The 54398-nt window shown below is 65.9% G+C and carries 67 protein-coding genes and 1 tRNA gene (2 of these 68 cut by a window edge); 17 read left to right on the top strand and 51 right to left on the bottom strand.

The features are described 5' to 3' along the window. A protein-coding gene (gene secD / locus TPR58_RS18820; RefSeq protein ID WP_346248285.1) for a protein translocase subunit SecD crosses the window boundary here: on the bottom strand, positions 1–982 show its 5' portion. 608 nt of this gene lie to the left of the window's left edge; 982 of the gene's 1590 nt are visible here — the first part of the coding sequence; the start codon lies at positions 980–982; its stop codon lies off the left edge, out of view. Next, entirely contained in the window at positions 982–1314 is a 333-nt protein-coding gene (yajC, locus tag TPR58_RS18815) for a preprotein translocase subunit YajC (protein ID WP_346248303.1), read from the bottom strand. Before yajC ends, secD begins: the two co-directional genes overlap by 1 nt. A 197-nt stretch (positions 1315–1511) precedes the next feature. On the opposite strand from yajC, the gene TPR58_RS18810 reads away from it, so the two are divergent. Beyond that, positions 1512–1588: transfer RNA gene (locus TPR58_RS18810), tRNA-Pro, on the top strand. A gap of 231 nt (positions 1589–1819) precedes the next feature. Here TPR58_RS18810 and TPR58_RS18805 read toward each other — a convergent pair. Genes TPR58_RS18805 through TPR58_RS18795 form a run of 3 tightly spaced genes read right to left on the bottom strand, consistent with a single transcriptional unit; the run spans position 1820 to position 7675 of the window. Next, positions 1820–3265 carry an efflux transporter outer membrane subunit gene (locus TPR58_RS18805; RefSeq protein ID WP_346248284.1) on the bottom strand — a complete coding sequence of 482 codons (1446 nt, stop codon included), beginning with the start codon at positions 3263–3265 and terminating at the stop codon, positions 1820–1822. Continuing rightward, a complete protein-coding gene (locus tag TPR58_RS18800; protein ID WP_346248283.1) occupies positions 3265–6465 on the bottom strand; it encodes an efflux RND transporter permease subunit in 3201 nt (1066 codons plus the stop codon). Before TPR58_RS18800 ends, TPR58_RS18805 begins: the two co-directional genes overlap by 1 nt. 10 nt (positions 6466–6475) lie before the next feature. Beyond that, positions 6476–7675, bottom strand: a complete 1200-nt coding sequence (locus TPR58_RS18795) for an efflux RND transporter periplasmic adaptor subunit (protein WP_346248282.1) — start codon at positions 7673–7675, stop codon at positions 6476–6478. Positions 7676–7852: 177 nt separating this feature from the next. Here TPR58_RS18795 and TPR58_RS18790 point away from each other — a divergent pair, with 177 nt between their 5' ends. From TPR58_RS18790 to TPR58_RS18775, 4 genes are all read left to right on the top strand, one after another. Continuing rightward, positions 7853–8437 (top strand): TetR/AcrR family transcriptional regulator, encoded by a 585-nt coding sequence (locus tag TPR58_RS18790; protein WP_346248281.1) that lies wholly within the window; start codon positions 7853–7855, stop codon positions 8435–8437. Between the two features lie 107 nt (positions 8438–8544). Continuing rightward, positions 8545–9099 carry an ATP-dependent protease subunit HslV gene (gene hslV / locus TPR58_RS18785; protein ID WP_346248280.1) on the top strand — a complete coding sequence of 185 codons (555 nt, stop codon included), beginning with the start codon at positions 8545–8547 and terminating at the stop codon, positions 9097–9099. A 19-nt stretch (positions 9100–9118) separates the two neighbouring features. After that, entirely contained in the window at positions 9119–10414 is a 1296-nt protein-coding gene (gene hslU / locus TPR58_RS18780) for an ATP-dependent protease ATPase subunit HslU (protein WP_346248279.1), read from the top strand. An 85-nt stretch (positions 10415–10499) separates the two neighbouring features. Beyond that, positions 10500–12626 (top strand): S9 family peptidase, encoded by a 2127-nt coding sequence (locus TPR58_RS18775; protein ID WP_346248278.1) that lies wholly within the window; start codon positions 10500–10502, stop codon positions 12624–12626. Between the two features lie 53 nt (positions 12627–12679). Here the strand turns inward: TPR58_RS18775 and TPR58_RS18770 are convergent, their stop codons facing one another. From TPR58_RS18770 to TPR58_RS18745, 6 genes are read right to left on the bottom strand one after another with little or no spacing between them, the layout of a single operon-like run. Next, positions 12680–13078, bottom strand: coding sequence for a hypothetical protein (locus tag TPR58_RS18770; RefSeq protein WP_346248277.1), 399 nt, complete (start codon positions 13076–13078; stop codon positions 12680–12682). Next, on the bottom strand, positions 13075–13467 hold the full coding sequence (locus TPR58_RS18765; RefSeq protein ID WP_346248276.1) for a hypothetical protein: 393 nt from the start codon (positions 13465–13467) through the stop codon (positions 13075–13077). The genes TPR58_RS18770 and TPR58_RS18765 overlap by 4 nt, the downstream gene beginning before the upstream one ends. Before the next feature lie 38 nt (positions 13468–13505). Then, positions 13506–14240, bottom strand: a complete 735-nt coding sequence (gloB, locus tag TPR58_RS18760) for a hydroxyacylglutathione hydrolase (RefSeq protein WP_346248275.1) — start codon at positions 14238–14240, stop codon at positions 13506–13508. Continuing rightward, positions 14237–15289: an NAD(P)H-dependent flavin oxidoreductase gene (locus TPR58_RS18755; RefSeq protein ID WP_346248274.1), complete on the bottom strand. Its 1053-nt coding sequence runs from the start codon at positions 15287–15289 to the stop codon at positions 14237–14239. The genes gloB and TPR58_RS18755 overlap by 4 nt, the downstream gene beginning before the upstream one ends. A gap of 19 nt (positions 15290–15308) precedes the next feature. Next, positions 15309–15725, bottom strand: coding sequence for a VOC family protein (locus TPR58_RS18750; protein ID WP_346248273.1), 417 nt, complete (start codon positions 15723–15725; stop codon positions 15309–15311). Positions 15726–15756: 31 nt separating this feature from the next. Further along, positions 15757–16494 carry a glutathione S-transferase family protein gene (locus tag TPR58_RS18745; protein ID WP_346248272.1) on the bottom strand — a complete coding sequence of 246 codons (738 nt, stop codon included), beginning with the start codon at positions 16492–16494 and terminating at the stop codon, positions 15757–15759. A gap of 95 nt (positions 16495–16589) precedes the next feature. Here TPR58_RS18745 and TPR58_RS18740 point away from each other — a divergent pair, with 95 nt between their 5' ends. After that, positions 16590–18236 carry a thiamine pyrophosphate-binding protein gene (locus TPR58_RS18740; protein ID WP_346248271.1) on the top strand — a complete coding sequence of 549 codons (1647 nt, stop codon included), beginning with the start codon at positions 16590–16592 and terminating at the stop codon, positions 18234–18236. A gap of 66 nt (positions 18237–18302) precedes the next feature. On the opposite strand, the gene TPR58_RS18735 is transcribed toward TPR58_RS18740, so the two are convergent. Next, positions 18303–18473, bottom strand: coding sequence for a CsbD family protein (locus TPR58_RS18735; protein ID WP_346248270.1), 171 nt, complete (start codon positions 18471–18473; stop codon positions 18303–18305). 86 nt (positions 18474–18559) lie between these two features. Between TPR58_RS18735 and TPR58_RS18730 the strand changes: the two genes are divergently transcribed. Further along, positions 18560–19156: a class I SAM-dependent methyltransferase gene (locus TPR58_RS18730; protein ID WP_346248269.1), complete on the top strand. Its 597-nt coding sequence runs from the start codon at positions 18560–18562 to the stop codon at positions 19154–19156. Between the two features lie 19 nt (positions 19157–19175). On the opposite strand, the gene thiS is transcribed toward TPR58_RS18730, so the two are convergent. Next, positions 19176–20183, bottom strand: coding sequence for a sulfur carrier protein ThiS (thiS, locus tag TPR58_RS18725; RefSeq protein WP_346248268.1), 1008 nt, complete (start codon positions 20181–20183; stop codon positions 19176–19178). A gap of 76 nt (positions 20184–20259) precedes the next feature. Between thiS and aroQ the strand changes: the two genes are divergently transcribed. The 9 genes from aroQ (at position 20260) to bfr (ending at position 27946) form a co-directional block, all read left to right on the top strand. Continuing rightward, a complete protein-coding gene (gene aroQ / locus TPR58_RS18720) occupies positions 20260–20694 on the top strand; it encodes a type II 3-dehydroquinate dehydratase (RefSeq protein ID WP_346248267.1) in 435 nt (144 codons plus the stop codon). A 32-nt stretch (positions 20695–20726) separates the two neighbouring features. Beyond that, entirely contained in the window at positions 20727–21206 is a 480-nt protein-coding gene (gene accB / locus TPR58_RS18715; protein ID WP_346248266.1) for an acetyl-CoA carboxylase biotin carboxyl carrier protein, read from the top strand. 9 nt (positions 21207–21215) lie between these two features. Further along, positions 21216–22574 carry an acetyl-CoA carboxylase biotin carboxylase subunit gene (accC, locus tag TPR58_RS18710; RefSeq protein ID WP_346248265.1) on the top strand — a complete coding sequence of 453 codons (1359 nt, stop codon included), beginning with the start codon at positions 21216–21218 and terminating at the stop codon, positions 22572–22574. Continuing rightward, positions 22571–22912 (top strand): arsenate reductase (glutaredoxin), encoded by a 342-nt coding sequence (gene arsC, locus TPR58_RS18705; RefSeq protein WP_346248264.1) that lies wholly within the window; start codon positions 22571–22573, stop codon positions 22910–22912. The genes accC and arsC overlap by 4 nt, the downstream gene beginning before the upstream one ends. Positions 22913–23008: 96 nt before the next feature. Beyond that, on the top strand, positions 23009–25228 hold the full coding sequence (gene purL / locus TPR58_RS18700) for a phosphoribosylformylglycinamidine synthase subunit PurL (protein WP_346248263.1): 2220 nt from the start codon (positions 23009–23011) through the stop codon (positions 25226–25228). 119 nt (positions 25229–25347) lie between these two features. After that, positions 25348–25800 carry a hypothetical protein gene (locus TPR58_RS18695; protein WP_346248262.1) on the top strand — a complete coding sequence of 151 codons (453 nt, stop codon included), beginning with the start codon at positions 25348–25350 and terminating at the stop codon, positions 25798–25800. After that, positions 25797–27044 carry a DUF418 domain-containing protein gene (locus tag TPR58_RS18690; protein WP_346248261.1) on the top strand — a complete coding sequence of 416 codons (1248 nt, stop codon included), beginning with the start codon at positions 25797–25799 and terminating at the stop codon, positions 27042–27044. Before TPR58_RS18695 ends, TPR58_RS18690 begins: the two co-directional genes overlap by 4 nt. Positions 27045–27142: 98 nt before the next feature. Further along, entirely contained in the window at positions 27143–27313 is a 171-nt protein-coding gene (locus TPR58_RS18685; protein ID WP_346248260.1) for a (2Fe-2S)-binding protein, read from the top strand. Positions 27314–27460: 147 nt separating this feature from the next. Then, positions 27461–27946, top strand: coding sequence for a bacterioferritin (bfr, locus tag TPR58_RS18680; RefSeq protein WP_346248259.1), 486 nt, complete (start codon positions 27461–27463; stop codon positions 27944–27946). 105 nt (positions 27947–28051) lie between these two features. On the opposite strand, the gene TPR58_RS18675 is transcribed toward bfr, so the two are convergent. The 10 genes from TPR58_RS18675 to TPR58_RS18630 form a co-directional block, all read right to left on the bottom strand. Further along, on the bottom strand, positions 28052–28465 hold the full coding sequence (locus tag TPR58_RS18675; protein WP_346248258.1) for an Hpt domain-containing protein: 414 nt from the start codon (positions 28463–28465) through the stop codon (positions 28052–28054). Between the two features lie 77 nt (positions 28466–28542). After that, positions 28543–28755, bottom strand: a complete 213-nt coding sequence (locus tag TPR58_RS18670; protein ID WP_346248257.1) for a sulfurtransferase TusA family protein — start codon at positions 28753–28755, stop codon at positions 28543–28545. After that, entirely contained in the window at positions 28752–30110 is a 1359-nt protein-coding gene (gene der / locus TPR58_RS18665) for a ribosome biogenesis GTPase Der (RefSeq protein WP_346248256.1), read from the bottom strand. Before der ends, TPR58_RS18670 begins: the two co-directional genes overlap by 4 nt. A gap of 108 nt (positions 30111–30218) precedes the next feature. Next, positions 30219–31541 (bottom strand): PQQ-like beta-propeller repeat protein, encoded by a 1323-nt coding sequence (locus TPR58_RS18660; RefSeq protein WP_346248255.1) that lies wholly within the window; start codon positions 31539–31541, stop codon positions 30219–30221. After that, positions 31538–32203, bottom strand: coding sequence for a tetratricopeptide repeat protein (locus TPR58_RS18655; protein ID WP_346248254.1), 666 nt, complete (start codon positions 32201–32203; stop codon positions 31538–31540). The genes TPR58_RS18660 and TPR58_RS18655 overlap by 4 nt, the downstream gene beginning before the upstream one ends. 104 nt (positions 32204–32307) lie before the next feature. Beyond that, on the bottom strand, positions 32308–33165 hold the full coding sequence (panB, locus tag TPR58_RS18650) for a 3-methyl-2-oxobutanoate hydroxymethyltransferase (RefSeq protein WP_346248253.1): 858 nt from the start codon (positions 33163–33165) through the stop codon (positions 32308–32310). A gap of 58 nt (positions 33166–33223) precedes the next feature. After that, positions 33224–33874, bottom strand: a complete 651-nt coding sequence (locus TPR58_RS18645) for a TIGR02466 family protein (protein WP_346248252.1) — start codon at positions 33872–33874, stop codon at positions 33224–33226. Between the two features lie 39 nt (positions 33875–33913). Then, positions 33914–34258, bottom strand: coding sequence for an ArsC family reductase (locus tag TPR58_RS18640; protein WP_346248251.1), 345 nt, complete (start codon positions 34256–34258; stop codon positions 33914–33916). Further along, on the bottom strand, positions 34255–34692 hold the full coding sequence (locus TPR58_RS18635) for a GNAT family acetyltransferase (protein ID WP_346248250.1): 438 nt from the start codon (positions 34690–34692) through the stop codon (positions 34255–34257). The genes TPR58_RS18640 and TPR58_RS18635 overlap by 4 nt, the downstream gene beginning before the upstream one ends. After that, on the bottom strand, positions 34689–35330 hold the full coding sequence (locus tag TPR58_RS18630; protein WP_346248249.1) for a hypothetical protein: 642 nt from the start codon (positions 35328–35330) through the stop codon (positions 34689–34691). The genes TPR58_RS18635 and TPR58_RS18630 overlap by 4 nt, the downstream gene beginning before the upstream one ends. Positions 35331–35826: 496 nt before the next feature. Here TPR58_RS18630 and TPR58_RS18625 point away from each other — a divergent pair, with 496 nt between their 5' ends. Beyond that, entirely contained in the window at positions 35827–36141 is a 315-nt protein-coding gene (locus TPR58_RS18625) for a hypothetical protein (RefSeq protein WP_346248248.1), read from the top strand. Between the two features lie 28 nt (positions 36142–36169). On the opposite strand, the gene guaA is transcribed toward TPR58_RS18625, so the two are convergent. The 28 genes from guaA to rplC all read right to left on the bottom strand — a co-directional run. Next, positions 36170–37726 carry a glutamine-hydrolyzing GMP synthase gene (guaA, locus tag TPR58_RS18620; protein WP_346248247.1) on the bottom strand — a complete coding sequence of 519 codons (1557 nt, stop codon included), beginning with the start codon at positions 37724–37726 and terminating at the stop codon, positions 36170–36172. 65 nt (positions 37727–37791) lie between these two features. Continuing rightward, a complete protein-coding gene (locus tag TPR58_RS18615; protein WP_346248246.1) occupies positions 37792–39945 on the bottom strand; it encodes a prolyl oligopeptidase family serine peptidase in 2154 nt (717 codons plus the stop codon). Between the two features lie 413 nt (positions 39946–40358). Continuing rightward, on the bottom strand, positions 40359–40781 hold the full coding sequence (rplQ, locus tag TPR58_RS18610) for a 50S ribosomal protein L17 (RefSeq protein WP_346248245.1): 423 nt from the start codon (positions 40779–40781) through the stop codon (positions 40359–40361). A 185-nt stretch (positions 40782–40966) separates the two neighbouring features. Then, on the bottom strand, positions 40967–42037 hold the full coding sequence (locus TPR58_RS18605) for a DNA-directed RNA polymerase subunit alpha (protein WP_346248244.1): 1071 nt from the start codon (positions 42035–42037) through the stop codon (positions 40967–40969). Between the two features lie 103 nt (positions 42038–42140). Then, positions 42141–42530: a 30S ribosomal protein S11 gene (gene rpsK, locus TPR58_RS18600; RefSeq protein ID WP_017979464.1), complete on the bottom strand. Its 390-nt coding sequence runs from the start codon at positions 42528–42530 to the stop codon at positions 42141–42143. A 14-nt stretch (positions 42531–42544) separates the two neighbouring features. Continuing rightward, positions 42545–42913 carry a 30S ribosomal protein S13 gene (gene rpsM, locus TPR58_RS18595; protein WP_346248243.1) on the bottom strand — a complete coding sequence of 123 codons (369 nt, stop codon included), beginning with the start codon at positions 42911–42913 and terminating at the stop codon, positions 42545–42547. Positions 42914–43554: 641 nt separating this feature from the next. After that, the gene (locus TPR58_RS18590; RefSeq protein WP_346248242.1) at positions 43555–44208 is read right to left on the bottom strand and encodes an adenylate kinase; all 654 of its coding nucleotides are present in this window, start codon (positions 44206–44208) and stop codon (positions 43555–43557) included. A 28-nt stretch (positions 44209–44236) separates the two neighbouring features. Further along, positions 44237–45595, bottom strand: a complete 1359-nt coding sequence (secY, locus tag TPR58_RS18585; RefSeq protein WP_346248241.1) for a preprotein translocase subunit SecY — start codon at positions 45593–45595, stop codon at positions 44237–44239. A gap of 147 nt (positions 45596–45742) precedes the next feature. Next, positions 45743–46270, bottom strand: a complete 528-nt coding sequence (gene rplO, locus TPR58_RS18580; protein WP_346248240.1) for a 50S ribosomal protein L15 — start codon at positions 46268–46270, stop codon at positions 45743–45745. A gap of 112 nt (positions 46271–46382) precedes the next feature. Then, positions 46383–46559 carry a 50S ribosomal protein L30 gene (gene rpmD / locus TPR58_RS18575; RefSeq protein WP_346248239.1) on the bottom strand — a complete coding sequence of 59 codons (177 nt, stop codon included), beginning with the start codon at positions 46557–46559 and terminating at the stop codon, positions 46383–46385. A gap of 5 nt (positions 46560–46564) precedes the next feature. Continuing rightward, positions 46565–47278: a 30S ribosomal protein S5 gene (gene rpsE, locus TPR58_RS18570; RefSeq protein ID WP_346248238.1), complete on the bottom strand. Its 714-nt coding sequence runs from the start codon at positions 47276–47278 to the stop codon at positions 46565–46567. Positions 47279–47280: 2 nt separating this feature from the next. Then, complete coding sequence (gene rplR, locus TPR58_RS18565; protein ID WP_346248237.1) at positions 47281–47637, bottom strand: 50S ribosomal protein L18; 357 nt, start codon at positions 47635–47637, stop codon at positions 47281–47283. Further along, positions 47637–48170 (bottom strand): 50S ribosomal protein L6, encoded by a 534-nt coding sequence (gene rplF / locus TPR58_RS18560; protein WP_346248235.1) that lies wholly within the window; start codon positions 48168–48170, stop codon positions 47637–47639. Before rplF ends, rplR begins: the two co-directional genes overlap by 1 nt. After that, entirely contained in the window at positions 48170–48565 is a 396-nt protein-coding gene (gene rpsH, locus TPR58_RS18555) for a 30S ribosomal protein S8 (RefSeq protein ID WP_346248234.1), read from the bottom strand. The genes rplF and rpsH overlap by 1 nt, the downstream gene beginning before the upstream one ends. 12 nt (positions 48566–48577) lie before the next feature. Then, positions 48578–48883 carry a 30S ribosomal protein S14 gene (gene rpsN, locus TPR58_RS18550; RefSeq protein WP_346248232.1) on the bottom strand — a complete coding sequence of 102 codons (306 nt, stop codon included), beginning with the start codon at positions 48881–48883 and terminating at the stop codon, positions 48578–48580. 19 nt (positions 48884–48902) lie between these two features. Beyond that, the gene (gene rplE / locus TPR58_RS18545) at positions 48903–49484 is read right to left on the bottom strand and encodes a 50S ribosomal protein L5 (protein ID WP_346248231.1); all 582 of its coding nucleotides are present in this window, start codon (positions 49482–49484) and stop codon (positions 48903–48905) included. Continuing rightward, a complete protein-coding gene (gene rplX / locus TPR58_RS18540) occupies positions 49477–49794 on the bottom strand; it encodes a 50S ribosomal protein L24 (protein WP_346248230.1) in 318 nt (105 codons plus the stop codon). The genes rplE and rplX overlap by 8 nt, the downstream gene beginning before the upstream one ends. After that, positions 49794–50162, bottom strand: a complete 369-nt coding sequence (rplN, locus tag TPR58_RS18535; RefSeq protein ID WP_346248229.1) for a 50S ribosomal protein L14 — start codon at positions 50160–50162, stop codon at positions 49794–49796. Before rplN ends, rplX begins: the two co-directional genes overlap by 1 nt. 59 nt (positions 50163–50221) lie before the next feature. Then, entirely contained in the window at positions 50222–50491 is a 270-nt protein-coding gene (rpsQ, locus tag TPR58_RS18530; protein WP_346248228.1) for a 30S ribosomal protein S17, read from the bottom strand. Positions 50492–50503: 12 nt separating this feature from the next. Continuing rightward, positions 50504–50707 carry a 50S ribosomal protein L29 gene (gene rpmC / locus TPR58_RS18525; protein WP_346248227.1) on the bottom strand — a complete coding sequence of 68 codons (204 nt, stop codon included), beginning with the start codon at positions 50705–50707 and terminating at the stop codon, positions 50504–50506. 4 nt (positions 50708–50711) lie between these two features. Further along, on the bottom strand, positions 50712–51143 hold the full coding sequence (gene rplP / locus TPR58_RS18520; RefSeq protein WP_264943983.1) for a 50S ribosomal protein L16: 432 nt from the start codon (positions 51141–51143) through the stop codon (positions 50712–50714). Positions 51144–51155: 12 nt separating this feature from the next. Continuing rightward, on the bottom strand, positions 51156–51863 hold the full coding sequence (gene rpsC / locus TPR58_RS18515; RefSeq protein ID WP_346248226.1) for a 30S ribosomal protein S3: 708 nt from the start codon (positions 51861–51863) through the stop codon (positions 51156–51158). Between the two features lies 1 nt (position 51864). Beyond that, complete coding sequence (rplV, locus tag TPR58_RS18510; protein WP_346248225.1) at positions 51865–52245, bottom strand: 50S ribosomal protein L22; 381 nt, start codon at positions 52243–52245, stop codon at positions 51865–51867. Then, on the bottom strand, positions 52245–52520 hold the full coding sequence (gene rpsS, locus TPR58_RS18505; protein ID WP_029936458.1) for a 30S ribosomal protein S19: 276 nt from the start codon (positions 52518–52520) through the stop codon (positions 52245–52247). The genes rplV and rpsS overlap by 1 nt, the downstream gene beginning before the upstream one ends. Positions 52521–52526: 6 nt before the next feature. Further along, positions 52527–53378: a 50S ribosomal protein L2 gene (gene rplB / locus TPR58_RS18500; RefSeq protein WP_346248223.1), complete on the bottom strand. Its 852-nt coding sequence runs from the start codon at positions 53376–53378 to the stop codon at positions 52527–52529. A 4-nt stretch (positions 53379–53382) separates the two neighbouring features. Next, positions 53383–53697, bottom strand: coding sequence for a 50S ribosomal protein L23 (locus TPR58_RS18495; RefSeq protein WP_346248222.1), 315 nt, complete (start codon positions 53695–53697; stop codon positions 53383–53385). Beyond that, positions 53690–54310: a 50S ribosomal protein L4 gene (gene rplD / locus TPR58_RS18490; protein ID WP_346248220.1), complete on the bottom strand. Its 621-nt coding sequence runs from the start codon at positions 54308–54310 to the stop codon at positions 53690–53692. Before rplD ends, TPR58_RS18495 begins: the two co-directional genes overlap by 8 nt. A gap of 2 nt (positions 54311–54312) precedes the next feature. Next, positions 54313–54398, bottom strand: partial view of a 50S ribosomal protein L3 gene (gene rplC / locus TPR58_RS18485; RefSeq protein WP_346248219.1) — the 3' portion only. It continues 673 nt past the right edge of the window; only the last 86 of its 759 coding nucleotides appear in the window; its start codon lies beyond the right edge, outside the window; its stop codon occupies positions 54313–54315.

Here is a 54398-nt window from a genome sequence, read left to right as displayed (position 1 = left end):
TGAAGCTGCCCGAGATACGCGCCGAACCGCCGAGAATCGGTTCGTTGAACGAAGGTGCCGAGATCACCTTGTTGTCGACGATGATCGCGAAGCGCTTGCCGACATTCTGGGTCGACAAGGTTGCGAACCGCTTGGTGCCGGCCCCGTTGAACTGGATGCTCACGCCCGGCGCGTTGGTGCGCTGGTCGAAGTCGAGCGCAGCATTGACCAGCTGGTCGCCGCTCAGCGAGACCGGCGAATAGACGGCGATGCGGCCGCCACCCTCTTCATAGGGCAGGATCTGAGTGCCGACCGGCACCGCACCCGGCGCCATGGCGTTGACGGACTCGTTCACCAGCTTGAATTCAAGCTTGGCGGTCTGGCCGATGAGTTCCTTGAGCTGGGTCGGATTTTCAAGGCCTGGAACCTGGACGACGATCCGGTTCGAGCCTTCACGGATGATCGTCGGTTCGCGCGTACCCAGCGCGTTGATGCGGGTTTCGACCACCTCGCGGGCGTCGCCCATCGCGGTGTTGATCGCCTCGTCCAGCCCGGCCTTGGTCGGGGTCAGGACGAAGGTGTTCGAATTGACGACCTCGATGTCCCACACGCGCTGGCCGGTCATGCCGGCGCCGCTGCCGGTGATCGGCAGCAGGCGCTCGCGCACCGCGTCGACCTTGCCGGCATCGCGGACCATGAAGCTCAGCTTGCCGTCGACAATGGCGATGTCGCCGATCGCGATTCGCGGATCGCGCAGCATCTCGGCGCGCACCTGTTCGCGCATCTGCTCCAGCCGGGCCTCGGCCACCTGGCTCGTGTCGGCCTCGAGCAGCAGATAGCTGCCGCCGGCAAGGTCGAGGCCCAGGTTAATCGTCGGCTTGGGCAGCCACGCCGGCAGCTGGTTCAGCACGGTCTTGGGCATGAAGCTCGGCACGGCGAGCAGGCTGAACAGCACGATCGGCAGGATCGTGGCCCATACCTTCCAGCGGGGAAAGTACAGCATCAGTCGTTCGCGGGCTTGGCGCCGCCGGCGGTCTGGACCTCGGCGAGTGTTGCCTTGACCGCGCGGACCTTCACATTTGGCGCGAGTTCGATCTCGACGGTCGTCTCATCGACCTTCGTAATCTTGCCCATCAGGCCGCCTGCGGTGACGACCGAGTCGCCTTTCTTCACCGCCGCCACTGCGTTCTGCAGCGCCTTCACCCGCTTCTGCTGAGGGCGGATGAGCAGGAAGTAGAAGGCGACGAACAGCAGCACCATCGGTGCGAACTGGATCAGCCCCATGGCGCTGGCGCCTTGCGTTGCGGTCTGGGCGTAGGCTGGCGAGATGAACATGGGGTCCCTGAATGCCTTGGATTGAAGCGGATCGATCCGCATTTCTTCAAGCGCGGCGCGCTATCATGCGGGGGGAAGGCGTGCAACTCTTGTAAGGAAAGCGCACTCACCCATGGCCCCCGGCGACACCTCGCCGGCCGAGGCGATTTTCACCGTTGCATCGCCCGCCGCTAGGGCCTAGACGCCCCAACCTCGGTCGGGGCGTAGCGCAGCCTGGTAGCGCATCACACTGGGGGTGTGGGGGTCGCAGGTTCGAATCCTGTCGCCCCGACCAAGTTTCTGGAATGAGCGTGAGGGCGGATCGCCCCGCCCTCCTGCTTCAAAGTCCGATACGCCTTGGCACGCGGCACAGCGCGCCGGTTTGCCGAGATGCCTTTCAGGTGCATGACGCTGCGCTCGGCAGCCTGCCACAATCCCAGATCGCGACGCGCGCCCATCCTTCAATTACAGCAGAACGGCCGGAGCAGGGATCGCCTGCTCCGGCCGTTCCTGATCATCAGACAGGTCAGTTGGCGGGCGTCGCCGCCGGCTGAGCCGTCGGGGTTTGCCATCCGCCGCCGAGCGCCAGGAACAAGGTCACCGTCGCGTCGGAGAACTGACCCTCCGCCTGTGCCAGCAGCGATTCGGATCCGGCCAGCGAACGCTCGGCGTCGAGCACGATCTGGAAGTCCTCGGCACCCGCCTGATAGCGCAGGCGGGCGATCCGCGCCGCCTCGCGGCCGGCGTCGCGCGCGCGGCGCAGCGTCGCGACGCGCTGGCCGATTGCGACATATTGGGTCAGCGCCGTCTCGGTCTCGCGCAGCGCGGTGAGCCAGGTCCCGTCGAAGGTTGCCAGCGCACCATCGGCCTGCGCCTCGGCCTGACGGATGCGTGCACGGGCGGCGGCAATGTTCGGGAAGCTCCACGACACCAGCGGCCCCAGGCTGAAGCGCAGGCTGTCGCCGCTGAACAGATTGCCGACCGACGTCGCCGTCGTGCCGATCCCCGCGCCGAACGAGATGTTCGGATAGAGATCCGCCGTCGCCACGCCGACCCGCGCGGTTGCGGCCGCAAGGCGACGCTCGGCCGCGCGGATGTCCGGCCGCCGGGCGAGCAGCGAGCTGCCGCTGCCAATCGGGATCGCACTGCGCGCCACCGGCGGCGTGGTGCATGCCTCAACCTCGGCGGGATATTCGGCTGGCGGACGCCCGGTCAGGGTCGCGAGCCGGAACAGCGCCGACTTGCGCTGTGCCTCCAGCACCGGGACATCGGCGCGGGTCTGTTCGAGCAGCGACGACGCCTGGCTGGTGTCCAGCGCGGTCCCGCGCCCTCCCTCGACGCGGCGGCGGGTCAGGTCGAACGTCTCTTCCTGAACGCGCAACGTATCGCGCGCCACGCCCAGCTGACGGCCGGACGTGCAGGCATCGGCATAGGCGCGGATCGTTTCCGCGACCACCGTCACCCGGGTCAGGTCATAGGTCGCCTGAACCGCCTCGAGGTCGGCGCGGCTGGCCTGGATCGTGCGCGAGATCTTGCCGAACAGGTCGAACTGATAGCTCGCGTCGATCCCCACATCATAGGTTTCGAGCCGGGGCCCGGCACCGGTCACGCCGAAGGGGGCGAGTGTCGCTCCCGACTGCTGCGAATAGGTGTAGTTGCCGGATATGTTGGTTGACGGCAGCCGCGCGGTGCGCGCCTCGCTGAGCGAGGCCCGCGCCTCCCGCAGGTTCGCGGCGGCAACGCGCAGGTCGGTATTCGCCGCCAGCGCATCGGCGACGAGCCGGTCGAGGACCGGCGCGTCGAGCAGCGTCCACCAGTCGGCCGGCGGCTCGGCCGGGACGAACGAGGGGGACGTGCCGCTGGCTAAATCCTGCTGGGCAGGCGCCTTGGGCGCGGGCGAAACATAGTTCGGACCGACCATGCACCCCGACAGCGCGGCGCAGGACAGCAATAGGGTGATGCTGCGCTTCATCATGCGTCTCCCACGATCGGCTGGGCCGGATCGGCAGCGGGCGGTGGGCTGGTCACCTTCTTCTTGCGCCGCCATCCGCCGAGCTTGCGCATCAGCACATAGAAGATGGGCGTGAAGATCAGGCCGAACACGGTCACGCCGATCATGCCGAACGTCACCGCGGTGCCGAGCGACTGGCGCATCTCCTGGCCGGGACCCGTGGCGATGGCCAGCGGGATCACGCCGAAGATGAACGCGAACGACGTCATCAGGATCGGACGCAGGCGCGACCGGGCGGCGTGGATGGCCGCGTCGTACAGGTCCCTGCCCTCATCCTCGCCCTGCTTGGCGAACTCGACGATCAGAATCGCGTTCTTCGCCGCCAGCGCGATCAACACGACCAGCCCGACCTGAGTGAGGATGTTGTTGTCCATCCCCCTCAAGGTCACCCCGACCAGCGCCGCAAGGATACACATGGGCACGATCAGGATGACCGCCATCGGCAAGGTCAGCGCCTCATATTGCGCCGCCAGCACCAGGAACACGAACACCACCGCCAGCACGAAGATCAGTGCCGAGCTGCTGCCCGCTTCCTTCTGCTGATAGGCCAGGCCCGTCCACTCGTAGCTATACCCCTGGGGCAGGACCTTCGTTGCCATCGCCTCCATCGTCGCCAGCGCATCGCCCGACGAGACGCCCGGCCCGGCCTCACCCTGGAGTTCCACCGCAGGCAGCAGGTTGTACCGCACCACGCGCTGCGGCCCGCTGTCGCGGATGAAGGTGGCCACCGAGGACAGCGGCACCATCTCGCCGCTGCGCGAGCGGACCTGAAGCCGGCCGATATCGGCGACGTCGTCGCGCTTGTCGGGCTCGGCCTGCGCGGTCACGCGGAAGGTGCGGCCGAACAGGTTGAAGTCGTTGACATAGGTCGAGCCAATATAGGTGCCGATCGCATCGAACACCTGGCCCGGATCGACGCCGACCAGCTGGGCACGGTCGCGGTCGACCTCGGCGCGGATGCGCGGGGTTCCGGTATTGAACAGCGAGAAGACCTGCGAGACCTTCTTCTCCCCCATCGCCGCGCCCATCATCTGGCCCGTCACGCCTTCCAGCGCGCGATAGCCGGCATTGGCGCTGCGATCCTGGATCATCATCACGAAGCCGCTGCCGTTGCCGAGGCCCTGCACCGCGGGCGGCGCGATCATGAAGATGTTGGCGCCGTCGATCTGGCCGAGTGCGCCGGTCAGCTTGCCGGCCAGCGCCTGCGCCGAATTTTCGGAACCGCGCTCTGACCAGTCGCTCAACTTCAGGAACATCACTGCCGAGTTGGACGCCTGGCTGAAGCTTGCTCCGTCCAGGCCCGCAAACGCGACGCCGTCGATGACCCCTTCCGTCTTGCTGGCGATCCCATAGGCGCGGTTGAGCACTGCCTCGGTGCGATCGAGCGACGCGCCCGGCGGCAACTGGATGACGCCGATCAGGAAGCCCTGATCCTGTTCGGGGATGAAGCCGGTCGGCGTGGCGGTCAGCCGCCAGCCGGTCAGTGCCAGAAGCCCGGCGTAGATCAGCATCATGATCAGGCCCATCCGGATCACCCGGCCGGTGAACCGGCCATAGCGGTCCGACAGCCAGTCGAAACCCTGGTTGAACTTCTGCGCGCCGACGCGAACCGGCCGCAGGAAGCGCGGACCGTGATCGACGCCGTGATCCTTGTGCGGCTTCAGCAGCAGCGCTGCCATTGCAGGCGACAGCGTCAGCGACACGATCAGCGAGATTGCCGAGGCAGCCGCGATCGTCACGGCGAACTGGCGATAGAAGATGCCCGGAATGCCCCCGACCATTGCGGTCGGAATGAACACCGACACCAGCACCAGGCCGATCGCGATCAGCGCGCCCGACACTTCCTTCATCGTCCGGTGCGCGGCCTCACGCGGGCTGAGCCCGTCGCGAATATGTTTCTCGACCGCCTCGACCACGACGATCGCGTCGTCGACGACGATGCCCACCGCGAGCACCAGTGCGAACAGCGACAGCGAGTTGATCGAGAATCCGAGCGCATACTGGACGGCGAAGGTACCGACGAGTGCGATCGGGATCGCCACGATCGGGATGATCGCCGCGCGCCAGGTCTGGAGGAAGACCAGCACGACGATGACGACCAGCACGATCGCCTCGATCAGCGAATGCTCCACCGCCTCGACCGAAGACGCGACATATTCGGTGGGGTTGTACGGGATGGTGTATTTCAGACCGGCCGGGAAATCCTTCGACAGGGTCTTCATCTCGTCGAGCACCAGCTGCGCGGCGCTCAGCGAGTTTGCACCCGGCTGCTGGATCACCGCCAGCGCGATGCCGCGCTGGCCGTTGAACGACCCGCGGATCGAATAGTCCTGACTGCCCAGCTCGATACGAGCGACATCGCGCAGCTTGGTGATCGAGCCGGTGGCGGGATCGCTCTTCAGCGTGATGTCGCCGAACTGCTCGACCGACTTGAGGCGGCCCTGCACATCGACCGGCATCTCGAACGACGGGTTGCGATCGCCCGCTGGCGACTGGCCGAGCGCACCGCCCGCCGTCTGGACATTCTGCGCGCGCAATGCGGCGATGATCTCGGTCGAGGTCAGGTTGCGCGTGGCCGCCTTGTCCGGGTCGATCCAGACGCGCATCGAATAATTGCCGCCGCCGAACACCTGCACGCCGCCCACGCCTTCAAGGCGCAGCAGCCGGTCGCGGATCGAGGTGTTGGCGTAGTTGCCGATATAGTCGACATCGAGGCTCTTGTCGGGCGACGTCAGCGCCACGATCATCAGGAAGCCCGATTCCTGCTTGTTCACCGTGACGCCGACCTGGCGCACCTGCTCGGGCAGGCGCGGCTCGGCGAGCGCGACGCGGTTCTGGACCAGCACCTGTGCCGCATCGAGGTCGGTGCCGGGCTTGAACGTCACCGTCACCTGTGCCGAACCCTGGCTCGCGGACGAGCTGAGGTACAGCATGTTCTCGACGCCGTTGATCTCCTGCTCCAGCGGCGCGGCCACCGTCTCGGCGACGGTTTCGGCCGAGGCGCCGGCATAGGCGGCCTGGATCACTATCGTCGGCGGGGCGATCTCGGGATATTGCGACAGCGGAAGCAGCGGGTAGCAGAACGCGCCGATCAGCGTGATGAACACCGAGATCACGGCCGCGAAGATCGGCCGCTCGATGAAGAAGCTGGATATGTTCACTGATCGCTCCTCAGCGGCCCGCCGGCTGCGCCGTCGATGCGGGCAGCGCATTCGACGACGGGGGTGCCGCCGCCGGGGCGGCCTGCTGCTCGATCTTGCCCGGCTGCGGCTGGACCTTCTGGCCAGGACGCGCGCGCTGGATGCCGCCGATGATCACCTGATCGCCGGCCGCAATTCCCGATCGGATCACGCGCAGTCCGCCGATCGTCGGACCGGTCTGGACCGGTCGCGCCGCGACCGTGCCGTCCTTGCCGACGACATAGACAAGCTGGCGCGCGGCGTCCGCGACGATCGCAGTGTCGGGAACCAGCAGCGCCGGATAGGGTCGCGACCCTTCGAGACGGAGGTTGCCGGACATGCCGGGCTTCAGGAAGCCGCTGGCATTGGGCACGATCGCGCGGGCGCGGATCGTGCCCGCCTGGGCGTTCACCGCATTGTCGATAAAGTCGAGCGTGCCCGAATGGGAATAGTCATTCTCGTCTGACAGCTTGATCCGCACCGGCGTGCCGGTCTGGGTGCCGGCATCCTGGCGCTGGTATTTCAGCAGCAGCGCTTCCGATCCCTGGAACACGAAGTGCAGCGGGCTGACCGAAACGACGGTGGTCAGCACCGTCTGGTCGGCGGCAACCGAATTGCCGGGATCGACCATCCGCTCGGAGATGCGGCCGCTGATCGGCGCGGTCACGCGGGTGAAGCCGACATCGAGCTGGCGCGCGCGGACGACCGCCTGAGCCGCGGCGACCTGCGCCTGGCCCGAACGCAGCGCAGCGCGGCGCGATTCGACCTCCTCGGTGCTCGCTGCGCGCGACGCGGCGAGCGTTTCGGAGCGGGCGAGTTCGGTGCGGGCATTGACCAACGTCGCCTGGGCCTGGGCCAGCTGTCCCTGTGCCTGGGCCAGCGCAGCCTGTGCCTGGCGCGCGTCGATCGTGAACAGCAACTGGCCCTTGCGAACCATCTGGCCATCGCGGAAATGCGAGGCAACGACGTAACCGGAAGCGCGCGGACGCACCTCGACGGTTTCGATCGCCTCGAACCGGCCGACATAGTCGTCCCAGTCGACGACATTCTGCTGCAATGGCGTCGCGACCGTCACCGGCGGTGCCGGCGGAGGCTGCTGCGCCGAGTCGGCGCCGCCGCCGCACGAGGCAAGCGCCAGCGAAGCGGCCAACGCCGCAGCAACGGCGAACGAATGATAACCCTTTGAATACATGCAGATCCGTCCCTGGTACGATGCCGCCGGCTACCCCTCCCGAGAGTCGCCAGGCCGGTATTGTCCGTCCTTGACTTCGATGGGTGGCTAAGCCCGGCGGCGACGCTTGTCAACGAGTGTAGACTTTTTTGTCAACGGCCGTTGACAAAATCGCTATAAAGCGTAGCAATCGCGACCATGTTGCCACCCAATGCCGGCGCACCTCGGCTCCGCAATGCAGCCGCGACCCGAGAAGCGATCCTCGTCTCAGCCTGTCGTCACTTCGCTCGTGAAAGTTACGAAAAGGTCGGCGTGCGTGAGATCGCCCGCGATGCCGGCGTCGATCCGGCATTGGTCAGCCGCTACTTCGGCAGCAAGGAGCAGCTGTTCCGGCAGACGATGGTCTGCGAAGATCCGATGAACTTCGACGGCCTCGCTCGTGAAGACTTGCCCGAACATCTGGCGACGATGCTTTTGTCGGAAGATGCGTGCGAAGGTCCCGGCGAACGGCTCGACTGGGTCATGATCATGCTGCGCTCCGCCGCCTCGCCCGCGACGATCGAACTGGTGCGCGAGGCGATGCAGGAAAATCTGCTGGATCCGCTCAGCGATGCGCTGGGCGGCGATGACGATGCCAAGATTCGCGCCGGCATGGCCTTCGCGATCATGCTGGGCGCCGACGTCCTCAGCACCGTTTTCGAAGGGAGCCCGAAGCCGCCCGGGCTGGACGAGCAGCTCCATGGCCGATTGACGCGCCTGTTCACGGCGGCGATGCTCGATTGAGCCTGTATCCGGGTCGCCCCCTCCGCAGATCATGTTTGCGCCTGGTTTCGACCGGTTGACGTCCGGGGGGCTTGGCAAGCGTGCAGCCCCCTCCCCATATCGCCCCCATGAGCGGCAAAGACACTGCGTGGCACGGCACGACCATTCTCTCCGTGCGCAAATCGGGCAAAGTCGTGATCATCGGGGACGGGCAGGTTTCGGCCGGCAACACCGTGATGAAACCCAATGCCCGCAAGGTTCGCCCCCTGGGCGACGGCAAGGTGATCGCCGGTTTCGCCGGTGCGACCGCCGACGCCTTCACCCTGTTCGAACGGCTCGAGGCCAAGCTGGAGCGCCATAGCGGCCAGCTGCTGCGCGCCGCGGTCGAGCTGGCCAAGGACTGGCGCACCGACAAATATCTTCGCAATCTCGAAGCGATGCTGATCGTCGCCGACAGGGAAGTGACTCTGGTCGTGACCGGCAATGGCGACGTGCTCGAGCCCGAGGGCGGCGTCGCCGCGATCGGATCGGGCGGCAATTTCGCCCTCGCCGCCGCGCGGGCGCTTGTCGACTATGAACAGGATCCCGAGAAGATCGCCCGCCAGGCGATGAAGATTGCCGGCGAACTGTGCGTCTACACCAACGATCGCCTCACGATCGAAATCCTCGACAGCGTCTCCTGACGCCAAACGAAGTGACCCAATGAAAGACTCCCTGACTCCCAAGACCATCGTCGCTGCGCTCGACGCGCACATCATCGGCCAGAAGGACGCGAAGCGGGCGGTGTCGGTCGCGCTGCGCAACCGCTGGCGCCGCCAGCAGCTCGCCCCCGACCTGCGCGACGAGGTCACCCCGAAGAACATCCTGATGATCGGGCCCACCGGCTGCGGCAAGACCGAGATCAGCCGCCGCCTGGCCAAGCTGGCCGATGCGCCCTTCGTCAAGGTCGAAGCGACCAAGTTCACCGAGGTGGGCTATGTCGGTCGCGACGTCGAGCAGATCGCTCGCGACCTGGTCGAGGAAGCGATCCGGCTGGAGAAGGAACGCCGCCGCGTCGCGGTGAAGGACAAGGCCGAGGAAGCCGCGATGCAGCGGCTGCTCGACGCGCTGACCGGCAAGGATTCCAGCACCGCCACCCGCGAGGCGTTCCGCCAGCGCTTCAAGGACGGCATGCTCGACACCACCGAGATCGAGATCGAGGTCGAACAGGCGCCGTCGATGCCGTTCGACATTCCCGGCGGTGCGCCGCAGATGATCAACCTGTCCGAGATGATGGGCAAGGCATTCGGCGGCCAGCAGCTCAAGCGGCGCAAGCTGAGCGTCCCCGCCGCCTGGGAAAAGCTGGTCGAGGAAGAGGCCGACAAGAGGCTCGACCAGGACGAGGTCAGCCGCACCGCGCTCGCCGATGCCGAGGCCAACGGGATCGTCTTCCTCGACGAGATCGACAAGATCGCGGTCAGCGACGTGCGCGGTGGCTCGGTCAGTCGCGAGGGCGTCCAGCGCGACCTGCTGCCGCTGATCGAGGGAACCACGGTCGCGACCAAATACGGACCGATGAAGACCGATCACATCCTCTTCATCGCCTCGGGCGCCTTCCATGTGGCGAAACCGTCGGACCTGCTGCCCGAGCTTCAGGGCCGGCTGCCGATCCGGGTCGAGCTGAAGGCACTGACCGAGGAGGATTTCGTCGCGATCCTGTCCGACACCAAGGCCAGCCTGGTCGCGCAATATGCCGCCCTGCTGGGCACCGAGGGCGTGCAGATCGACTTTACCGAGGACGGCATCCGCGCGGTGGCGCGGATCGCGGCCGAGGTGAATGCCGAGATCGAGAATATCGGCGCGCGCCGGCTGCAGACGGTGATGGAAAAGCTGCTCGAGGACGTCAGCTTCGACGCCGAGGACCGCAAGGGCGAGACGCTGGTGATCGATGCCGCCTATGTCGATGGCCAGTTGGCGAGCGTGGCGCGCAACACCGACCTCAGCCGCTACGTCCTCTAACCTGCTGCCGTGATCAGATCCTCCCTCGCACAGCGGGGGAGGATTTGGCAGGTTGCTCCCGTGCGAATCGCACGGGAGTTCCACCATGAAAACGTTGCTCGCCGCCCTTTTCCTGTCCGCATCGGCGGTCGCCACGGCGGGAGCCCAGACCTCTGCGCCTGCGACGCTGCCGCAACCCCCGGTCGCCGCAAAGAAGCCGCATGAGGTGAAGACGCCGTTCGGCGCCGTGCGCCAGGACGAATATTACTGGCTGCGCGACGATACCCGCAAGAATCCCGAGATGCTCGCCTATCTCACTGCCGAGAATGCCTATGCGGATCGCATGTTGGCACCGGCCAGGCCGCTGGCGGAGACTCTGTACCGCGAGACGATCGGCCGCATCAAACAGGATGACAGCACGGTGCCGAGCCGCACGCGGGGCTATCTCTATTACGCCCGCTTCGACACCGGGGCCAACTATACGATCCTGGCGCGCAAGGCTGATAGCGGCGGTACCGAGGAAATTCTGCTCGACCAGCCGAAAATGGCCGAGGGCAAGGGCTTCTTCCAGATCGGCGACTGGGAAGTCAGCATGGACAATCGCTACCTGGCCTATGCCGAGGACACGGTCGGCCGTCGCCAGTACACGCTGCGGATCAAGGATCTGAAGACGGGCGCGCTGCTGCCCGACACCATCGGCAACATGGACGGCGGAGCGGTATGGTCGGCCGATGGCCGGACGCTCTTCTATGTCGACAAGGATCCGGTCACGCTGTTGTCGAAGCGGATCAAGGCACATGTGATCGGCACGCCGGCGAGCAGCGACCGCGTCGTCTATGAAGAGAAGGACGACAGCTTCTATATCGGCGTCGGCCGCACCAGCGACGACAAGTTCATCTGCATCGTGATGGAATCGACCGTCAGCAACGAGGCGCGCTGCGCCCCCGCCGCGGATCCGACCCGGTTCACGCTGCTTGCGCCGCGCGAGCGCGAGTTCAAATATTCGGCGGACCATGTCGGCAACCGCTGGATCATTCGCACCAACTGGAATGCGAAGAATTACAAGCTGATGTCGGTCGGCGACGGCAATGCCGCCAGGGGCCGGGCGGCGTGGAAGGACCTCGTGCCGCACAGCGACACGGTCTTCATCGAGAATTTCCAGCCCTTCACCGGTTTCCTCGCGATCGAGGAGCGTGCGGGCGGAAACAAGCGGGTGCGTATCCTGACCGACGCCGGCAAGTCGAGCCCGGTTCAGGCGGACGAACCCGCCTATGCGATGAGCCTGTCGGGCAACAGCGAAGTGGACACACCCTGGGTCCGCTACACCTATGACTCGCTGGTCACGCCCACGACGACCTACGAGACAAATGTGAAGACCGGCGAGCGCCGGACGCTGAAGGTTCAGCCCGTCCCCGGCTACGACCCGTCCAGATATGTGACCGAGCGTGTCTGGGCGACCGCGCGCGACGGGACGCGCATCCCGGTCAGCCTCGTCTACGCAAAAGGCTTTCGGAAAGACGGCAGCGCCGCGCTGTTCCAGCAGGCCTATGGCAGCTATGGTTCGTCCACAGACCCCCGCTTCTCGCCGGTGAACCCGAGCCTGCTCGACCGGGGCATGGTCTATGCCATCGCCCATATCCGCGGCGGTCAGGAGATGGGCCGCGGCTGGTATGACGACGGCCATCTGCTCAACAAGAAGAACAGCTTCACCGACTTCATCGACGTGACCCGGTATCTGGTCGACCAGGGCTATGCCAGGAAGGGCCGGGTGGCGGCGATGGGGGGCAGCGCTGGCGGACTGCTGATGGGCGCCGTGGCGAACATGGCGCCGCAGGATTATGGCGTGATCGTCGCCCAGGTGCCGTTCGTCGACGTGGTCACCACGATGCTCGACGCGTCGATTCCGCTGACCACCAATGAATATGACGAATGGGGCAACCCCGCGGACAAGCGCTATTACGACTATATGCTGTCCTACTCGCCGTACGACAATGTGACGGCGCAGGCCTATCCGGCGCTCTATGTCGGCACCGGCCTGTGGGACAGCCAGGTGCAATATTACGAACCCGCCAAATGGGTCGCGCGTCTGCGCGCGAGGAAGACCGGCAACAACCCGCTCGTCTTCCGCGTCAACATGGAGGCCGGCCATGGCGGCAAGTCCGGCCGGTTCGAACGCTATCGCCAGCAATCGGAGTGGATGGCGTTCGCCCTCACGACGCTAAAGGTCGACTGAATCCGGGCAGGTCAGTCGGGGCGGCTGGCAGGTGGCCGCCCCGACCCGCCCCGTCAGTCCTTCGCCTTGCGATAGGGCGTGAAGCTGCCCAATTGGCAATAAGCGCCCGGGATCGAGGTGCCCGGCTGCAGCGAGCGGAACCGGTCGTTGCGGCACAGATTGCCGCCATAGACTTCGCTGATGATCGTGTCGTTGCGGTCCAGCGTGGGGCATGCGGCCGGCAGCCGGTTGACATAGACCGTGCCCATATCGGTGTAGACCAGGGTCTGCTTGTCGATGATTTGCGGCCCACCGGCACGGTTGATCGGGATGCAGTCCTGCGGTTTCCCGGCGACACGCCCCTCGGTCGCCTTCGCCAGGTCTCGGTCGGCCTCGGCCGCCTGCGACCGTTGCGACTCGGCGCTGGCGGTGCAGCCGGCCAGCGCGACGGCAAGGATAAGAACCTGTTTCATGGGCGCGAGTACGGCACGAAGTCGCCGAGCGCGCAAGAGCCGGTGAACATGTTGGTCGACCGGGATCGGGTCTCGATGATGTCACCGCTGCAATATTGACCCGTGGTCAGCCGCGCGACGATCATGTCGTCATTCGACACCCGGCAGCCGCCGCGCGCATCGTTGGTCCACATCCGACTCCGGGACTGAACGAACAGCCCCTTGCCGTCATAGAATTTCACTTCCTGAATTCCCGTGAGCGGCACGCAGGTGCGCGACTTGCCCGGTGTCAGGCCGTCCAGTCGCTTGGCCAAGTCGGCACGCTCGCTCGCCAGCCGGTCCTGGGGCGTGGCGGCACCGACGGAAACGGCCGCCGAGAGCAGCATCAGGGGTATCGCATAACCAATCATCCGCAGCACTCCCGTGCCCCTCAAGGGGATCAACGCGCCTAGCCGCGAAAACTATCCTTGGCCGCGCGCCGCTCAGCTAGCGCTTCGACAGATTGCGCGCGCATGAACGGATTGGTCGCCCGCTCCGCGCCGATCGTGGTCGGCACGGTCGCCTCGCCCGTCGCCCGCTTCTGGTCGACATCGATCATCCGTTCACGGATCGCCTCGTTGTCCGGCTCCGCGACCAGTGCATAGCGGCCGTTCGACTGGGTATATTCGTGCGCGCAATAGACCAGTGTCTCCGGCGGCAGCGCCGCCAGTCGCGTCATGTTGTCGAACATCTGCGCCGCGGTTCCCTCGAACAGCCGGCCGCAGCCCATCGCGAACAGCGTGTCGCCGACGAAGACGGCCGCATCGCCCGCGAAATGATAGGCGATGTGGCCGGCGGTATGGGCGGGCACCTCCATCACCTTCGCGTCGTGTACGCCGAGCGACACCATGTCCCCCTCGCCGACCAGGCGGTCCGCGGTCGGAATCCGCTCGGCCTCGCCCCGCGGCGCGATCACCGTGCAGCCGGTTGCCGCCTTGATCACCGCGTTGCCGCCGGTGTGGTCGGGGTGCCAGTGCGTGTTCCAGATCGCATCGATCGTCCAGCCCCGCGCCTGTGCCGCGTCCAGCACCGCGTCGGCGACCGCAGGGTCGATCACGATGGTCCCGCCGCTGTCGGGATCATGGACCAGCCAGATGTAATTGTCGCTCAGCGCGGGAATGCGGACGATGTCGAGATTGGTCATGGGGTCACTCCTGCCAGCGCGTCGGCCTCCGCCGCAAGCGTCCGCGTCAGTTCCTCCGCGTGCATCGACCGAACGCGCGCCGCGCCGCTTCCGGCCCAGAGCGGCGAATAATCGCTGCGACCGTCCGCCTCCGCCAGCGCGCGAAGCGGCGCGAGGGCGGCGGATGCATAGGGAAACGCCGGCACCTCCGCACGAATCGGGCCCAGCTCGCGCATCAGCCGATTGCGGATGCCGCGCGCCTCTCGACCCGAAAACAGGGTCGTGAACGCCGCGTCCCGTGCCGCGGCCGTGCCGAGCAGCGCGCGATAGGCGGCGGCGATCATGCTCTCGGGGGCGGCAAGATAGGCCGTGCCGACCTGCGCTGCGCTCGCGCCGAGGCGAAGCGCCTCGGCGATGCCCGCGCCGTCCACGATCCCGCCCGCGGCGATCACGGGAGCCTGCCCGGCCGCGACGATGTCGCGCACCAGCGCGGCGAGCGGCACTGGCGCATGCCGATCGAGGAACCAGCCGGCATGGCCGCCCGCCTCCTCGCCCTGTGCAATTACCGCGTCCACCCCGCGCTCGACCAGCCAGCGCGCCTCGGCGACCGTGGTTGCGTTGCCGAACACCGCGGCGCCGCTCGCCCTGACGCGGTCGAGCAGGGCAATGTCCGGCAGGCCGAAATGAAAGCTGACCACGTCGGGCCGGATCGACTCGACCGCCGCGCACATCGCATCGTCGAACGGTCGGCGCAGCGGAGCCGGCGCACCCGGAACCGCACCTTCCCGTTCATAATAGGGCGCGAGCAGCGCGTGCCACGCCGACTCGTCCGGCGGATCGGGCAAGGCGTGGCAGAAGAAGTTGAGATTCAGCGGCCCGCAAACCGCCGCGCGAACCTCTGCTGCCTGTGCGGCGACCTGCGCCCGATCGTGCATCGCGCAGGGCAGGGATCCCAGCGCGCCGCCGCGGATCGCGCCGATTGCCAGCGCGACGCCGCCTGCCCCGGCCATCGGCGCCTGAACGATCGGCACCGTCGCGCCGAACCGGGCGAGGACGCCCGCGTCGCTCATCGCCGGGCCGCGCGGCAGATCACCATTCGCCGGTATTCGGCATCGATGCCCAGGGTTCCTGCGGCGCCAGATGTCCGTCCTGGAGCAGTTCGATCGAGATGCCGTCGGGCGTTCGAACAAATGCCATATGCCCGTCGCGCGGGGGACGATTGATCGTCACGCCGGCATCCATCAGCCGCTGGCAGGTCTGGTAGATGTCATCGACGCGGTAGGCGAGATGCCCAAAATTGCGACCGCCCGGATAGGGTTCGGGATCCCAATTATGGGTCAGTTCGACCTGCGCGGCTTCATCGCCGGGCGCGGCAAGGAAGATCAGCGTGAACCGCCCCTTCTCGCTGTCGACGCGCCGGACCTCGCGCAGCCCGATCAGCTCGAAGAAACGCACCGTGGCCTCGGGATCCGTCACGCGGATCATGGTGTGGAGATATCTGGTCATGCCGACTGCTTCGCGCCGCGGTCGACGGCCGTCAACCGAGCATGATGCTCGGCTGCGGCGCGTTGCCGCCATAGCTGTGCTCCGACACCTTCGCCCCCGCCGCCCTCAGCGCCGCGGGGCGCTCGTGACTGCGCGCGCCGAGGATCGCGGCCTCATAGGGCATCGTCGCGGCGAAGGCGGGGTGCGCCCAGACGCGCGCGACCCAGCCGGCGCTTCGCGACCACCGGGCGGGGTCGATCGTCCAGCCGGCCAGCGCCGCGTTCCGGAAAAAGCAGCCATAGGCGATGTCCGCGGTACACAGATGATCGAACAGGAACCCGGCCTCGGGCGCGCGTGGCTCGATCCAGTCCAGCGCGGCGGGCAGCGCCACGTCGGTCACCTGCGCCAGCGCGGCAGGGTCGGGCTCGCGATGAAACACCCGCGGTGCCACCAGCTTGGCAAAGAACAGCTTCCAGATGACCAGGTCGCCGAGCCGCGTGTCGGCGAATTCCTCCATCCACCGCGCCCGCGCCCGATCCTCGGGCGCACGCGGCATCAATGGCGGCTCCGGCCAGCGCTCGTCGATATACTCGGCAATCACCGTCGAATCGTTCAGGATCAGATCGCCGTCGATCAGCACCGGGATGCGGCGCAACGGGCTGACTTTGGTAAAGGCATCGGTGCCATAGAAGGGAACGATCGGATCGACCTCATAGTCGACGCCCTTGATGTCGAGCGCGATCAGCACCTTGCGCGCATAGGGCGAAACGTGATTGCCGATGATGAGCATGATGCCTCCCTCGCCACGGCCATAGCCGCCCCGCCTGTCCGGGTTTGCAATCGCCACTTGGCCTGATCGCGATGCTGGTTCTAGAAGCTCCCGCCATGATAGAAAAGCGCACCGGGGGCAGGATCCTCGTCGACAATCTCGTGGCTCAGGGCTGCGATCGGATCTTCCACGTTCCCGGCGAGAGTTTCCTTGCCGTGCTCGACGCGCTGCACGACGTGCCGGCGATCGATGTCATCACCTGCCGCCAGGAGGGCGGGGTCGGCTTCATGGCCTGTGCCGACGGATCGATGACCGGGCGGCCCGGCGTCGCCTTCGTCACTCGCGGCCCGGGTGCCACCAATGCCTCGATCGGCGTCCATGTCGCGATGCAGGACTCGATCCCGATGATCCTGTTCATCGGCGACGTCGACCGGTCGATGCGCGACCGCGAAGGCTTTCAGGAAGTCGATTTCCCCGCCTTTTTCGGGCCGATCTCCAAATGGGCCACGCGCATCGAGGATGCAGCCCGCATTCCCGAATATGTCGCTCGCGCCTTCAACGTCGCCCAGTCGGGTCGCCCCGGCCCGGTGGTGATCGCGCTGCCCGAGGACATGCTGTGCGACGTCGTCGAGGCGATCGACCGGCCCAAGGTCGAACGACTGGCTCAGGCACCCGATGCGACCGCACTTAGCCGTCTCGAAACGCTGCTGAGCAATGCGAAGAACCCCATCGCGATCGTCGGCGGCGCCGGCTGGAATGCCCAATGCGGCGCAGACTTCGCCGCCTGGGCCGAACGGATCGGCCTGCCCGTCGCAACCGCCTTTCGCCGACAGGATTCGCTGCCGACGGGCAGCCCGGTCTTCGCGGGCAATCTGGGCTATGGCCCCAACCCCAGGCTGGTTCAACGGATCAAGTCCGCCGACCTCGTACTGTCGGTGGGAGCGCGGCTCGGCGAGGCGACCACCGACGGCTATACGCTGATCACGCCCGATCATCCCGACCAGATCCTGGTTCATGTCCATCCCGACCCCGAGGAGCTGGACCGCGTCTATCGCACCGATCTCGCCATCTGTGCCGACATGGCCAGTTTCGCACGCGCGCTGAACGGCTCGGCGATGTCCGGCAGCTTCGCGGCGGCCGAGGCCCATGCCGAGTGGATCGACTGGAACACCCCCCGGCCGCGCGACGAGGTGCAGCTCGACCTCGGTCAATGCGTCGCGGCCATGCGCGAGCGACTGCCGGCCGATGCGATCTTCTGCAACGGCGCAGGCAATTTTTCGGGATGGTGGCATCGCTACTGGCCCTATGCGGCCCATCCGTCGCAGCTTGCGCCGACCGCCGGGGCGATGGGCTATGGCGTGCCGGCTGCGACGGCGGTCGCGATCCGCGCGCCGGACCGCGTCGCGGTCGCCCTGGCCGGCGACGGCGATTTCATGATGAACGGCCAGGAAATGGCGACTGCGGTCCAGCATGGCGTCGACCTGCTGGTGCTGGTCATCGACAACAGCGCCTATGGCACGATCCGCATGCATCAGGAACGCGAATATCCCGCGAGACTGAGCGGGACGACGCTGCGCAATCCCGATTTCGCCGCGCTCGCGCGCGCCTATGGCGGATGGGCGGAAAAGGTGGACCGCACCGACCAGTTTACCCCGGCGCTCGATCGCGCAATGGCGGAAAAAGGTCTGCGGCTGCTCCACCTTCGCACCGACGTGGAATTCATTACCGCTGCGACGACGATCACGGCGATCCGAAACCGGTAACGCGGCATGAAAAAGGGCAGCCCCGACTGGCGGGGCTGCCCAATTCCGTAGTGACATTAAGCGACGTCAGATGTCGTCGCCGAGCGCACCCTTGATCTTGCCGCCGAGCTGCTGGGCCTTGCCCTTGGCTTCCTGTGCGGCGCCGTCTGCACGCGTGTCAGGGTTGTTGCTTTCCTGCTTCGCCTTGCCGATGGCTTCGTTGACGTTGCCTTTGATCTTGTCGACCAGTTCGCCCATGATGCATCTCCGAATGATGTATTTTGCGTTCTTCTTTCAAACGGATGGGCGGCAGGCGGGTTCCATCGCGAACTGCGGTATCGGCAATGGCAGAGCTTGATTCAGGACATTATGAGCGCCACGCGGTTGCATTCGATTCCGTTCGCCGGAGCCGTTTCGTCGAACGTCCCTGGATCGACCGTTTCCTGGAGCATATCCCCGCCGGCGGGGTCATTCTCGACCTGGGCTGCGGCGCCGGCGAACCGATCGACCGCTACCTGATCGAGCGCGGCCATGGCGTCGTCGGGATCGACATCTCGGCACCGCTCATCGCGATCGCGCGCGGGCGCTTTCCCGATCAGGACTGGCGGGTCGGCGACATGCGGACCGTGGCGATGGATCGCGGTTTTGCCGGCATTATCGCCTGGGACAGCCTGTTCCATCTTGGTCATGACGATCAGCGCGCGGCGATCGCCCGGATGTCGGCCTGGCTCGATCCCGACGGGCTGTTGCTGTTCAATTCCGGCCCTGCGCATGGCGAGGCGATCGGCAGCCAGTTCGGCGAACCGCTCTATCACGCCAGCCTGTCGCCCGAGGAATATCGCGCCCGGCTCGAACAGACCGACATGCGCGTCGTCGCCCATGCCTCTGGAGACGAGGACGCCGGCGGCAGGACGGTCTGGCTGGCGCAAAAGACCCGCTGAACCGCCCTCACCGCTCGGTTCAGATCAATCCGGCCAGCGGGCTCGAGGGATCGGCGTAGCGGCGCTTGCCCATGCGGCCCGCGCGATAGGATAGCCGCCCGGCCTCGACCGCAGCCTTCATCGCCGACGCCATCAGGATCGGATCCTTGGCCTCGGCAATCGCGGTGTTCATCAGCACGCCGTCGCAGCCCAGTTCCATCGCCACCGCCGCATCCGAGGCGCTCCCCACGCCGGCATCGACCAGCACCGGCACCGTCGCGCCCTCGACGATCAGGCGGATCGTCACCTGGTTCTGGATGCCCAGGCCCGACCCGATCGGCGCGCCCAGCGGCATGATCGCGACCGCGCCCACATCCTCCAGCCGTTTCGCCGCGATCGGATCGTCGACGCAATAGACCATCGGCAGAAAGCCTTCCTTCGCCAGGATCTCGGTCGCGCGCAGCGTCTCGACCATGTCGGGATACAGCGTCCGCGCCTCGCCCAGCACTTCCAGCTTCACCAGCTCCCAGCCGCCCGCCTCGCGCGCCAGACGCAGCGTGCGGATCGCGCTCTCGGCATCGAAGCAGCCGGCGGTGTTCGGCAGGTAGGTGATCTTCTTCGGATCGATATAGTCGGTCAGCATCGGCGCGTTGGGATCGCTGACGTTGACGCGGCGCACCGCGACGGTGACGATCTCCGCGCCGCTGGCCGCCACCGCGGCCGCGTTCTGCTCGAAATCCTTGTACTTGCCGGTGCCGACGATCAGCCGCGAGCGGAACGTCTTGCCGGCCACGCTCCAGCTGTCGTCGTTCGCCACCAGACCCGCATGGTCGCCGCCGCCGACGAAGTGGACGATCTCCAGCTCATCGCCATCCTCGACGATCACGTCGCCCAGCGTCGAGCGCGGCACGACCTCGAGATTGCGCTCGACCGCAAGCTTGTGCGGCACCAGGCCGAGCTCTTCGGCAAGCTGAAGGAGGTTGAGGCCGGCGGCGACGCGCTTGTGTTCGCCGTTCACGATGATGGAGACGGTACCGTCGGTATGCACTGGGTTATCCGATTTGATCGCAGGGACGTGCTCATATAGGGAGGCACGCGCGCACGTCGCAACCGAAAGGGGAACCATGGCCGCCACGATCTATGTTCTCAACGGCCCGAACCTCAATTTGCTGGGCCTGCGGGAACCCGAGATCTACGGCCACGACACGCTCGACGACATCGCCGGGCAGTTGGAGGATCGGGCGCGCCAGCTCGACCTTGAGATCGACCTGCGTCAATCGAACCATGAGGGGCACCTGATCGACTGGCTGCACGAAGCGCAGGCGCGGGATACGAAGGCGGTGCTGCTCAACGCGGGTGCGTTCACCCATACCAGCCTGGCGCTGTACGACGCGATCCGCTCGATCCGGACCCCGGTGATCGAGGTCCATCTTTCCAATCCGCTCACGCGGGAGGAATTCCGCCACCACAGCTATGTGGGCATGGCCGCCAAGGGAACCATCGCCGGTTTCGGTGCGCTGTCCTACATGCTTGCGCTTGAAGCCGCCGCGCGACTCTGACAGAGGGCGCGGTTTCATCGGAAGACGAGTCAATGACCGACAAGAACAATAACGGAGCGATGCAGGTCGACATCGAGATCGTGCGCCAGCTGGCCGCCGTGCTCGACGATACCCAGCTGACCGAAATCGAAGTCGAGGACGGCGAACGCCGCATCCGCGTCGCGCGCAAGGCTGCGCAGCAGGTGGTTCAGGCAGCCGCGCCCGTGGCAGCCGCAGCACCGGTAGCGGCCGTCGCAGCGCCGGCTGCCGTCGAGGCCCCTGCCGCCGCGCCCAGTGCGGTCAATGCGGTGAAGTCCCCGATGGTCGGCACCGCCTATCTGGCGGCCAATCCCGAGGCCAAGCCGTTCGTATCGGTCGGCCAGCAGGTCGCTGCCGGCGACACGCTGCTGATCATCGAGGCGATGAAGACGATGAACCAGATCCTTGCGCCGGCCGCCGGCACGGTGACCGCGGTGCTCGTCAGCAACGGCCAGCCGGTCGAGTATGACCAGCCGCTCGTGGTCGTCGAGTAAAGTCGACCCATGAAGAAAATCGAGAAGCTTCTGATCGCCAACCGCGGCGAGATCGCGCTGCGTATCCATCGTGCATGTCACGAAATGGGGATCAAGACTGTCGCGGTGCATTCGACTGCCGACGCGGACGCGATGCACGTCCGCCTGGCGGACGAAGCCATCTGCATCGGGCCGCCCAGCGCTGCGGAAAGCTATCTCAACATTCCGGCGATCATCTCGGCTGCCGAGATCTCGGGCGCGGATGCGATCCATCCGGGCTATGGCTTCCTGTCGGAAAACGCCAAGTTCGCCGAGATCGTCGAGGCCCACGACATCATCTTCGTCGGTCCCAAGCCCGAGCATATCCGGACGATGGGCGACAAGGTCGAGGCGAAGCGTACCGCCGGTGCGCTGGGCCTTCCGCTCGTCCCGGGCTCGGATGGCGCGATCAGCGACGTCACCGAGGCCAAGGCGATCGCCGCGCGGATCGGTTATCCGGTGATCATCAAGGCGGCCTCGGGCGGCGGCGGACGCGGCATGAAGGTGTGCGAGTCCGAGGACCAGTTCGAGACGTTGATGCAGCAGGCCGGCAGCGAGGCGAAGGCCGCGTTCGGCGATGCGACCGTCTATCTCGAGAAATATCTCGGCAACCCGCGCCATATCGAGATCCAGGTCTTCGGTGACGGCGAAGGCAATGCGATCCATCTGGGTGAGCGCGACTGCTCGTTGCAGCGCCGCCATCAGAAGGTGCTCGAGGAAGCGCCCTCCCCGGTCCTTTCGACCGAGGAGCGCAACCGCATCGGCGAGATCTGCGCCAAGGCGATGGCCGACATGGCGTATCGCGGCGCCGGCACGATCGAGTTCCTGTGGGAAGGCGGCGAGTTCTACTTCATCGAGATGAACACCCGCCTTCAGGTCGAGCATCCGGTGACCGAGGCGATCACCGGGCTGGACCTGGTGCGCGAGCAGATCCGGGTGGCCGAGGGCCATGCGCTGACGCTGCGCCAGGAGGACATCCAGTTCCGCGGCCACGCGATCGAGTGCCGCATCAATGCCGAGGATCCGCGCACCTTCGCGCCGTCGCCCGGCACGGTGAAGCAATATCACGCCCCCGGCGGCATGAACGTTCGCGTCGATTCGGGCCTGTACGCCGGCTACCGGGTGCCGCCCTATTACGACAGCATGATCGCCAAGCTGATCGTGTACGGCACCACCCGCCAGGGTGCACTGCGCCGCCTGCGCCGGGCGCTCGAGGAGTTCGTGATCGACGGGATGAAGACCACCATCCCGCTCCACCAGGCGCTGCTCGACGATCCCGATTTCCAGTCGGGCAACTACACGATCAAGTGGCTGGAGGAGTGGCTGGCGCGTCAGGATCCGGCGGCGTGAAGGCGACGATCTGGCACAATCCGCGCTGCTCCAAGTCGCGCGAGGCGCTGGCAATCCTGAACGACACGCCCGGCATCGAGGTCGAGGTGATCGAGTATCTCAAGGTACCGCCGACTCGCGCGGAGCTGGCCGATCTCTACGCCCGGGCAGGCATCAGCCCGCGCGAGGGACTTCGCAAGGGCGAGGATGCGGCCAAGGCGCTCCCCAGGGATGCCGATGACGACGCGATCCTCGATGCGATGGCGTCGACTCCGATCCTGATCGAGCGTCCGCTGGTGCGCACCGAGCGCGGCGTGCGGCTCGGCCGCCCGCCGGAAAAGATTCGCGAGATCCTGTGATTCCGGCGGCGGACGGCGCTTGTGCCGCGCCGCCGCCGGCGATCATCGCTCGCGATGGGGTGACGAATCCCAAAGCCCCCGCTAAGGGCACGGGCCATGACCCAGATCACGCCCGAGATCGTCGCCGAACACGGCCTGAGCCCCGAGGAATATGAGCGCGTCCTACACGCGATGGGCCGCGAGCCCAATCTCACCGAACTCGGCATCTTCTCCGTCATGTGGTCCGAGCATTGCAGCTACAAGTCGAGCCGCATCCACCTGAAGAAGCTGCCGACCACCGGCCCGCAGGTCATCTGCGGCCCGGGCGAGAATGCCGGTGTCGTCGATATCGGCGACGGCCAGGCCGCGATCTTCAAGATGGAGAGCCACAACCACCCGTCGTACATCGAACCCTATCAGGGTGCGGCGACGGGCGTGGGCGGCATCCTGCGCGACGTGTTCACCATGGGCGCGCGGCCGATCGCCAACATGAACGCGCTGCGCTTCGGCCGGCCCGATCACCCCAAGATGCGCCACCTGATCGCCGGTGTGGTCCATGGCATCGGCGGCTATGGCAATTGCGTCGGCGTGCCGACCGTCGGTGGCGAGGTGAATTTCCACCCCGCCTATGACGGCAACATCCTCGTCAATGCGATGACCGTCGGCATCGCCGACACCGACAAGATCTTCTATTCGGCCGCCTCGGGCATCGGCAATCCGATCGTCTATGTCGGGTCGAAGACCGGCCGCGACGGCATCCACGGCGCGACGATGGCCTCGGCCGATTTCGGCGAGGATTCGGAAGAGAAGCGTCCGACCGTCCAGGTCGGCGACCCCTTCACCGAAAAGCTGCTGATCGAGGCCTGCCTCGAACTGATGGCGTCGGATGCGATCGTCGCGATCCAGGACATGGGCGCCGCCGGCCTCACCTCCTCCTCGGTCGAGATGGCGTCGAAGGGCGGCGTCGGCATCGAACTGGTCATGGACGACGTGCCCCAGCGCGAGACCGGCATGACGCCGTACGAGATGATGCTGAGCGAAAGCCAGGAGCGGATGCTCATGGTGCTCAAGCCCGGCCGCGAAGCGTTTGCCGAGGCGATCTTCCGCAAGTGGGAGCTCGACTTCGCGGTGATCGGCCATGTCACCGACACCGGCCGGATGGTGCTGAAGTGGCAGGGCGACGTCGTCGCCGACATCCCGCTCGCCCCGCTGGCGGACGAGGCGCCGCTCTACGACCGGCCGCACGTCCCGACGCCGAAGCCCGCGCCGCTGGCGAACGTGCCGGAAAGCACCGACCTGACCGGCGACCTCGTCGCGCTGATGGGATCGCCCGACATCGCCAGCCGCCGCTGGATCTGGGAGCAGTATGACCACATGGTCGGCGCCGACACGGTGCAACGCCCGGGCGGCGATGCCGCGGTCGTGCGCGTCCACGGCACGCAGAAGGGCCTGGCGATCACCACCGACTGCACCCCGCGCTATTGTTTCGCCGATCCGGTCGAGGGCGGGCGGCAGGCGGTGGCCGAGGCGTGGCGCAACCTGACCTCGGTCGGCGCGAACCCGCTGGCCGTCACCAACTGCCTGAACTTCGCCAACCCGCAGCGGCCCGAGATCATGGGCCAGATCGTCGGCTGTCTCGAGGGGATGAGCGAGGCCTGCCTTGCGCTCGACTTCCCGATCGTGTCGGGCAACGTCTCGCTCTATAACGAGAGCAAGGCGACCGGCGGCGGATCGGCGATCCTGCCGACCCCGGCGATCGGTGCGATCGGCCTGCTGGCCGACTGGTCGAAGAGCTGCACGATCGGCTTCAAGAATGCCGGCGACACCGTCTTGGCGGTCGGCGAGCGCGGCGGCGATCTGGGCCAGTCGCTGTGGCTGCGCGAGATCCATGGCCGCGAGGACGGCCCGCCGCCGCCGGTCGACCTGACCGCCGAGCGCCGCACCGGCGACTTCATCCGCAAGATGATCGAGAAGGGCGCGATCACCGCCTGTCACGACGTCTCCGACGGCGGCCTCGCGGTCACGCTGGCGGAAATGTCGCTTGCCTCCAACCTGGGCGTGCTCGTCAACGAGCCGCAGCCCTTCGGCGTGGCGGGCAGCTTCTTCGGCGAGGATCAGGGCCTGTACGTCGTGACGGTGTGCGATACCTGCCTGGCCGACTTCATGGCCGCGGCACATGCCGCCGATGTCCCCGCCGACCCGCTGGGCCGCGTGATCAAGGACCGGATGATCTTCGAACTGGACGAGGGGGACTGGACCGTCACCCTCGACGAACTGCGCGTCGCCCATGAAGGGTTCTTCCCCGCGCTGATGGGCGAAGACGGCGCGCTGGCCTGACCGGACGGGCCCGGGGCACGCGCTCCGGGCCGCCGACCGACCTCGGGAAATTTCCTGGACACAAGACACTGGAGCGGCGCCGCTCCAACCGGTACCCTGCGCTCCGAAAGGCCGCAGTCATGCACAGGGGTTGGAGCGCGAAACGACGGATCGTCACCGGGACTCTGGTCGCGGGAACGCTCGACTTGGCCGCGGCGATCGCGCTGACGCTCTATTTCGCCCGCCGGACCGTGCCGGAGATGCTGGCGAAGACCGTCGCCGCCGGGCCGATCCCCGACGCGCGCGACTGGGGATCACTGGGCGCGGCGCTGGGCATCGTCGTCCATTACCTGCTGATGGCGATCATGGTCTGGGCCTATGTCACCGCGATCGACCGCTTCCCCGCGCTTCGGCGTAACTGGGTCACCTGGGGCGTCATCTATGGCCTGGGTACCTATGTCGTCATGAATCTGATCGTCCTGCCGCTGCGCTTCGGCACCCCGCTGCCGCCGCCGCCGACGGCGATCTTTGCCCAGCTGTTCTGCCACATCTTCCTCGTGGGCCTGCCGATCGCCTGGATCGCGCGCCGGTGATCGAACCCGACCGGTCGCTTGCCCGGCTGCAATCGCTCGACACGGTCCGCGGGATCGCGGTGATGGGCATATTGCTGCTCAACATCGTCGGCTTCGCCATGCCGGAGGCCGCCTATTACAACCCGCGCGCCTATGGCGGGTCGGACGGGATCGACCTGGCGGTCTATCTGGTCAATTTCGTGCTGTTCGACGGCAAGATGCGCGGGCTGTTCTCATTCCTGTTCGGCGCATCGATGCTGATGGTGATCGAGCGCGCCGAGGCGAAGGGCGAGAATCCGGCGCGGGTCCATTTCATGCGGATGGCCTGGCTGTTCGTGTTCGGCCTGCTCCACCTCTATCTGCTGTGGGTCGGCGATATCCTGGCGCATTATGCAATGATCGGCATCCTCGCCTATTTCTGCCGGCGCATGGCCCCCGCGCGGCTGATCGCGCTCGGCATCGTGCTGGTGCTCGTTCAGACCCTGTTCTTCACGCTGATGTTCCCGGTGCTGGTCCATGTGATCCAGAACGGCACCCCCGACGCCGGCGGAGCGCAGACGCTTGCCGGATATCAACGCAGTTTCGGCATCCCGCCCGCAGACGACATTGCCAGCGCGCTGGCCCTGCACCGCGGGGACCATGCCGGCCTGGTCGCCGATCGGCTCCGGCAGTTTCCGATGGGCCCGTTGCCGATGACGATGATCTTCGGCTGGGAGACGCTCGCCTATATGCTGTTCGGCATGGCGGCGCTGCGTACCGGCATGTTGCGCGGTGAATGGGGCCGGATCGCCTATCGCCGCGGCGCCATGATCGGACTGGGAATCGGCATACCGGCCTATGCGGCGCTGGTGGCCTGGCAGGTCGCCTCCGGTTTCAGCCTGTTCTCGGTGCTGACCGCCTTCACCGCAGCGGTACCGCTACGTCCGGTGATGGTCGTCGGCTGGCTCTGCCTGATCCTGCTGACGATGCGGCCCGACGGCAGATGGACGCAGCGGATCGCCGCAACCGGGCGGATGGCGTTCACCAACTATCTGGCGACCAGCCTGATCTGCACGACGCTGTTCTATGGCTATGGGCTTGGCTGGTACGGCCATCTCGGCCGTGCGCAGCTGTATCTGGTCGTCGTCGCGATGTGGGCACTCATGCTGCTCTGGTCGCAGCCGTGGCTCGCCCGCTTCCGCTATGGCCCGCTCGAATGGCTCTGGCGCAGCCTGGCACGCATGCGGTTTCAGCCGATTCGCGGCAGCGCCGCCCTGGCGGACTGAAGGACGATCCAGACCAAGTTGCGAAAGACACGCAATAGCCGTTGCGAATCACTCGCAGTATCCCCATAAGAGGGTGAGCGAAGGGTAAGAGGCTTCTGATGGTCGTTTGCGTTTGCAATGCGGTTCGGGAACGGGACGTTCGTGCGGCGGCACGGGACGGCGCCAAGAGCGCCTGCCAGGCCTATCGTTCCATGGGGTTGCAGCCGAAATGCGGCCAGTGCGTTCCCTTCGCCCGTGCGATTATCGACGCCGAGCGCGCGGCTGCATAAGCATCGCAACGGCGAAAAATGCGAGCGATTGATTGGCGTTCGCAGCAAGTAGAAACCGCAGAAATCCGCCATTTTCTGGCTATTCCCGCTGCCTCAAAGCGCCTAGATTCACCCCCTGATTTCCATTGAACCCAGGGGTAAGTTGCGATGAAGGGCGATCCGAAAGTCCTCGAATATCTGAACGAGGTGCTCAAGAACGAGCTTACCGCGATCAACCAGTATTGGCTCCATTACCGGATGTACGATCACTGGGGCGTCAAGAAGCTCGCCGAGTTCGAGCGTCACGAATCGATCGACGAGATGAAGCATGCCGACCAGGTTGCCGAGCGCATCCTGTTCCTCGACGGCCTCCCTAATTTCCAGCTGCTCGGGCGCCTGCGCATCGGTGAGACCGTTGCCGAGATCCTGCAGGCCGACCTCGACCTCGAGATCGAGGCGATCGCCGTTCTGAAGGACGCGATCGAGCATAGCGAGCGGGTGCGCGACTATGTCAGCCGCGACCTGTTCCGCCAGATCCTCGACAGCGAGGAAGAGCATGTCGACACGCTGGAGACCCAGTTCGAGATGATCGAGCGCATGGGCATCGAAAACTACGTCCAGCTCAACTCGAAGCCGGCGGGCGACGGCGAATAACGCGCCGCCGGGCCTCGCCCGGTGCGCTGATCGGGACAACGGCCCGCGCTGCAACCCGGCGCGGGCCGTGCCTGCGTCTGGACCATCCACATGCCGATCGGTGTGTCAGAGGACCGGACGTCGCCCGAATGCAGGGGGTTTGCGCTCGACCAGCGGATTGGCCTCGCGCTCCAGCAGCGCGAGTGTGGTGTCGAACAGCGCGCGAAGCTCGACGACATGGGCAAGCGCGTCATCGGGGGTCTCGCGATTCTCGACGCACTGGCGCGCGATCGTCTCGATCGTCTCGGCCACCTCGGACAGGGGCTCCGCCCCGAACTGAAGCGATTCGCCCTTGAGCGTATGGGCCGGCAGCACCATCGCCGCGGCATTGTGCGATCGCATCGCTTCCTCGATCTGCAGTACCGATTTGGTGCCGTCTTCGCGGAAATAGCCCAGGATCCGCACGAAATTCGCACCAAGGCCCGTGCGCGCCTGGGCGAATGCCTGCCAGTTCACCAGCGGAAGCTTCTCGCTCGACATTCCGATAACCCTTTGCACCGCCCCGAAAGATTGGGTCGAGCCTTAAGGCAATCGCGTAAACAGCACGTTGATGCCGGCTATCGGCTCAGGCGGAAAACCGGCTCCCCGCCTTCTTCGCCTTCGCGGAACGTCCAGCCGGCATGGTCGGCGACCAGCCGCAATTCGCGGGGCGCCGCAGGGTCGTCGGCACGGATCTCGACCTCGCCCGTCTCCCGCTCGCGCAGCGCCCTGGCCAGGCGGATCGCCGGCCAGGGGCATCGCATGCCCCGCGCATCGATGCGGTGCGTCACCCCTTGTCGGTGTCGAACGGATTCTTCGACGCGCGCATCGTGAACCGAACCGGGACCGCGGCGAAATCGAATTCCTTGCGGAGGCTGTTCACCAGATAGCGGCGATAGCTTTCGGGCAGCAGGTCGACGCGGGTGCCGAACATCACGAAGCTGGGCGGGCGGCTCTTCACCTGGGTGACATAGCGCGGCTTGATCCGCTTGCCGCCGGGGGCGGGGGGCGGGTTCGCTTCGATCGCGCGTTCGAACCAGCGGTTGAGCTGCCCAGTCGACACCCGGCGCGACCAGGCCTCGCGCGTTTCGAAGGCCACGCGGATCAGCACGTCGAGCCCCTTGCCGGTCGCCGCCGACACAGTCAGCAGCGGGATACCCCGCGCCTGCGACAATCCTTCTTCCAGCGCGCCCTTCACGCCGTTGAAGAGGCTGGAGGCATTTTCGGCCACATCCCATTTGTTCAGCGCGATGACGAGCGCGCGGCCTTCCTGGAGCACCCGGTCGGCGATCTTGAGGTCCTGCACCTCCAGGCCCTTGGTCGCGTCGAGCAGGAGCACGACCACCTCGGCGAAGTCGATCGCGCGAAGCGCATCGGCGACCGAGAGCTTCTCGAGCTTTTCGTGGACGCGCGCCTTCTTGCGCATGCCGGCCGTGTCGATCAGGCGGACGCTGCGTCCCTCCCACTCCCAGTCGATCGAGATCGAATCGCGCGTGATCCCGGCCTCCGGCCCGGTGATCAGCCGATCCTCGCCCAGCAGCCTGTTGACCAGGGTCGACTTGCCGGCGTTGGGACGCCCGACGATCGCCAGCTTGAGCGGAGCGTCGGGCGATTCGTCGTCCTCCTCGATCTGCAACGCATCCTCGTCGCGATCGATATAGGGCAGCAGCCCCTCGAACAGGTCGGCCATGCCCTCGCCATGCTCGGCGGACAGCTGGACGGGATCGCCGAACCCGAGCGCCATCGCCTCGATCACGCCGGTTTCGCCGGCCCTGCCCTCGGCCTTGTTGGCGACGATCACCACCGGCGTCGAAGAGGCGCGCAACCAGCGCGCGATTTCCTCGTCAAGCGGCACGATGCCCGCGCGCGAATCAATCAGGAACAGCGCGACATCGGCCTGCGCGACCGCGGCCTCGGTCTGCTGGCGCATCCGGCCCGGCAGGGTGGCGGCATCCAGGTCCTCGTAACCGGCAGTGTCGATCACGCGGAAATCGAGGCCGAGCAACGTCGCCTCGCCTTCGCGGCGATCGCGCGTGACGCCCGGCTGATCGTCGACGAGCGCCAGTTTCTTGCCGACGAGACGGTTGAACAATGTCGACTTTCCGACATTGGGCCGGCCGATAATGGCTACGGTAGGTAAGGACATGGTTCAGCTTCTAGGGTCTTGAGGGCATGAAGGGAACGGCGAACGAAAAAGCGGCGACAGGGTATCCCCCGCCGCCGCCCGTTCATGGCATCCCGCCGAGGGGTCACGTCACCGATAGGCTGTGAGCCGCCCCTTGTCGTCGAGCAGATAGAGGGTGCCGTTCGCCACCACCGGTGGCAGCGTCAGCGTTTCCTTGGTCCGGACGGTCGAGGTCACGCTGCCGTCCTTGACCGATGCGGAGACCATATCGCCCTCGCTGCTGACCAGCAGCAACCGGTTGCCGGCCAGGATCGGGCCGACCCAGTTGATCGGGTTGGTCTTCTTCTTTTCGTTGCGATAGCCGGGCAGCTGCGAAATCCAGCGCACCTTGCCGCTGCCGCGCGACAGGCACATCAGCCGCGCATCGTCGGTCACGACGAAGATCCACTCGCCCGCTACCCAGGGGGTGGAGATGCCGGCAATGTTCTGTTCCCACAGGCGCGTGCCGCTGTTGATCTCCATCGCGACCATCCGGCCGCCCTGGCCGACGGCGTAGACACGGCCCTGGTCGATCACCGGTTCAGCATCGATGTCGGACAGCGACGACACCGAGGTCGAGATGCTGGAGCGCGACAACACATCGGCCCATAGCGAGCGGCCATTTTCGTAGCGATAGGCGTTGAGTTCGCCCGACGAGAAGCCGGCGACGATCGTGCCTGCTGCCGAGGCCGGCGCGGCAACGCCGAACACGCCCTGCGATTCCAGGCTGGCGCTCACCGTCCACACCACTTCGCCATCCGTCTGGTTCAGCGCGAAAAGCTGGTTGTCCTGGGTGACGACATAGATCTGGCCGTTCGCGACGCCGGGCGAGCCACGCAGCGGGCCGCCGGGGCGCTTGCGCCACAATTCGGTGCCGTTGGTCGCATCGAGCGCAACGACATCGCCCAGGCCGTTCGACGCATAGACGCGACCGCCCTCGATGCTGGCGCCGCCGCCGAAGCGCGCGCTCTTGTTCTCGTCGCCCTTGACCGTCGAGACGGTCCACAGCTTGGCACCGGTATCGGCGGCAAAGGCGTGGACCGTGCCCTGCACGTCCATCATCACCAGCCGGTTCTCGTCGATGGTCGGCGCGGCCGCCAACCGCTCCTTCTTGTTGCCGCCGGGGATCTCGACCGACCAGGCCTTGGCCGGGTTCGCCGCAAGCTGGAGATGGCCCATCGCCTTGGCGGCGTTGCCGCCCGGCTGGGTCCAGTTGGCATTGGCGGCGGCGTCAGGCACCAGCACCTCGACACCCGACAGCGACGGGTCGGCCAGGATCTCGTTCTCGGCTGCCAGGATCGGAACGCGCTGACCGACCGTCGGGGTCGTCTTGGTGCCGCCCTTGAAAATCCCGCAACCGCCCAGCGCCAGTAGCGCCGCGGCTGCCGTCGCCACCCTCAAACGGTTCTTCATTGAGCCTTCTTTTCCTCGGTCTTGTCGGTCGCGTCCACGCCAAGTACGCCGGCCATCTGAACCGAACGTTGACGGATCGTGTCGGGCACATAGCCCTTTGACTGCGCGATCTGCGCGAAAATCTTGCCTGCCTCGGGGCGCTTGCCCTGCTGCATATAGGCCGTCGCCACCAGTTCGCCGGCGGGCCCGAACCAGGGCGATTCGGCGGTGGCGAGCGGCTTCATCCGGTCGATGATCTGCTGCGGCTGAAGGCCGTCATATTCCGCGATCGTCTGCTGGATCAGCGCGCGGTCGCGGAACGGCTGCGGCAGCTTGGTATCGCCGACGATCGCGGCATAGAGCGCCGCGGCACCCTTCACGTCCTTCTTGTTCAGCAGCGCCTCGGCCTGGTTGAAGCGCGCCATCGCGCTGTAGCCGGGATTGCCGTCGGTCGCGAGCTTGCTGAGCACCGGGTCGGCCTTGGTCGGCTGCGCGGCATCGGCCAGCGCCAGGTCGAACTGCTCACCCTGCTGCCCGGCAACCGTGTCGCTGCGATGGCTGAAGAAAAGATAGCCCGCGAATGCCACCAGTCCGACGATAACCGCGCCGACCAGGATCCGGCCCCATTTGTTCCAGAAGCCGAGGAGCTGATCGCGACGATATTCCTCGTCGACCTCGCGCATGAAGGTATCTTCGGACGTGTTACTCGGGGGAAGCGCCAAGACTTACTCCATGGACGGCATGTGATCGCAGCCATCTGGCAGCGGAGACCGCCGCTGATAGCCCGTCAATCGCGCGCCGCATAGACTTGTTCGGGTCCCGGAAAAGCCCGCGACCGCACGTCCTGCGCATAGGTTTCAACCGCGGCGGAAATACGGCCGGAGAGATCGTCGTAGCGCTTCACGAAGCGGGCGGTCCGTTCGAACATGCCCAGCATGTCGTCGATCACCAGAACCTGCCCGTCGCACTGGTTGGACGCCCCGATCCCGATGACCGGCACCGGCACCGCCGCCGTGATCTCGTTGGCCAGAGTCTCGACCACGCCCTCGGCCACGATGCCGAAGGCACCGGCTTCGGCGATCGCCCTGGCATCGTCGAGGATCTGGGCATGTTCGGCATTGCTGCGCCCGCGCGCGCCATAGCCGCCCAGTGCGTTCACCGCCTGGGGCGTCAGGCCGACATGGCCCATGACCGGGATTCCGCGGCGGGTCAGGAATTCGACGACCGGCACCATTGCCGCCCCGCCTTCCAGCTTGACCCCTGCCGCACCGGTTTCGGCCATCACGCGGGCGGCGCTGGCGAAGGCGGCCTCCGGGCTCGCCTCGTAGCTGCCGAAGGGCATGTCGACGATCACCGCCGAGCGATAGCTGCCCCGCACGACCGCGGCGCCGTGCGCGATCATCATGTCGAGCGTCACCGGCAGCGTCGAGGGCAGGCCGTAGATGACCTGGCCCAGACTGTCCCCCACCAGCAGCATGTCGCAATGCGGATCGAGCAGCTGCGCCATGCGGGTGGTGTAGGCGGTCAGCATCACGATCGGGTCGCCGCCCTTGCGATTGCGCAGCGCGGGAATGGTCACGCGCTTCTGCGGGCTGGGCGTCGGATTGGCGCGGCTGGTCGAGGTGTCGAGGGTGACGTGAGACATGGAGCCGCTCCTAGACCGGTCGCGCGCGCCGCACCAGTGGCGGGCGGATGTGCCCGGTTCAGGCGCCGGCCGGTTGATGCACGTACAGGTTCATGGCGATCGAGATGCGATCGCCCTGGCCCTCATAGGGCCGTACGCCGTGACGCATCCAGGCGGGAAACAGGATGAGGTCGCCGCGCCTGGGGGCGATGCGAAAGTCGGGATCCTGGGGCTGCCCGTCGACCCCGAGCGCCCGAAAGCCGGGCCAGGTCATCTGCGGCAGGGGAAAGCGCGGATCCTCGAGATACAGTTCGCCGCCCTCACCCACCTCGCCGGTCGCGACATAATACACCGCCGCCCAGAGCACCCCTGGATGCGCATGACTCATGTTCAGCGCGCCCGGCGGTGAGACATTCGCCCACATCCGCACCGACCAGTCGGGCTGGGTCCCGGTGAAATGCGACATGCGCTTGGCCATGCGGATCGCCATGTCGGCCAGCTTCGCCGCTGCCGGCCCACCCCAGTCGAGCATGTCGGTCCGGGAATGCCAGCCGCCGACATTGGACCGGGCAATACCGGCGTCCTGGTCCCGCCTGGCGCGGATCGCCGTTTCCAGCGCGGTGCTGAGCGGTTCAGAGTCGGTCAGCTGGCCATGGAGGATCGTCGTCTCGAACAGGCCGTGCTGGGCGGCGCGGACGCGGATCGACTCGAAGGCGGCAGGGTCGGTCATGCCGACCCCTTGCCGCGTCGCGCGCCGCGCGTCACCCGGTTACAGGAGCGCGCGGGCGTAGAGATCCGGCTTGAACCCGATCAGCACCCCGCCGGGATATTCGAGTACCGGGCGCTTGATCATCGACGGCTGGTCCAGCATCAGCTCGATCGCGCTGTCGCGATCGACTGAGGCCCGGACCTCGTCGGGTAGGTTGCGGAAGGTGGTCCCAGCGCGGTTGAGCAGCGTTTCCCATCCCTCGGCCTCGATCCATTTGAGCAGCCGCGCGCGGTCCGCGCCTTCCTTCTTATAGTCATGGAACCGATAGGCGACGCGATGCTCCTCCAGCCAGGTGAAGGCCTTCTTCATCGTGTCGCAGTTCTTGATGCCGTGGATCGCGATCATGCACCCTCCTTGCCGATGAAGCGGCCCAGCGTCACCACCTTTTGCCGCTCCAGCCCGAGCGCCTCGTAGAAGCCGAGCGCGGCGACATTGTCCTCGCGGACCATCAGCTGGATCTTGGGCGCTCCGCGGGTGCGAAGCCACTCCTCGGCGACGCCCATCAATGCCCGGCCGATGCCGCCGCGCTGCCGATCCGGGGCCACCGCGAGATAATAGACCCAGCCGCGATGCCCGTCGAAGCCGACCATGACGCTGCCCAGGATGGCGTCCTCCGTACCGTCGATGGCGCTACCGCGCATCACCAGCACCGCCGACTCCGCGCCGGCAACGGCTCGCGCAAAGTCCGCGACAGGATCGTTCCACGGCCGCGTCAACCCGCACGCCTGCCAGAGCGCGACGACGCTTGCCTGGTCGTCCACCGTCGCCGGAACGATCACCGGAAGATGCAGCTGTTGCCGGCCCACAGCCGGGTGACCGTGCCGGTGGGTGTATCGGAGGCGACGAGGCCGGACAGCCCGCCGGTGTTGAATTCGACGCCCAGGCTGCTGTTCGCCTGGACATCGACGCTTGCCTTTTCGCGCATCGCCTTCAGCGTCGATCCGATGCCGATGCCCGAGGGGGTGGTGAAGGTGCCGCCGCCCTCGGGCGCGACGTCCCAGCCGGCGAATCGTCCGTCGAGGAAATAGAGCGTCAGCCCGCCGGGAAACTCGGCCATATCCATCGGCCCCGCGCCGCACTGATCGTTATGGCTGACCCCGATCTGCTCGCCCAGCGCGCCACGCACCGCGCCGAGCGTGTCGGCACGCGGCGTATCGAACGCGATGAGGCGATCGCCGCCGCCCGCATCGCCGATCCGGAGCCCGCGGGCAGCCAGCTTCACCGTATCAGCCGACTCAACCGAGCCGTTGTCGATGCCACCCGCACCATTTCCGATGGTGCCGTCCGGCACGACGAACTCGCCGCCATTGTCCGTCTGCGTCGCAATATTGCCGCCGGCGCTCTCATTGCCATCCCGGCCGCAACCGGAAAGCAGCGCGAGCGCAGCCAGGCCCGTGACGAGCGCCAAGCGTCTCATATCGTTCATCCTTTATGCCCGCCCCGCTGCGAACGCTCCAGTCTCTCATCTGCGAGCGCCGCTGGCAACGACGCGCGCGGCAGCGGGACGATTTGCCTGAGGTCGGGCGGCGTAGCACCTTCCAAGTCGGTCGATATCGGTGACGATCTTGTCCCGCTCGGAGCTTTCGCCGAGGAACCGGGTAAGTCCCGGTTCCGTTTCAGGCGGGAAACCGGAATTGGAGAGGATGCGCAGTAAGGTCCCCGCAAGAGCGCCAGCCGCACTCCTGATCGCCGCATTGGCGCTGTCGGCGTGCCAGCCTGACTCTGGTGGCGATCTATACCCGATCAAATCGGCTGACGTGACCGTCCGGGATGGCAAGGTCGCGATACTGTCCGACGGCCCGATGGAAGCAAGGGTAACCGCCCGCTGGTCGGATATCGGGTCAAACTCGATGGTGATCCGATATCGCAACAGCGGGACGACACCCGTACGAATCCCTGTGAAAGCCCTCCGCATGCGTCACGCCATTGGCGAGGCCTATGTGCGCACCGTGATAGACCGCACAGGCGTGGACATGACCGACGCGCGCGAGGACAATAATCGCGGCAAGACCCTGTTCTCGCTCGACGGCGAGGCCGACGGCGGCGGGCAGGGAAGCGGCGTGCTCGAAGTGCCGGCCGGCGCCACGCGCGAAATCGACGCGTTTCTGACCAGCTTCGCCAATGAAGGACGCGTCGCCGCCGGCGACCGGGTAACCGCGACCGTCCCGCTGGCCGGGCGCAATGTCGCGGTCGCGTTCATCGCGAGGCGCCCGTCCCTACTGCCCTGAACCGGTCACTCGTTCCGCCCGCATCCGCTCACTCCCACTCGATCGTGCCGGGCGGCTTAGAGGTATAGTCGTAGGTGACACGGTTGATGCCCTTCACCTCGTTGACGATGCGCGTCGCCACACGGGGCAGGAAGTCGCCGGGGAACTGATAGGCGACCGCGGTCATGCCGTCGGTCGAGGTCACCGCACGCAGCGCCAGTACCGAATCATAGGTACGGCCGTCGCCCATCACGCCGACGCTGCGCACCGGCAGCAGGACCGCAAAGGCCTGCCAGATCGCGTCGTAGAGACCCGCGCTGCGGATCTCCTCCAGATAGATCGCATCCGCCTTGCGCAGGATGTCGCAGCGTTCCTTGGTGACTTCCCCCGGAATGCGGATCGCCAGGCCGGGTCCCGGGAACGGGTGACGGCCGACGAAGATGTCCGGCAGGCCGAGTTCGCGGCCGAGCGCGCGAACCTCGTCCTTGAACAATTCGCGCAGCGGCTCGACGAGCTTCATGTTCATCCGCTCGGGCAGGCCGCCGACATTATGATGGCTCTTGATCGTCACCGACGGGCCGCCCGTGAAGCTGACGCTCTCGATCACGTCGGGATACAGCGTGCCCTGCGCCAGGAACTCGGCGCCGCCGACCTTGCGCGCCTCTTCCTCGAACACGTCGATGAAGGTCTTGCCGATGAACTTGCGCTTGGCCTCCGGGTCGGTGAGGCCTGCCAGCCCCGACAGGAACAGCGTTTCCGCGTTCACATGGACCAGCGGGATGTTGTAATGGCCGCGGAACAGGCTGACGACCTGATCCGCCTCGCCGCTGCGCATCAGGCCGTGATCGACGAACACGCAGGTCAGCTGCTCGCCGATCGCCTCGTGGATCAGCACCGCCGCAACCGCGCTGTCGACGCCGCCCGACAGGCCGCAGATCACCCGGCCGCTGCCGACCTGATCGCGAATCTCCTGGATCTTGGCAGCCCGGAACTCGGCCATCGTCCAGTCGCCGCTGAGCCCGCAGACATGGCGGACGAAATTGGCGAGGAAGCGCGCGCCGTCGGGCGTGTGGACGACCTCCGGGTGGAACTGCGTCGCATAATAGCGCCGCGCATCGTCGGCGACGACCGCGAAGGGCGATCCCGGACTGACCGCGACCGGACGGAAACCCGGCGCCAGTTCGGTCACCTTGTCGCCATGGCTCATCCACACCTGATGCTTCTCGTCGACCTGCCACAGGCCGTCGAACAGCACGCAATCGTCCTGGATGGTGATGAAGGCGCTGCCGAATTCGCCGCTGTCGCCCTGGCGCACGGTGCCGCCGAGCTGGGCCATCATCACCTGCTGGCCATAGCAGATGCCCAGCACCGGGAGGCCGGAGTCGAAGATCTCCTGCGGCACGCGCGGGCTGCCGTCGTCCAGCACCGAGGCCGGAGAGCCGGAGAGGATGATCCCCTTGGGCTTCATCCGCGCGAAGGCCTCGGCGGCGGTGGTGAACGGCGCGATCTCGCTATAGACGCCCGCTTCGCGCACGCGGCGCGCGATCAGCTGGGTGACCTGGCTTCCGAAATCGACGATGAGGATGGAATCGGCATGATGGTTCATGCCCTGCGCGCATAGCAGATGAAGGCGCGAGGGGAAGGGGCCGTCTGGCCCCTCCCCCAATTTCGTCAGCGCTTCTTCACGTCGAGGCCGGTCCAGCGCGCCGCGAAGGCGTAGAGGTCCGAGGTTTCCTCGATGATCTTGTCGGTCGGCTTGCCCGAGCCATGGCCGGCGCGGGTCTCGATCCGGACGAGATGCGGCTTGTCGCCGATCTGAGCCGATTGCAGCGCCGCCACATATTTGAACGTGTGGCCCGGCACCACGCGATCGTCGGTGTCGGCGGTCGTCGCCAGGATCGCGGGATAGGTCCGGCCGCCCTTGATGTTGTGATAGGGCGAGTAACTATAGAGCTTGCGGAAATCGGCTTCCTTCGACGGATAGCCGTAATCGTCGACCCAGTAGCGGCCGGCGGTCCAGCGATCGAAGCGCAGCATGTCCATCACGCCCACCGCAGGCAGCGCCGCCGCGAACAGGTCGGGCCGTTGGTTCACCACCGCGCCGACCAGCAGGCCGCCGTTCGATCCGCCCTGGATCGCCAGCTGATCCTTGCCGGTGATGCCTTCGCGGATCAGGAACTCGCCCGCGCCGATGAAATCGTCGAAGACGTTCTGCTTGTTCTGCAGGCGCCCGCCATCGTGCCACGCCTTGCCATATTCGCCGCCGCCGCGGATGTTGGCGAGGACGAAAACCCCGCCCTGCTCCATCCAGGCGATCCGCGCCGCAGAGAAGCTGGGCGTATAGGCGATGTTGAATCCGCCATAGCCCCACAGCAGGGTCGGCGCCGGGCCGGTCGTGTTCTTGTGCCGGACGATGAACAGCGGCACGCGCGTTCCGTCCTTCGACGCGAAGAAACGCTGCTCGACCTTGTAGTCGGCCGGGTCGAACGCGACCTTGGGCTGGGCCCAGACCGTCGCCTTGCCCGTCGCGACGTCGTAACGATAGACCGCAGTCGGCATGTTGAAGCTGGTGAACGAGAAGAAGGTCTCCGGCTTGTCCTGATCGCCGCTGAAGCCCGATGCGGTGCCGATGCCCGGCAGGCTGATCGCGCCGTCGGGCTTGCCGGCCAGCGTGTAGCGGCGGACCTCGGTCTTGGCGTCGACCAGATAGGACAGGATCAGCCGTCCGCCGACGATCGAGGCGCCCCCGAGCGTCGCCTCGCTCTGCGGCACGATTTCCTTCGGCGTCAGATCGTTCGACGCGATGTCGATCGTCACGATCCGCTCGCGCGGCGCCCCGGCGTTGGTGGAAAAGTAGAAGAGCGATCCGGTATTGCCGATGACGCTCCAGTCGTTCTTCAGCTCGCCGATGATCTGCCTGGGCTTGAGCTGCGGATCCTTCAGGTCGATCACATGGACCAGGTTGCGATTGTCCGTGCCCTCGGTCGTGCTGATGACCAGATAGCGGCCATCGTCGGTGATGCCGGCATAATGGCCCAGCTTCGGCTTGTCCGGCGTCTCGTAGACCAGCCGGTCGGCACTCTGCGGCGTGCCGAGCCGGTGGAAATAGACCTTGTGGTTCTCGTTCAGCGCCTGGAACTTGGCATCGGCCGGCGGCTCGGGATAGCGCGAATAGTAGAAGCCGGATCCGTCCTTCGCCCAGCTGGCGCCCATCGTGTACTTGGCCCAGCTGACCTCGTCGCCCGTCTCCCTGCCGGTGGCGACGTCGATCACCTTCATCGTGCGCCAGTCGCTGCCGCCGTCCTGGATCGAATAGAGCAGCAGCTTGCCGTCTTCCGAAGGCTGCCATTCAGCCAGCGCAGTCGCGCCGTCCTTCGACCAGCCATTGGGATCGATCAGCACGCGGCCGGGACCGTCGAGCGACTCGCGGACCCACAGGACCGCCTGGTTCTGCAGCCCGCTGTTGCGCGAGTAGAAATAGCGGCTGCCCTTGTGCGCGGGGGTGCCGAACCGCTCATAGTCGAACAGCTGCTTGATCCGCGCGGCGAACAGGTCGCGACCGGGCAGCGTGGCGAGATAGCCATCGGTCACCTTGTTCTCGGCAGCGACCCAGGCGGCAACCTCGGCGTCGTTGCGGACGTCGTTTTCCAGCCAGCGATAGGGATCGGCCACCTTCACGCCGAACTGCTCATCGACCACGTCGACCCGGCGCGTCTCTGGATAGGCGATCTTGGGCATGGCGGCGGTGGGCTCCTGGACGGTCTGGGCGAGGGCTGGACTGGTCGTGACGAGCAACAGGGGTATCAGCGCGGAAAGGCGACGCATTCAGGATCTCCGGGAGATGAATGCGATCACCCTAGGACGCGCCGACACCCGACTCAATCACATGTGGTATCCGGTGTTACGATTAAAAGACCGATGCCTCAGCCGAGGCCGGTCTGCGGCACCGCCCACAGCAGGGCGCCCAGCGGCGCAAGGGCGAAGCCGATCGGAATGACTGCGCTCAGCAGCGGGGTCGACGGGCTGTCGTGACGGGGTCTCATCTGTCGTCTCCACCGCGGCCCTTCGCCGAACGGGCGGGCTGCGGTCGAAGAGGGAGATGGGAATAGGCCGCCGGATTCGCGCCTCGACAAAAACTTTCGGGGCCGAAACGAACGCTTTTCAATCGCACGCGTCGGAAAGGAAAAAGGGCGGCCGCACCATCGTGCGACCGCCTTTCTCGATCTTGTCGAGGTCGATCAGGCTGCCTGATCGAAATCCTCGTCGCTCAGCACCGGGCCCGAATCCTGACCCTTGGCCGACACGTCGCGGTCGACGAACTCGATGATCGCCATCGGCGACGCGTCCGAAGCGCGCGGGCCGGCCTTGATGATGCGGGTATAGCCGCCGTTACGGTCGGCATAGCGCGCCGCCAGAACGTCGAACAGCTTCACCAGCTGCGCGTCGTCGAGCAGACGGGCGTGCGCCAGACGACGGTTCGACAGGCCACCCTTCTTGGCGAGGGTGATCAGCTTCTCGATATACGGACGCAGTTCCTTCGCCTTGGCGACGGTGGTCGTGATCTGCTCGTGCTTGATGAGCGCAGCGCTCATGTTGCGGAACAGGGCCGCGCGGTGTGCCGAAGTGCGCTGAAGCTTACGGCCGCCAACCTTATGACGCATATCTCTTTCCTTCGTTCGTTAAGGGGCCGTTCGAGGTACCCCAGACCAGGCGGTGAAATCGGGCCACCGCCCATAGCCCTTGTCGTGGCCGCCGCGGCAAAGCCGCGTCGTCGGTCGGGCCAGGCCCGCCCGACGGGCCTCGCGATCGACCCGGGATCAGCCTGCGCCGATCCCGGACGCGAGGCTCAGCCCATGATTTCCTGTTCGAGCTTCTTGGCCATTTCCTCGATATTCTCGGGCGGCCAGCCGGGGATTTCCATGCCCAGGCGAAGGCCCATCGACGACAGGACCTCCTTGATCTCGTTCAGCGACTTGCGGCCGAAGTTCGGCGTGCGCAGCATCTCGGCTTCGGTCTTCTGGACCAGGTCGCCGATATAGATGATGTTGTCGTTCTTCAGGCAGTTGGCCGAGCGGACCGACAGTTCGAGCTCGTCGACCTTCTTGAGGAGGTAACGATTGATCTGCGCGGTATCGCCTGCACCGCCATCGGTCGCCGCAGCGGTCGGAGCCGCCATGCCGATCGGGGCCGAACGGGTGACTGCCGAATCGTCGAAGTGGACGAACAGCGCCAGCTGGTCCTGGAGGATACGCGCCGCATAGGCGATCGAATCTTCCGGGGTCACCGTGCCGTCGGTCTCGACGGTCAGCGTCAGCTTGTCATAATCGAGGTCCTGGCCGACGCGGGTCGGATCGACCTTGTACGACACCTGGCGGACCGGCGAGTAGAGCGCGTCGATCGGGATCAGGCCGATCGGAGCGTCCGCCGGACGGTTCGCAGCGGCCGGGACATAGCCCTTGCCGGTGTCGGCGGTCAGTTCCATGTTCAGCGTCGCACCATCGTCGAGATGGCAGATGACCAGATCGGGGTTCATCACCTCGATGTCGCCCGAGACGGCGATGTCGCCCGCCTTCACCTCAGCCGGGCCGGTAGCCGACAGCTGGAGACGCTTCGGGCCTTCGCCCTGCATCTTCAGCGCGATCTGCTTGACGTTCAGGACGATGTCGGTGACGTCCTCGCGCACGCCGGCGAGGCTCGAGAATTCGTGAAGGACATTCTCGATCTTGATCGACGTGACTGCCGCGCCCTGGAGCGACGACAGCAGGACGCGGCGCAGCGCGTTGCCGAGCGTCAGGCCGAAGCCGCGCTCGAGCGGTTCCGCGATGAACGCCGACTTGCGCTTGGGATCGCCGCCGGGCTTCTTTTCGAGGCCGCTGGGCTTCTTGAGTTCCTGCCAGTTCTTGGAATTGACGGACACTGGGCTTTCCCTCTCGTTGGGTGGAGCGGGAGCGTCTCCACCGAAAATTCAGCCGCTCCGGAGACAGGTCCGCTCCCGAACCCGTCCCCGAAGCGGAACTTGATCAGACGCGGCGACGCTTCGACGGACGCACGCCATTGTGCGGGATCGAGGTCACGTCGCGGATCGAGGTGATCTGGAAACCGACCGCCTGCAGCGCGCGAAGCGCCGATTCGCGGCCCGAACCCGGACCCTTGACCTCGACCTCGAGCGTGCGGACGCCGTGCTCGGCGGCCTTCTTGCCCGCGTCCTCGGCCGCGACCTGCGCGGCGTACGGGGTCGACTTGCGCGAGCCCTTGAAGCCCATCATGCCGGCCGACGACCACGAGATCGCGTTGCCCTGGGCATCGGTGATCGTGATCATGGTGTTGTTGAAGCTGGCGTTCACATGAGCGACGCCTGCGGTGATGTTCTTGCGTTCGCGACGGCGAAGACGCTGCGGTTCACGTGCCATTTCTCAGCGCTCCCTTACTTCTTCTTGCCGGCGATCGGCTTCGCCTTGCCCTTGCGGGTCCGGGCGTTGGTGTGGGTGCGCTGGCCGCGGACGGGCAGGCCCTTGCGATGACGCAGGCCGCGATAGCAGGCCAGGTCCATCAGGCGCTTGATGTTCATCGCGGTCTCGCGACGAAGATCGCCTTCCACGGTGTAGCTGGCGTCGATCGTCTCGCGGATCTGAAGGACCTCCTGATCGCTCAGGTCCTGCACGCGACGCTCGCTGGCAATGCCGAGCTTCTCGGTGATTTCCTTGGCCTTGGTCGGGCCGATGCCGTGAATATAGGTCAGCGCGATGATTACGCGCTTGTTGGTCGGGATGTTAACACCCGCAATACGTGCCATGGAATTTATCTCCCAGCTCCACGAGAGGCTGCATGGCTGCCGGCCCCCCATCTCATCGCGTTGATCCGAGACGCACGATAGACGGCGTGCGCAGGACGCGCAGCCGGACAACCGGGGTATCGGAAGAAGCGCGACATATGCAGCCGCGCCGACGCTGTCAAGCATCGCGCCGCATGGTCGCTGTTGCAGGGGTGATATATACCTTTCGCTCAGGGGTGCCAAGCGCGGCGTGATGTGACGCCGCCGTCGCGACTCGCATCGACATGTCGGGATGGCCCGCCTGCTCCGGCGCCGAGTCGCGGCCGAAGCTAATGTGGCCGACGGGAGGGGCGTCCCGCCGGCCACGATCTCCCGAGGGCAGGGAGGGAGACGGGAAGAAGGGGGTCCTTCCCGTCGCGGACCGGCTGGCCGGTCCGTTGCCCCGTCTCTACGCGGCCGCCGTGTCAGCGAGGGTGACCGTCACATGAACTTTTGGTCATGATCGGCACCGGTCGCGCCGGGCGCCGCACATACGCAAAAGGCCGCCCGTGAACCGAGCGGCCTTTCATGGGCATCGTCAGCCTGCCCTGGGGGTCACCCTGCCGGAGGCAGGAACGCCCTGCCCGCCCGCCGCACATGCCATGCGACGGCCAGCGTTGCGATCAGCCCTTGCCGTCGAGGATGGCCTCGATCGCCGCGGTCACGACCGCGATGTCGGCCATGCCATCGACGCGGTGAACCAGGCCCCGGGCCTCGTAGATCGGCAGGATCGGCGCCGTCTTGGCGCGATATTCGACCATCCGCGTGCGGACGGTCTCGGCATTGTCGTCGGGCCGGCGCTTGAACTCGTGGTTGCCGCAAACGTCGCAGGTGCCCTCGACCTTGGGCTGCTTGAAGGCGTCGTGATAGCCCGCGCCGCACTTGCCGCAGGTGAAGCGCCCGGTGATCCGTTCGACCAGCGCCTCCTCGTCGACCGCCAGCTCGATCACATAGTCGAGCTTGCGATCCCGCTCCGCGAGCAGCGAGTCGAGCGATTCGGCCTGCGCCGCGGTGCGTGGATAGCCGTCGAAGATCGCGCCGGCCTGGGTGTCGGGCTGGTCCAGCCGTTCGCCGATTATGCCCGACACGATCTCGTCGGAGACGAGTTCGCCCGCCTCCATCACGGCCTTTGCCTTCAGCCCGACCGGCGTGCCGGCCTTGACCGCCGCACGCAGCATGTCGCCGGTCGACAGCTGAACCATGCCGCGATCGGTCTCGAGCCGGCTCGCCTGGGTGCCCTTGCCCGCCCCCGGCGGCCCCAGCAGGATGATGTTCAACGCAACTCTCCCCTTACGTCGGCGCGTCTCAGCGCTGACGGCCCTTCAGCTTCGCCTTCTTGATCAGATCGCCATACTGGTGCGCCAGCAGGTGCGACTGGATCTGCGTCACCGTGTCCATCGTTACGTTCACCACGATCAGAAGGCTAGTGCCGCCCATCAGGAAGCTGATCCCCGCCGATGCCGTGATATATTCGGGCACCAGGCAGATGAAGGTTAGATAGGCAGCGCCGATCACGGTGATCCGGGTCAGGACGTAATCGAAATAAGCCTCGGTGTTCTTGCCCGGACGAATGCCCGGGATGAATCCGCCGTGACGCTTCAGATTGTCCGCCGTCTCCTCGGGATTGAACACCACTGCGGTGTAGAAGAACGAGAAGAAGATGATGCCCAGGCCGTAAAGCGCCATGTAGATCGGCGAGCCGTGACGCAGATAGGTGTTCAGGAACACCAGCGTCTCGCCCCACCAGCCGTCGGTCGTCTGCGCCTGGCCGGCGAACTGGCTGATCGTCAGCGGCAGCAGCAGCAGCGAGGACGCGAAGATCGGCGGGATCACGCCGGCGGTGTTCAGCTTGAGCGGCAGGTGGCTGCGCTCGGCCTGGACGCCGCGGGCGGTCTGTCGCTTCGGATACTGGATCAGGATCCGCCGCTGCGCCCGCTCCATGAAGCAGATGAACAGGACCAGACCGGCAATGCCGATCAGGATCATGAACAGGTACAGCGCGTTCATCGAACCGGTGCGGACCTGCTCGAACATCTGCAGCACGGTGGCCGGCAGACGCGCGACGATGCCCGCCATGATGATCAGCGAGATGCCGTTGCCGATGCCGCGGCTGGTGATCTGCTCGCCCAGCCACATCAGGAACAGCGTGCCGCCGATCAGCGAAATCACCGCGCCGATGCGGAACATATAGCCCGGCTCGATCACCGGCGAGATGCCGCCGGCGACCGCATGCTCGAGGCCGGTCGCGATGAACCAGCCCTGGACCGCGGTCAGCGCGACCGTGCCGTAGCGGGTATATTGGTTCAGCCGCTTGCGGCCGCTTTCGCCTTCCTTCTTGATCGCGGCCAGCGTCGGAGACAGCGAGGTCGCGAGCTGAACCACGATCGAGGCGGTGATGTACGGCATCACGCCCAGCGCGACGATCGAGGCGCGGTTGAGCGCGCCACCGGTGAAGCTGTTGAAGAAGTCGAGGACGCCGCCCTGGACCTGGTTGGTCAGGACGCCGAGCTGGGTAGCGTCGATGCCCGGAATCGGGACGTAGCTCAGCAGGCGGAACACGATCAGCGCGCCGATGGTGAACCACAGCCGCTTCTTGAGGTCGGTGGCCTTGCTGAACTTGGCCAGGCTTATGCTGGATGCGAGTTGATCGGCTGCGGATGCCATGAGTTCTCAAGTCCCGGAAACAAAAACGGCGGATGAGCGTTTGCCGCCCCCCGCCGCTCATATAGGTTGTCCTGCGTCGAGGACAATCTGATCCCAGCCCCGAACGGCCCGAAGCTGGGCCCCGGCCCGAAGGCCGGGGTCAGCGGGTTACGCCCGTGCTGCCTTCTTGGCCGCCAGGGTCTGACCCTTCTTGGCCTTGGCCTTCTCGGCGGCCGGCACGACCTCGATGACCGAAACCGAACCGCCGGCCTTCTCGACCGCCTCGATCGCGCCCTTCGACGCGCCGGCGACGGTGAAGCTCAGCTTCGCGGTCAGTTCGCCCTTGCCGAGCAGACGGACGCCGTCCTTGCCGCCGCGTGCCAGGCCGGCGGCCTTCAGCGCTGCGTGGTCGATGTCGGTGCCGGTCAGCTTGCCCGAGTCGATCGCCTTCTGGATCGCGCCCAGATTCACTTCGGAATAGTCCTTGGCGAAGATGTTGTTGAAGCCACGCTTCGGGATCCGCATGTGGAGCGGCATCTGACCGCCCTCGAAGCCCTTGATCGAGACGCCGCTGCGGCTCTTCTGGCCCTTCTGGCCGCGACCGGCAGTCTTGCCAACGCCGGAACCAATGCCGCGGCCCACACGGACGCGGCTCTTGCGGGCGCCCTTGTTGTCGGTGAGGTCGTTAAGCTTCATGATATGCACTCGCTTTCGCTTTTGTCGCGCTGGAAAAATCGGAAGGGGGGCCGATAGCCCCCCTTCGCTTGTTTGTCACCCGGATTCGGGCCGCTGATCGAGTCGGCGGGCCTCAGCCCAGCACCTCGACCATGTGCTGCACCTTGCGGATCATGCCGCGGACCTCGGGGCTGTCCTCGAGCTCCGAAACCCGGTGCATCTTGTTGAGGCCCAGGCCGATCAGCGTCGCGCGCTGATCGCTGGTGCGGCGGATCGGCGAACCGGTCTGCTTGATCTTGATCTTCGCCATGTCGATTACTCCGCGATCGCGGCTGCATCCGCCTCGGCGGTCTGCGACCCACCGCGGCCGAGCAGGTCGGCGATCTTCTTGCCGCGCCGCTGGGCGACCGACTTCGGCGAAGTCTGGTCACGCAGCGCCTCGAAAGTGGCGCGGATCATGTTGTACGGGTTGGACGTGCCGACCGACTTGGTCACGACGTCGGCAACGCCCAGGCTCTCGAAAACGGCGCGCATCGGGCCGCCTGCGATGATGCCGGTGCCCTGCGGCGCCGAACGGAGGGTCACCTTGCCCGCACCGAAATGGCCATTGCCATCATGATGCAGGGTGCGGCCTTCCTTGAGCGGGATGCGGACCATGGTCTTCTTGGCAGCGGCAGTCGCCTTCGAGATGGCTTCCGGCACTTCGCGCGCCTTGCCATGACCGAAGCCGACACGGCCCTTGCCGTCGCCCACGACGACCAGCGCCGCGAAGCCGAAGCGCTTGCCGCCCTTGACCGTCTTCGAGACGCGGTTGATGTGAACCAGCTTCTCGATCAGCTCTTCGCCACCATCGTCGCCGCTGTTGCGACGGTCGTCGCGGCGGCCACGATTGCCGTCACGGCCGCCACGGCCGGGGCCGCCACGATCGTTACCACCACGGCCGCGGCCACGGCCACGAGCCTGCTCCTGGCCGGCGTCCTGCGCCTCGACGGCGCCCTCGGCGGGTGCCTGATTGATTTCGTCGGCCATTCTTAGAACTCCAATCCGCTTTCACGCGCGGCTTCCGCCAGCGCCTTGACGCGACCGTGGAACAGGAAGCCACCGCGATCGAACACGACCTGGGTGACGCCGGCCTGCTTGGCGGCTTCCGCCACGCGCTTGCCGACTTCCTGAGCCGCTGCGATCGTCGCGCCGGTCGAGCCCTTGGCGCCCTTGTCGATGGTCGAGGCAGACGCGACGGTCTTGCCTTCGGCGTCGTCGATCACCTGGGCATAGATGTGCTTGCCCGAGCGATGCACCGAGAGACGCGGACGGCCACCGGCACGCGCGCGCAGCGCGGTACGGTTGCGACGGCGGCGCTTCTCGAAGAGAGAGAGACCCTTGGTCATTACTTCTTCTTCCCTTCCTTGCGGAAGACATACTCGCCGTCGTACTTGATGCCCTTGCCCTTATAGGGCTCAGGCTTCCGCCAGCGGCGAATCTCGGCCGCGATCTGGCCGACCTTCTGCTTGTCGATACCCGAGATCTCGACCGTGGTCTGATCCGGCGTCTTGATCTCGATGCCTTCCGGCACGTCGATGTCGACATCGTGCGAATAGCCGAGCTGAAGCTTCAGCTTCTTGCCCTGCGAGCTCGCACGGTAACCGACGCCGGAGATCAGCAGCTTCTTGGTGAAGCCATCGGTCACGCCCGTCACCAGGTTCTGGACCAGCGTGCGCTGCATGCCCCAGAAGGCACGGGCGCGCTTGGAGTCGTTGGCCGGCTTCACCTGAATGCCGCCGTCCTGGACCTCGTAGCTGATGTCTTCGGCGAGCTGCAGCGTCAGGGTGCCCTTGGGACCCTTCACGCTCAGGACGCCGTCAGCGATGTTGGCAGTCACGCCCGACGGGACGGGAACTGTCTTCTTGCCGATGCGGCTCATCAGAACACCTCCGCAAGCACTTCGCCGCCGACATTCTGCTCGCGTGCTTCCGCATCCGAGAGAACGCCCTTCGGCGTCGAGACGATGGTGATGCCGAGGCCATTGCGGACGCGCGGGAGTTCCTGCGAGCCGGAATAGACGCGGCGGCCGGGCTTCGAGACGCGGGCGACATGCTGAATCGCCGGCTGGCCCTCGAAATACTTCAGCTCGATGCGGATGCCGGCCGCGGGGCCCATCTGCTCGTCGCTGTAGCCACGGATATAGCCTTCGCGCTGAAGCACGTCGAGCACACGGGCACGAAGCTTCGACGCCGGCGTCAGGACGCTGTCCTTGCGGGCGCGCTGGCCGTTGCGGATGCGGGTGAGCATATCACCCAGGGGATCGGTCAATGCCATGCTTCGTGATCCTTACCAGCTCGACTTGGTGACGCCGGGGATCAGGCCCTTGTTGGCCAGATCGCGGAGCATCACGCGAGCGAGACGGAACTTGCGGTAATAGGCGCGCGGGCGGCCAGTCAGCTCGCACCGGTTGCGAATGCGGGTCGGGTTGCCGTTGCGCGGCACCTCAGCCATCTTCAGGCGCGCGATCAGACGCTCGGTCTCATCGAGCGACTGGTCCTTCGCCATCGCCTTCAGCTTCGCATAACGGCCGGCATACTTCTTCACCAGCTTCTTGCGACGCTCATTCTTGTTGATCGAACTCAGTTTCGCCATGACTTAAGTTCTCTTTCCCTTACGCTGCCTGGGCCTGGTCGGCCTGCTGCCCGATGAACGGGAAGCCGAAAAGACGGAGAAGCTCACGGGCTTCATCGTCGGTCTTCGCAGTGGTGGTCACGATGATGTCCATGCCGCGCACCTTGTCGATGCGGTCATAGTTGATCTCGGGGAACACGATCTGCTCGCGGATGCCCATGGCATAATTGCCACGGCCGTCGAACGAGTTCGCGTTCAGGCCACGGAAATCGCGGATGCGGGGCATCGCGATCGTCACGAGGCGATCGAGAAACTCGAACATGCGCTCACGGCGGAGCGTCACCTTGCAACCGATCGGCATGCCTTCACGCAGCTTGAACTGCGCGATCGACTTCTTCGCCTTGGTGACGACCGGCTTCTGACCGGCGATCAGCTCCATCTCGGCTGCGGCCTGTTCGACCTTCTTCTTGTCCTGGGTGGCCTCGCCGACGCCCATGTTCAGGACGATCTTCGAGATCTTCGGGACTTCCATGACGTTCTTGTAACCGAACTTCTCGGTCATCGCCTTCACGATGGTCTCGTCATAGAGCTTGCGCATGCGCGGGGTATAAGCGTCAACCATTGATGACCTCCCCGGTCTTGACCGCGATACGGACCTTCTTGCCGTCGCGGATTTCGAAACGAACGCGCGTCGCCTTGCCGTCCGCGGTCACGTGAGCGACCTTGGAAACGGGCATCGGTGCAGGCGAGCGCTTGATGCCGCCCTGCGGGTCGCCCTGGCTCGGCTTGGTGTGACGAGCATGGACGTTGATGCCGTCGACGACGACCTTGCCGTCCTTGGGCAGCGACTGGATGACGTCGCCGGTGCGGCCCTTGTCCTTACCGGACAGGACGATCACGCGGTCACCCTTCTTGATCTTGGCGGCAGCCATTACAGCACCTCCGGCGCGAGCGAAATGATCTTCATATACCCCTTCGAACGCAGCTCGCGGACGACCGGGCCGAAGATACGGGTGCCGATCGGCTCCTCGTTCTTGTTGACCAGCACCGCGGCGTTGCCGTCGAAGCGGATCACCGAGCCATCGGCGCGGCGAATGTCCTTCGCGGTACGCACGATCACGGCACGGTGGACGTCGCCCTTCTTAACGCGACCGCGCGGCTGTGCTTCCTTGACGCTGACGACGATAACGTCGCCAACGCCGGCCGTGCGACGCTTAGAGCCGCCCAGCACCTTGATGCACTGCACCCGCTTCGCGCCGCTGTTGTCTGCGACGTCGAGATTGGACTGCATCTGGATCATCGATCCGGTTCCTTCTCGTTTGGCCTGCCGGGACGCGCCCGGTGGTTCCAGTTAAAGTGTCAGGCTTCGGTCGACTTGGCGGGGGTCGCGTGGGTGTTGACCCGCTCGACGACCGTCCAGGTCTTCAGCTTCGAGATCGGCTTGGTCTCTTCGATACGGACCGTCTCGCCAGCCTTGTATTCGTTCGCCTCGTCATGGGCGTGGTACTTCTTCGAGCGGCGAATGATCTTGCCGTAGAGCGGGTGCTTGACCTTACGCTCCACCAGCACGACCACGGTCTTGTCGCCCTTGTCGGAAACCACGTTCCCGGTCAGCACGCGCTTCGGCATGGTTTCGTCCTCTTACTTGGCAGACGAGCGCGAGCGCTCGTTCTGCAGCGTCTTGATACGGGCGATGTCCTTGCGGACTTCCTTCACGCGCGACGGCTTCTCGAGCTGGCTCGTGGCCGCCTGGAACCGCAGGTTGAACGCCTCGCGCTTCAGGTTGCCGAGCTCGTCGGAGAGCTGGTCGTCGGACTTTGCCCGAAGATCGGTTGCCTTGGTCATCTTATCAGCCCTCCAGGTGCGACGTGTCGCCGAGGCGGGCCACGACCTTGGTACGAATCGGCAGCTTCATCGCGGCGCGCTCGAACGCTTCCGCGGCAAGCGGGCCGGGAACGCCGTCCAGCTCGAACAGGATGCGGCCCGGCTTGACGCGTGCCACCCAGAATTCCGGCGAGCCCTTGCCCGAGCCCATGCGGACTTCAGCAGGCTTCGACGACACCGGCACGTCCGGGAAGATGCGGATCCACAAACGCCCCTGGCGCTTGATATGACGCGTGATCGCGCGGCGAGCCGCCTCGATCTGACGCGCGGTGATCCGCTCCGGCTCCATCGCCTTCAGGCCATAGGCGCCGAAGTTGAGCGTCGCGCCACCCTTGGCGTCGCCATGGATGCGGCCCTTGAAGGCCTTGCGGAACTTGGTGCGCTTCGGTTGCAGCATTGTCTCTAGTCCTTAGCGACGATCGTCGCGCGCGGGGCGCACGCCGGAGGTCTGAGCCTCCATGTTCAGACGGTCCTGCGCCATCGGATCGTGACCCAGGATCTCACCCTTGAAGATCCAGACCTTCACGCCGCACACGCCATAGGCGGTGTGGGCCTGGGCCTCGGCATGATCGATGTTGGCGCGCAGCGTGTGCAGCGGCACGCGGCCTTCGCGATACCATTCGGACCGGGCGATCTCGGCGCCGCCGAGACGGCCACCGCAGTTGATCCGGATGCCTTCGGCGCCCAGACGCATCGCGGACTGGACCGCACGCTTCATGGCGCGGCGGAAGGCGATACGACGCTCGAGCTGCTCGGCAATGCCCTGGGCGACGAGCTTGGCATCGACCTCGGGCTTGCGGATCTCGACGATGTTCAGCGACACGTCCGACGACGTCATCTCGCCCAGCTTCTTGCGAAGCTTCTCGATGTCCGCGCCCTTCTTGCCGATGATGACGCCCGGACGGGCGGCATAGATCGAGATGCGGCACAGCTTGGCCGGACGCTCGATCACGACCTTGGAGATCGCGGCCTGGGGCAGCGTCTTCATGATGTACTGGCGAATCCGCAGATCCTCGACGAGGAGACGGCCGTAATCGGCGCCCTCGGCGAACCAGCGGCTGTCCCAGGTCCGGTTGATCTGGAGACGCAGACCGATCGGGTTGCTCTTGTGACCCATCTTAAGCCTCTTCTTCCTGCTCGCGGACGACGATGCGAAGGCGCGAGAACGGCTTCAGGATGCGGGTGGACTTGCCACGGCCGCGGGTCGCGAAGCGCTTCATCGTGATCGACTTGCCGACCGAAGCCTCGGCAACGACGAGTGCGTCGACGTCGAGGTTGTGATTGTTCTCCGCATTGGCGATCGCCGAAGCGAGAACCTTGCGGGCGTCGACCGCCATCGCCTTCTTCGAGAAGGCGAGGATGTTCATCGCATCGCCAACCTTGCGGCCGCGGATCAGGCCCGCAACTAGGTTGAGCTTCTGCGCGGAACCGCGGATCTGCGTGGCCACGGCCAGCGCTTCATTGTCGGCGACGCGACGCGGTGCTGCCTGCTTGGACATCAGCGCTTACCCTTCTTGTCGGCTGCGTGGCCCGGGAAGAAGCGGGTCGGCGCGAACTCGCCGAGCTTCATGCCGACCATGTCCTCGTTGACCGAGACGGGCACGAACTTGCGGCCATTATAGACGCTGAAGGTCAGGCCGACGAAGTCGGGCAGGATCGTCGAGCGGCGCGACCAGGTCTTGATCGGCGCACGCGCGTTGGTCTCCTGCGCGGTCTGCGCCTTCTTCAGGAGGTGGAGGTCCACGAAAGGACCCTTCCAGACGGAACGAGCCATGAGCGGTTAGCCCTTCTTCTTGGCGTGACGCGAACGGATGATCATCTTGTCCGTCGCCTTGTTGTGGCGGGTGCGCGCACCCTTGGTCGGCTTGCCCCACGGGGTGACCGGGTGACGGCCGCCCGAGGTACGGCCTTCGCCGCCGCCGTGCGGGTGGTCGACCGGGTTCTTCGCGACGCCGCGGGTCAGCGGGCGGATGCCCTTCCAGCGGTTGCGACCGGCCTTGCCCAGGTTCTGGTTCTGGTTGTCCGGGTTGGACACCGCACCGACCGTGCCCATGCAGGCTGCGTGGATGTAGCGCTGCTCGCCAGAGTTCAGGCGAACGATGACCATGCCGCGATCACGGCCGACGACCTGCACATAGGTGCCTGCCGAACGTGCGATCTGGCCGCCCTTGCCCGGCTTCATCTCCACATTGTGGACGATGGTGCCGACCGGCATCTGGCCCAGCTCCATGGCATTGCCCGGCTTCACGTCGGTCTTCTTGCCGGCGATCACCTTGTCGCCGACGCCGAGGCGCTGCGGAGCGATGATGTAGGCGACGCGGTCCTTGCCCGCTTCGTCGGCGCCATAGTTCACCAGGGCGATGAAGGCGGTGCGGTTGGGATCATATTCGATCCGCTCGACCGTGCCTTCGACGTCCCACAGGCGACGCTTGAAGTCGATGATGCGATAGCGCTGCTTGTGACCGCCCGCGATGCCGCGCGAGGTCACGTGGCCCTTGTTGTTACGGCCGCCGGTCTTGTTCTTGCCTTCGGTCAGCGCCTTGACGGGGCGACCCTTGTAAAGGCTGGAGCGATCGATCAGGATCAGTCCACGGACGCCAGGCGACGTCGGATTATAGTTCTTGAGTGCCATTGCCTCAGATCCCCGTCGTCACGTCGATCTGATCGCCTTCGGCGAGCGTCACGATCGCTTTCTTGATGTCAGACCGGGTGTAGGGCTTGCCCTTCCACTTCTTGGTCTTGCCCTTCTGGACGATCGTGTTCACGCCCAGCACCTTGACCGAGAAGAGCGCCTCAACGGCAGCCTTGATCTCGGGCTTGGTGGCGTCGCCGGCAACCTTGAACACAACTGCGTTGTGCTCGGAGACGAGCGTCGACTTCTCGGTGATGTGCGGCGCGACGATCACGTCATAATGACGGTTGTCGACGGCCTGCGTCTGCTTCTTAGCCATTGAAGCGCGCCTCCAGCTTCTCGACGGCAGCGCGGGTCAGGACCAGCGTGTCGTGCTTCAGGATGTCGTAGACGTTGGCGCCCAGGGCGGGCAGCACGTCGACGTAGGGCAGGTTGCGGGCAGCGAGCGCGAAACCGTTCTCGACGGTCTCGCCGTCGATCACCAGCGCCGACTTGCCGAAGCCGAGCTTCTCGAACTGGCCCTTCAGCGACTTGGTCTTCTCGCCGCTCAGCGTGTCGAGGACGATCAGCGAGCCCGCCTTGGCGTGGCTCGAAAGCGCCATCTTCAGGCCCAGCACGCGGATCTTCTTGTTCAGCGACGGATTGAAGTCGCGAACGCGGGCGCCGTGCGCCTTACCACCGCCGATGAACACCGGAGCGCGACGATCGCCGTGACGGGCGGTGCCGCCGCCCTTCTGGCGACCGAACTTCTTGCCGGTGCGGGCAACGTCCGAACGCTCACGCGTACCGCGAGCGGTGGCCCGGCGCTTCTCCAGCTGCCAGGTGACGACGCGGTGCAGGATGTCGGCACGGGGCTCGAGGCCGAAAATCTCGTCCTTGAGCTCGATGTCGCCGCCTGCGTTGGCGTCGAGGGTCTGTACCTTGACCTTCACGTTCAGCCCTCCTGGCCGTCGGTCGCTTCCGGAGCCGCGGTCTCTTCAGACGGCGTCTCGGCGGGAGCGGTGTCGTTGTTGTTCGCGA

Origin of the sequence: Sphingomonas rustica (assembly GCF_039652585.1) — a bacterium.
GTDB classification, from domain to species: domain Bacteria; phylum Pseudomonadota; class Alphaproteobacteria; order Sphingomonadales; family Sphingomonadaceae; genus Sphingomonas; species Sphingomonas rustica.
The sequence above is the reverse complement of the archived record's forward strand: the minus strand, read 5'-3'. Positions and strand labels throughout refer to the sequence as shown.

Bases quoted from the DNA above. Each gene is read 5' to 3' on its own strand.
- panB (WP_346248253.1), bottom strand. From the start codon at position 33,165: ATGTCTCACGTCACCCTCGACACCTCGACCAGCCGCGCCAATCCGACG.
- rplR (WP_346248237.1), bottom strand. From the start codon at position 47,637: ATGACCAAGGGTCTCTCTCTCTTCGAGAAGCGCCGCCGTCGCAACCGT.
- TPR58_RS18795 (WP_346248282.1), bottom strand. From the start codon at position 7,675: ATGTATTCAAAGGGTTATCATTCGTTCGCCGTTGCTGCGGCGTTGGCC.
- TPR58_RS18675 (WP_346248258.1), bottom strand. From the start codon at position 28,465: ATGTCGAGCGAGAAGCTTCCGCTGGTGAACTGGCAGGCATTCGCCCAG.
- hslU (WP_346248279.1), top strand. From the start codon at position 9,119: ATGAAAGACTCCCTGACTCCCAAGACCATCGTCGCTGCGCTCGACGCG.
- rpsN (WP_346248232.1), bottom strand. From the start codon at position 48,883: ATGGCGAAACTGAGTTCGATCAACAAGAATGAGCGTCGCAAGAAGCTG.
- rplO (WP_346248240.1), bottom strand. From the start codon at position 46,270: ATGAAGCTTAACGACCTCACCGACAACAAGGGCGCCCGCAAGAGCCGC.
- accC (WP_346248265.1), top strand. From the start codon at position 21,216: ATGAAGAAAATCGAGAAGCTTCTGATCGCCAACCGCGGCGAGATCGCG.
- rpsM (WP_346248243.1), bottom strand. From the start codon at position 42,913: ATGGCACGTATTGCGGGTGTTAACATCCCGACCAACAAGCGCGTAATC.
- rpsE (WP_346248238.1), bottom strand. From the start codon at position 47,278: ATGGCCGACGAAATCAATCAGGCACCCGCCGAGGGCGCCGTCGAGGCG.
- aroQ (WP_346248267.1), top strand. From the start codon at position 20,260: ATGGCCGCCACGATCTATGTTCTCAACGGCCCGAACCTCAATTTGCTG.
- gloB (WP_346248275.1), bottom strand. From the start codon at position 14,240: ATGACCAATCTCGACATCGTCCGCATTCCCGCGCTGAGCGACAATTAC.
- TPR58_RS18745 (WP_346248272.1), bottom strand. From the start codon at position 16,494: ATGCTCATCATCGGCAATCACGTTTCGCCCTATGCGCGCAAGGTGCTG.
- TPR58_RS18790 (WP_346248281.1), top strand. From the start codon at position 7,853: ATGTTGCCACCCAATGCCGGCGCACCTCGGCTCCGCAATGCAGCCGCG.
- rplF (WP_346248235.1), bottom strand. From the start codon at position 48,170: ATGAGCCGCATCGGCAAGAAGACAGTTCCCGTCCCGTCGGGCGTGACT.
- rplP (WP_264943983.1), bottom strand. From the start codon at position 51,143: ATGCTGCAACCGAAGCGCACCAAGTTCCGCAAGGCCTTCAAGGGCCGC.
- rpsC (WP_346248226.1), bottom strand. From the start codon at position 51,863: ATGGGTCACAAGAGCAACCCGATCGGTCTGCGTCTCCAGATCAACCGG.
- TPR58_RS18615 (WP_346248246.1), bottom strand. From the start codon at position 39,945: ATGCGTCGCCTTTCCGCGCTGATACCCCTGTTGCTCGTCACGACCAGT.
- TPR58_RS18770 (WP_346248277.1), bottom strand. From the start codon at position 13,078: ATGAAACAGGTTCTTATCCTTGCCGTCGCGCTGGCCGGCTGCACCGCC.
- rplE (WP_346248231.1), bottom strand. From the start codon at position 49,484: ATGGTTGACGCTTATACCCCGCGCATGCGCAAGCTCTATGACGAGACC.
- rpmC (WP_346248227.1), bottom strand. From the start codon at position 50,707: ATGACCAAGGCAACCGATCTTCGGGCAAAGTCCGACGACCAGCTCTCC.
- TPR58_RS18625 (WP_346248248.1), top strand. From the start codon at position 35,827: ATGCGTCACGCCATTGGCGAGGCCTATGTGCGCACCGTGATAGACCGC.
- secY (WP_346248241.1), bottom strand. From the start codon at position 45,595: ATGGCATCCGCAGCCGATCAACTCGCATCCAGCATAAGCCTGGCCAAG.
- TPR58_RS18740 (WP_346248271.1), top strand. From the start codon at position 16,590: ATGATAGAAAAGCGCACCGGGGGCAGGATCCTCGTCGACAATCTCGTG.
- rpsS (WP_029936458.1), bottom strand. From the start codon at position 52,520: ATGGCTCGTTCCGTCTGGAAGGGTCCTTTCGTGGACCTCCACCTCCTG.
- TPR58_RS18645 (WP_346248252.1), bottom strand. From the start codon at position 33,874: ATGACCGACCCTGCCGCCTTCGAGTCGATCCGCGTCCGCGCCGCCCAG.
- rplX (WP_346248230.1), bottom strand. From the start codon at position 49,794: ATGGCTGCCGCCAAGATCAAGAAGGGTGACCGCGTGATCGTCCTGTCC.
- TPR58_RS18640 (WP_346248251.1), bottom strand. From the start codon at position 34,258: ATGATCGCGATCCACGGCATCAAGAACTGCGACACGATGAAGAAGGCC.
- guaA (WP_346248247.1), bottom strand. From the start codon at position 37,726: ATGAACCATCATGCCGATTCCATCCTCATCGTCGATTTCGGAAGCCAG.
- TPR58_RS18630 (WP_346248249.1), bottom strand. From the start codon at position 35,330: ATGAGACGCTTGGCGCTCGTCACGGGCCTGGCTGCGCTCGCGCTGCTT.
- TPR58_RS18685 (WP_346248260.1), top strand. From the start codon at position 27,143: ATGGTCGTTTGCGTTTGCAATGCGGTTCGGGAACGGGACGTTCGTGCG.
- TPR58_RS18660 (WP_346248255.1), bottom strand. From the start codon at position 31,541: ATGAAGAACCGTTTGAGGGTGGCGACGGCAGCCGCGGCGCTACTGGCG.
- der (WP_346248256.1), bottom strand. From the start codon at position 30,110: ATGTCCTTACCTACCGTAGCCATTATCGGCCGGCCCAATGTCGGAAAG.
- rpsK (WP_017979464.1), bottom strand. From the start codon at position 42,530: ATGGCACGTGAACCGCAGCGTCTTCGCCGTCGCGAACGCAAGAACATC.
- accB (WP_346248266.1), top strand. From the start codon at position 20,727: ATGACCGACAAGAACAATAACGGAGCGATGCAGGTCGACATCGAGATC.
- TPR58_RS18775 (WP_346248278.1), top strand. From the start codon at position 10,500: ATGAAAACGTTGCTCGCCGCCCTTTTCCTGTCCGCATCGGCGGTCGCC.
- rpsQ (WP_346248228.1), bottom strand. From the start codon at position 50,491: ATGCCGAAGCGCGTGCTGACCGGGAACGTGGTTTCCGACAAGGGCGAC.
- TPR58_RS18730 (WP_346248269.1), top strand. From the start codon at position 18,560: ATGGCAGAGCTTGATTCAGGACATTATGAGCGCCACGCGGTTGCATTC.
- TPR58_RS18755 (WP_346248274.1), bottom strand. From the start codon at position 15,289: ATGAGCGACGCGGGCGTCCTCGCCCGGTTCGGCGCGACGGTGCCGATC.
- purL (WP_346248263.1), top strand. From the start codon at position 23,009: ATGACCCAGATCACGCCCGAGATCGTCGCCGAACACGGCCTGAGCCCC.
- TPR58_RS18655 (WP_346248254.1), bottom strand. From the start codon at position 32,203: ATGCGCGAGGTCGACGAGGAATATCGTCGCGATCAGCTCCTCGGCTTC.
- rpmD (WP_346248239.1), bottom strand. From the start codon at position 46,559: ATGGCGAAGATCAAGATCAAGCAGACCGGTTCGCCGATCCGCCGCACC.
- hslV (WP_346248280.1), top strand. From the start codon at position 8,545: ATGAGCGGCAAAGACACTGCGTGGCACGGCACGACCATTCTCTCCGTG.
- TPR58_RS18495 (WP_346248222.1), bottom strand. From the start codon at position 53,697: ATGGCTAAGAAGCAGACGCAGGCCGTCGACAACCGTCATTATGACGTG.
- rplN (WP_346248229.1), bottom strand. From the start codon at position 50,162: ATGATCCAGATGCAGTCCAATCTCGACGTCGCAGACAACAGCGGCGCG.
- TPR58_RS18735 (WP_346248270.1), bottom strand. From the start codon at position 18,473: ATGGGCGAACTGGTCGACAAGATCAAAGGCAACGTCAACGAAGCCATC.
- rplQ (WP_346248245.1), bottom strand. From the start codon at position 40,781: ATGCGTCATAAGGTTGGCGGCCGTAAGCTTCAGCGCACTTCGGCACAC.
- rplV (WP_346248225.1), bottom strand. From the start codon at position 52,245: ATGTCCAAGCAGGCAGCACCGCGTCGCGTCGCCGACAATGAAGCGCTG.
- rplB (WP_346248223.1), bottom strand. From the start codon at position 53,378: ATGGCACTCAAGAACTATAATCCGACGTCGCCTGGCGTCCGTGGACTG.
- TPR58_RS18765 (WP_346248276.1), bottom strand. From the start codon at position 13,467: ATGATTGGTTATGCGATACCCCTGATGCTGCTCTCGGCGGCCGTTTCC.
- yajC (WP_346248303.1), bottom strand. From the start codon at position 1,314: ATGTTCATCTCGCCAGCCTACGCCCAGACCGCAACGCAAGGCGCCAGC.
- rpsH (WP_346248234.1), bottom strand. From the start codon at position 48,565: ATGGCATTGACCGATCCCCTGGGTGATATGCTCACCCGCATCCGCAAC.
- TPR58_RS18805 (WP_346248284.1), bottom strand. From the start codon at position 3,265: ATGAAGCGCAGCATCACCCTATTGCTGTCCTGCGCCGCGCTGTCGGGG.
- bfr (WP_346248259.1), top strand. From the start codon at position 27,461: ATGAAGGGCGATCCGAAAGTCCTCGAATATCTGAACGAGGTGCTCAAG.
- TPR58_RS18750 (WP_346248273.1), bottom strand. From the start codon at position 15,725: ATGACCAGATATCTCCACACCATGATCCGCGTGACGGATCCCGAGGCC.
- TPR58_RS18695 (WP_346248262.1), top strand. From the start codon at position 25,348: ATGCACAGGGGTTGGAGCGCGAAACGACGGATCGTCACCGGGACTCTG.